Below are 56,290 nucleotides of genomic sequence, written 5' to 3' on the forward strand. Positions count from 1 at the left end.
TGACCGGTTCGATGCCGTTCTGCACCTCGTAGAACCCCTCGGCGGTGCGCTGCCCCGTGACGAACGGACGGTCGCGCTCGTCGTGGTCGCTCGTGATGAGCGTCGCCGCGAGCGCGTCGGTGCGCGCGATGATGATCGACGGCACGCCGGCGACATCCGCTGCGAGTCGTGCCGCATTGATGGTGCGGATGTGCTGGCTGGTCGGAACCAGCACCTTGCCGCCCATGTGGCCGCACTTCTTCTCGCTCGCGAGCTGATCCTCCCAGTGCACGCCCGCGGCGCCGGCCTCGATCATCTGATGCATGAGCTCGTAGGCGTTGAGCGGGCCGCCGAAGCCCGCCTCGGCGTCGGCGACGATGGGGGCCATCCAGTCGGTGATGCCGGTCTGCGCCTCGGCGCCCTGCTCGATCTGCCCGGCGCGCAGCAGCGCGTTGTTGATACGGCGCACGACCGCCGGCACCGAGTTCGCGGGGTAGAGCGACTGGTCGGGATAGGTCTGGCCGGAGAGGTTCGCATCGGCCGCGACCTGCCAGCCGCTCAGGTAGATCGCCTTGAGGCCCGCGCGCACCTGCTGCACGGCCTGATTGCCCGTGAGGGCACCGAGCGCAGCCGACCACCTCGGGTCCTCCTGCGGCGCGAACGCTGTGCCGGTGTTGCGCTGAATGTCGTCCCACAACCGCGCGGCGCCCCGCTTGGCGAGCGTGCGCTCCTCGCGAACCGGGCCGCGCAAGGCGACGACGTCGGCGGCCGTGTAGTCGCGGCTGACGCCCTCCCAACGCGGGTCGGCATCCCACTCGAGCTGCAGTTCGGCAGCGGACTGGGTCTGGTCGCCGGGGCGGTTTGTCGTGCTCATGGTGTCCTCCGAGTGGTGCTGAGCGGATGCTTCGGTGTCTCCGTTCGACGTCTGCCTCGACGTCGTTCGGGGTCTGTGGCATCCACTCTGCGCCCGCCGGGTACCCGCTCACCCACGATCTCGGGGGTGAACTTTCCCACTCTTTCTGCACCGCGGAACAAGCGCGCCGCGCAACCGTCGGCCGAGCGAATCTCCCAGAAGTGCGTTCTTTCCGTAGAGAAGCAGGAGCAATCGACCGTTTTGCGCGGCAGGTGCTTGCGAATCGGAGATGAATCGCGATTCTTCTGTTTGCGGCATCCGTTCGCCCGTGTGACCATCGAAGCATGGTCATCGCGGATCGCACGGGCTCGGCGGCACTCGCCGCCGACTCGGCAGCGCCCGACGCGCTCACACTCGGCCGCCGCATCCGCGACCGCCGCACGGCCCGCGGCCTGACCCTCGGCGAGCTCGCCGCCGCGATCGACCGGGCGCCCTCGCAGGTCTCGGCGATCGAGAACGGCAAGCGCGAACCCCGGCTCTCGATGCTGCGTACGATCGCACTCGCGCTCGGGACATCCGTCGACGAACTGCTCCGAACGGATGCCCCCTCGGCCCGCGCCGCCCTCGAGATCGCCGTCGAACGCGCCCAGCGCGGCCCGGTGTTCGCCGCACTCGGGCTGCCCGCCTTCCGAGTCGCGAAGGGCATGAACGATCAGACGCTGCAGACCATCCTGAGTCTGCACAACGAAATCGACCGGCTGCACCGTGAGCGTGCGGCGACACCCGAGGAAGCGCGCCGGGCCAACGCGCAGCTGCGCGCCGAGATGCGCGCCCGCGACAACTTCTACCCCGAGCTCGAGGCGAAGGCCGCCGAGCTGCTCGAGGCCGTCGGCCACACCGGCGGCCCGGTCTCCCACCAGCTCGTCGCCGACATGGCTTCGCATCTGGGGTACTCACTGCACTACGTGGGCGACCTGCCGCACTCGACCCGCTCGGTCACCGACAAGCGCAACGGGCGCGTCTACCTGCCGACGCAGCAGTCGCCGTCGCGCGACTCCCGCTCGCCGATCCTGCAGGCGCTTGCGAGTCACCTGCTCGCCCACGAGGAGCCGAGCGGCTACGCCGACTTCCTGCGCCAACGCATCGAGACGAACTACCTGACGGCCGCGATCCTGTTGCCCGAACAGGCCGCGGTGCGCTTCCTCACCGAAGCGAAGAACCTGCGCCGAATCTCGATGGAGGAGTTGCGCGACGCCTTCGCAGTCTCGTACGAGACGGCGGCGCACCGGTTCACGAACCTCGCGACAGCGCGGCTCGGCATCCCGGTGCACTTCACGAAGGTGCACGAGTCGGGCACGATCATCAAGGCCTACGAGAACGACCGGGTGCGCTTCCCGAGCGATGCGCTGGGCGCGATCGAGGGCACGACGATGTGCCGCAACTGGACGGCCCGCACGGTCTTCGACGTCGAAGACCGGTTCAGCCCCTGGTACCAGTACACCGACACCCCGTCGGGCACGTTCTGGTGCACCTCCCGCATCGAGAAGGCGAAAGAAGGCGAGTACTCGGTCTCGGTCGGCGTGCCGTTCGAGCACGTGAAGTGGTTCCGCGGCCGCGAGACACCGCATCGTGCGGTATCTCGGTGCCCCGATCCTGCGTGCTGCCAGGCACCCGGCGGGCTCGCCGATCGATGGGCGGATGCCTCGTGGCCGGCCGCCCGCACACCGACCTCGCTGCTCGCGGCGCTGCCCACGGGCACGTTCCCGGGCGTCGACCAGACCGAGGTGTACCAGTTCCTCGAGGCGCACGCCCCGCACTGAGCCGCCCCACTACCGCCTATGAGAATTCCGGTTGGGCAGTGAACTCCACGGCCCGACCTGGGTCTACGTCCGACAGGGCTCGAGTGATTCCACGTTCTTGGACAACGACGGGGTCCCGCCGAGAATCGTCACATACTCGACACCGTGCGTGCGCAACCACTCCGCGACCGTATTCGGCAAGCAACCAGTCGGAGACACGAAGAGCGGAGCGTTGTAGTAGCCGGCGAGCGGCGCGCCGCTCAACGCATCAGGAAATGTCGCACCGGCAGCGATGAAGGCCGTCTGGCTCTTCGGAAACTCGTCGCGTTCGATCCGAAAAGCGTCACTATTGACCAAGTACGACGTTTCATAGCGATCGCTTCCGCCGTGCCGAACAGTTTCGACACCTGGCATAACTTCGATGGACTGCTCCACACCTACGCTGACCGAGCTCGCAGAGCCGACGACGTGAACCGAGGTCGCGTCGAGCTCCGTGATCACCTCGCGCGTCGGATCATCGATACGCGCCGCCAGACCATCGACGAGCAGTACTGGCGCACCTCGGTGAGCTGCAGCGGCACCGGCCGAAACCGCGTCCGGGAATTTCTGCCCAGTGGCCACGTACACAGTCTGTGCCGAACCCGGTGCGAACGCGCGTGCCGCGATCAATCTCGATGTCTCGTATCGGTCAATTCCGCTCAGGCGCTCGATCCCGGGCGCGAACTCTGCAAGTTGTTCGAATACGGAACTCGACACCGAGGCCTCGCTGCCCACAACAATGATGTGCTCAGGTGAAAGCTGTTGAAGAGCGGCAGCTGTCGCGGTAGGAACCGTCGACGGCGTCACGAGCAAGAGCATTCCACCGAGTTGCTCAGCGGCAGGCCCAGCCGAGACGGCGTCCGGGAAGTTCAGTCCATTCGCGATGAACACGACGGGGACCTCGTAGAAGTTGACGAGTTGATTTGAGATCCTGGCGGCAGTCTCGAAGCGATCCGCACCGCTGATTCGATTCACGCGCGGCCCTCCCAGGACGACGGCTCGTACCAGCTTCTCGCCCTCATCGAGCTCGAACGACGAGCTGACGTCGGTGTACTCCTCGGTGCGACTCTCGTGGATGATCGTCGTTCGGTACGTTCCGGGGTAGAGAGAGCCTTCGCTGTACGAGCCGTCACTCGACCAGGTGGCTCCGTCATTCGGCGCCCACGCACCACGCGCAGAGTCCCAGCGCTCGAGCTGGAAGGAGTTCGAATCGGAGCCACCGATGCCAGACACGCATGTTGGGCACGTTACGCTGCCGAAGACCCCTGCCGGCCTGTACGGCTCACCGCTGAACGCGTAAGCTCCGCCGCCTTCGGCATGAATGGTTCCCGGCACACTCGGGTCGATCGGCGATGCACCGTACGCACGATCCAGGTGGAAGTCCGCGGACAATCTGACCTGGTAGTCGCCGGGGATGAGCCTGCCGAGGTCGTACAGGCCACCTGTACCCGGTTCGACGATGACCGCGGGTTCGTCGAGCGGCAATCCGGTACGGACCGCTGAGGCCCGCGCCCGGCCGCCGCCTTCGCCGACTGTGATCGTGCCCGAGATGCGTGCTGCTCTCGGAAGCGTGATCGAAACGTGCGCTTCGAACTGTTCAGCAGTTACTGGCGCAGCCGACATGTAGTGCCCTGCATACGGGTGCGTGCCGTCCTGAACGGGCGTCCACCACACATCCGCGAAGTCGCTGTCGAGAGCGGCGACGAACTTCAATCGGTACGCCAAGCCGCTTTGCAGTCCGTTGAGCACGAAGCCGCCGCTCTCATCGGTGCGCGCGCTCGCAATCAAGTACTCTCGGGGGGTCGGGAGGTCTGTTCGCACATAGTATGCCTCGACCTGCACCTCATGGGCTGCAGCTGCGCCTACCCCGTCGAGCGCGACCGTCCCGGCGATCGCCCCACCGTCGACGGCGGTCGCGACCATGGGATTCTGCACGACGGCGAGAAAGATCGCCAGAATTGTCGCCACGGCGATGGAGCGCTTCATTCGGGTCCTCATTCAGGAAGTCAGACACACTGCATCATGAAGGCATATGCATTGCGCGAAATCATATGCGATCAAGTTGGTCGGTGCGTACGTTTCTCGCCCAAAGGATACGGCCATCGTGTCCGGCGACGAGCGGATGTCGGGACGCCGCGCTCTGGCGTGCGGCAGGCGCCGCGCGGGAGGATGGAGACACCACAATCGCATCGGAGTGATTCGCGTGGGAACGACCGTCTTCGAACGACGCCGGCCACCGGCATCCGTCGTCACTCATTCGCTCGAGCACACCGCGCGGTCGGTGTTCTGGCTCGACGACCTGCCTACCGGCGCAGTGGGTGGGCGCCCGAAGCTCGCGGGCAACCATGTCGCCGACCTCGTCGTCGTCGGCGGCGGCTACACCGGTCTCTGGAGTGCGCTGCTCGCCAAGCGCCGCAACCCGAGCGCGCACATCGTGCTCGTCGAGGCGAAGACGATCGGCTGGGCGGCCTCCGGCCGCAACGGCGGCTTCTGCGAGGCGAGCCTCACCCACGGGCGCGAGAACGGCATGGCGCGATGGCCGAAAGAGATGGCGACGCTCGACCGGCTCGGCCTGGCGAACCTCGACGCGATCGAGGCCGCCGAGGCGGAGTACGGCATGGACTTCCACTTCGAACGCACCGGCGAGCTCGCGCCGGCGATCGAGGAGTATCAGGTGCAGTGGCTGCGCGACTGGCACACCGAGGCCGTCGAGCGCGGCGAGGAGGGGGTCGTCTTCCTCGATCAACGCGAGGTGCAGGCATCCGTCGCTTCGCCGATCTTCCTCGCCGGAGTCTGGGAGCAGCGCACGAGCGGCATGCTGCACCCGGCACGTCTCGCCGCCGAACTCGCTCGGGTCGCTGAGGACCTCGGCGTCGAGATCTTCGAGCACTCCCCGGTGAAACGCATCGACACGCCGGGTTCGACGGGGGCCGTCTCCGTGATCACCGAAGCCGGGCGGGTCGACGCGAGGAAGGCGGTGCTCGCGACGAACGTGTTCCCGTCGCTCCTGAAGCGCAATCGCCTGATGACCGTGCCGGTCTACGACTTCGTGCTCATGACCGAGCCGCTCTCGACGCAGCAGCTCGCCGAAATCGGCTGGAAGGACCGCCAGGGCATCGGCGATCTCGCCAATCAGTTCCACTACTCCCGGCTCACGAAAGACAATCGCATCCTGTTCGGCGGCTACGACGCGATCTACCACTACGGCCGCAAGGTGCGCGCGGAGTACGAGAACCGGCCCGAGACCTGGCGGAAGCTCGCAAGCCACTTCTTCACGACCTTCCCGCAGCTCGATGGTCTGCGGTTCAGCCACCAGTGGGCCGGCGCGATCGACACGAGCACGCAGTTCACGGCATTCTTCGGCACCGCGCGCGACGACCGCGTCGCCTACGCGGCGGGCTTCACGGGGCTCGGCGTCGGGTCGACCCGGTTCGCGGCCGAGGTCATGCTCGACCTGCTCGAGGGGCGCGAGAACGAGCGCACCTCGCTCGAGATGGTGCGCAAGCGCCCGCTGCCCTTCCCGCCCGAGCCTGCCGCGTCGATCGGCATCAACGCGACCCGATGGTCGCTCGATCGCGCCGACCACAACGGAGGCAAGCGCAACCTGCTGCTGAAGACCCTCGACGCGCTCGGACTCGGGTTCGACTCGTAAGCACGGCAAGGCGAGGCGACACCCTGCGTCACATCGTCGGCGCACTGACGGATGCCGCGACGCTCGTAGTCGAGCAGCACGAACCCGCGCCGACCGAGCAGGTCGTCGACGGCGACCCCGCAACCTGATACCTGGCGCTCGACGAGTCGGCTGCGGGCGAGATCGGCGTCTGGGAAGCGGGTCAGCCGCAGAACTCCTTGGGCACTCCTGCGACATCTCGCACGCCGATGAGAACGACGACGCCGTCTTCGACGACGAAGTCGAGGTACCCGTTCGCATCATCGCCCACCGCGTAGCCGAACGAGTCCGCGCCTGTCTGGTTCACCGGCTCGAGATCGGGGTAGGCGGTGGTGAGCTCGTCCATAGTCGACCCGAGCACGATGCCGGCCTCCGTCGACGGAGACGCCGGGATGACGCCCGCTTCATCAGCCCGTCCGTTGACCCACACCGATGTGATCTCCTCGCCGCCCTCCGGGTGGGTCAGGAGCATGGAGGCCGCACCCTCGGTGGTGAGCCCCGCCACCCATGCACACCACTCCGACACCTCGAACGACGGCAAGCCGGCGATGACCTCTTTGTACGGGGCGCCACGTTCGATCGGACCGATGCCCGTCGTGGTGATGACCCACGTGGTCACGTCGGCGGGATCGACCGCGGCCGGCGTGGTCTCGGACGGCGTGGGTGTGGGTGACACCGAGGACGCGGCCGTCGTTGGCTCGCTCGCGACCGCCTCGCCGGGCGACGCGCACCCCGCGAGACCGAGCACGGCGAGAGCTGCCGCGCCGAAGACCACGGCCATCGAGGCGAGTGGACGGGTCCGTGACATGGGTTCTCCTTCAGTCGAGCTCTTGCGGGGGAACCGCCTGGTCTCAGCGTATTGGCCGGTTCACCGCTTCGACAGGAGTCCGGATATCACTTCCATAACTCCCGTGGCATCCGGCTTCAGGCCACCGCCGCGTCGATCGAGGAGGGAGTCGGCCCAGCGGGATCGATGCGGAACGTCGCGGTGAACCGATCGAGGAGCTCGGTGTCGCCCGCGAACCCGCTGAGTGCGGCAGACCCACCGGCGAGCAGCGTGCGCAGTCGCCCCGGTTCGAGCTCCAGTTCGAGCATGGCAGACGGCACCGGCTCGAGCGCTGAGCGTCGCGGTTGCGGAAGAGCGCCGGCTCCGACCGGCGCGGTGTCGAACGTGCCGCCCGCGACGACCGCCGAGAGCGAGACGTCGCCGACGTGCAGCACGTACTCGGTTGGCGGCAGCGTCGCCGCGGCATCCGGCCGGAATGCCGCACGCAGCAAGACCGCGAGTGCATCAGCGCTGACGATCTCGCCCTCGGCGGGGTCGCCGAGCGCCGACCAGCCCCAGCGTTCGAGGGCGATGACGACGGGCTCGAGCGCGCGCCCGTGAGCGGTGAGCTCGTACCCACCGCGCACTGTCGGCACCCGCCGCACGACGCCCGACTCCTGCAGCTCTTTGAGCCGATCGCTCAGGATGTTGGTCGGGATGCGGGGCAGCCCGGCCTTCAGGTCGCCGTAACGGCGTGGGCCGACGAGCAGGTCGCGGACGATGAGCAGTGCCCACCGATCCCCGACCCGCTCGAGCGCCCGTGCTGCGCCGCTGTACTGGCCGAAGCCGCGTGCGGCGCGTGTCGCCATGGAACTCGCCCGGTCAGGCCGACGCCGAAGGCGCCGAAGCTCCCTGCTCGGCCAAGTACGCCTCGGGGCCCTTGTCTGCAGCCGCAGGGTCCATGTAGAGGAACTCGAGGATGTTTCCGTCGGGGTCTTCGAGGTCGCGCGAGTACATGAAGCCGTAGTCCTGCGCCTCACGCGGCTCGTTGCCGCCGGCGGCGAGACCCTTGCCGAGCACTGCGTCGACGTCATCGCGCGACTCGCGACCGAGCGCGATGAGCGCCTGGGCATGCGTCTTCGGGTCGATGATCTGCTTGTCGGTGAAGGTGCCGAGGTACTCACGGGTGAGCACCATGAAGTAGATGTTCTCGCCGAGCACGACGCACGCCGCGTTCTCGTCGGTGAACATGGGGTTGATGCTGAACCCGAGCGCCTCGTAGAACGCCTTCGAGCGCTCGAGGTCGGTGGTGGGCAGGTTCACGAAGATGTTCGTTGCGGTCATGATCTCCTCCGGGGGATCGTCATTGGTCTGCGGGATGTTGCAAACTCAGCTTGCTCTTTGCAAGTGAACTTGTCAATAGCAAGTAAATGTCTGTTGGTCGAGCGGGCGTGGCACGGCCAGATCGAGCCCCCCGCCCCTTCGACAGGCTCAGGGAGCGAGGTCTCGATACTCTCCTCCGTCGCGACTCGACGAACGATTCAGGGCACGACGCTCCGCCGCACGAGCAGCGCGAGATGCAGCGCCGTCAGGGTCTCGCCGTCGTCGAGGTCGACCCCGAGCAGATCGCCGATGAGCGCGAGCCGCTGATAGAAGACCGAACGCGACAGGTGCGAAGCGGATGCCGCGGCCGTACGGTTGCCCGGATTCGCGAGCAACGCGCCGAGCACGTCGAGCAGGTCGCCGTTGCGGGCGAGGTCGTAGTCGATGAGCGGCTCGAGCATGCGCTCCCCGTGTTCGAGTAGCCGGCGGTCGTCGCGAAGCCCCGTCACGAGCCGCATGAGCGGACGATCGTCAGAGCGGCGCAGCACCGGGCCGCGCACCGAGCGTGGTGCCGGGCTGCGGGCCAAGTCGATCGCCTCCTGCACCGAGCCCAGCAGCGCGTCGAGTCCGTTCGCCTCGGAGCCGATCGACACCACCAGCCGCTCGAGGTCCGCCGGGGCGCCGGGCACCAGTGCCGTGGCGAATGCCCGCGCCGCGGCATCGTCGAGCAGTCGGGAGGCCGGCAGCGAGAGCAGCACGATCGCCGAGGGGGCGGCGAAGAATCCGTCGCGAGCGCCCCCGACCAGCGCCCGCCCGCCGAGTTCGCGAGCCGCGGCATCCGCCACCACCGCAGTGACCACCGCGCCCGTCACCACGACGCCGAAGAGCCGCGCACCCTCGAGCTGGAGGCCGGCCGCTTCGATGCGGGTCGTCGCGGCGGCAAGCCCCGCGAACCTGCCGTCGAGAAGTCCGTCGACGAGACGACGGTGTCCGATGCGCACCCACGCGTCGGTGGCACCGTCTGCGAGTCGGCCGAGCGCGAGCGCGATCGCGCCTTGCTCGAGCACGCTCGTGCGCCCTGCCGGATGCGCCGGGCCGGGGAGCGCGATGAGATGACCCCAGCGGATGCCGCGCGCCTCGACCGGCACGATGAGCCACTCGCCGGCCGCGGGGACGCCGTGCGCGCGCTGCTGCTCGGAATCCCGATGCGCCTGCCTCGAGCGCGCCTCCCACCGAGAGAAGAGCTCCTCCTCCGCCGCGAGGGGCACGTCGGCGGCCACGACCTCGTGGGCGAGATTCTCGAGCACGACGGCGGCGCCGAGCGTCTGGGCGAGCTGCTGCACGATGAAGTCGGCCGGCGAGCCGCGCAGGGCGAGTGCGGTGAACCGCTCGCGCACCTCGTCGCGGGCTCGCAGCGCCGCCGTCTGCGCCGAGATGATGCGGCCGTGCACCGCCTCGGTGAGGGCGACGAACTTCACCTCGCTGTGGAGCGCCACGAGGGCGAGCCCGCGCTCGCGCGCCACCGTTTCGACGGCGGTCGGCACGGAGCGGTGGTGCACGCCTAGCTCGAGCACGAGGCCCGCGAGCCCCGCCTCGACGAGACCGCCGATGAACGCGGCGAGCTCGTCGGGCTCGGTCGGCCATCCAGAGCCGGTCGACAGCAGCAACTCACCGCCGTCGAGCAGCCTGGCGACGCCGGCGCTGTCCGAGACGTGCGCCCAGCGCACGTGCGCGTCGAGCGCATCACCGCCGGAGCGCACTTCGGGCAGGCCGTCGGCGACCGCGGGGATCGTCAGGATCTCGCGCACCGTCGGGAGGCCGTCATCCGCCATCTCGAACATCGGACGATTCGTCTGAATCGCCTCATCTTCGCGACGGTCTGCCACCGGAATGACCTCTCCTGCTCTGACATGCTGGGAAGCACCAGCCTAGACCGCCCATCTGTTTCCTGAGCTTGCCGAAGGGACCACAGGTCCAGCTCCCTTCGACAAGCTCAGGGCACCAACTCGGTCAATCTGTCCGGCACGCTTCCAGAGGAGTACCAGCATGGCCCGAGTTCAGCACTTCATCGCCGGCCGCGACACCGCGCTCGCCGGGCGCACAGGCCCGGTCTTCAACCCGGCGACCGGTGCGCAGCAGCACGACGTCGCCTTCGCCTCCGTCGCCGAGGTCGAGCAGGCCATCGCCGCAGCCGAGGCCGCGCTGCCCGGATGGCGCGCGACCGGCCTGATCAAGCGTGCCGACGTCTTCTTCCGCCTTCGCCAGCTGCTCGTCGAGCGCACGCCCGAGCTCGCGGCCATCGTCACGAGCGAGCACGGCAAGGTGCTCTCCGACGCCGCCGGCGAGATCTCGCGCGGCATCGAGAATGTCGAGTTCGCCGCGGGCCTCGTGCACCTGCTGAAGGGCGAGCACTCCGAGCAGGTTGCGCGCGGCGTCGACGTGCACTCGACGAAGCAGCCCGTCGGGGTCGTCGGCGCGATCACGCCGTTCAACTTCCCCGTCATGGTGCCGCTCTGGATGATCGCCTCGGCGATCGCGTGCGGCAACACCGTCGTTTTGAAGCCGTCGGAGAAGGATCCGACCGCCTCGGTGTTCCTCGCGAAGCTCTTCCAAGAGGCCGGGCTGCCCGACGGTGTCCTGAACGTCGTGCACGGCGACAAGGTCACGGTCGACGCGATCCTCGACTCCCCCGTCGTGCGCGCGATCTCGTTCGTCGGCTCGACGCCGATCGCGAAGTCGATCTACGAGCGCGCCTCGGCGAACGGCAAGCGGGTGCAGGCGCTCGGCGGCGCAAAAAACCACATGGTCGTCATGCCGGATGCCGACCTCGAGGGCGCAGCGGATGCCGCGGTGTCGGCCGCCTACGGCTCCGCCGGCGAGCGTTGCATGGCCGTCTCGGTGCTCGTCGCCGTCGGTGACGAGGTCGCCGACCAGCTCGTCGCGAAGATCTCCGAGCGGCTGTCGAAGCTCACGATCGGCGACGGCACCGACTCCGCGAGCGAGATGGGTCCGCTGATCACCCGCGAGCACCGCGACAAGGTCGCCTCCTACGTGACCGGCGCCGCCGCCGAAGGCGCGACCGTCGTCGTCGACGGCACCGCCGCCGAGTTCGAGGGCGACGGATTCTTCGTCGGCACTTCGCTCCTCGACCACGTCGAACCCGGTATGAAGGTCTACGAAGACGAGATCTTCGGCCCCGTGCTCTCGGTCGTGCGTGTCGAGAACTACGACGAGGCCGTCGCGCTGATCAACGCCAATCGCTATGCGAACGGCGTCGCCGTCTACACCCGCGACGGCGGCACCGCGCGACGGTTCGAGATCGACATCGAGGTCGGCATGGTCGGCGTGAACGTGCCGATCCCGGTGCCGATCGGCGCCTACTCGTTCGGCGGGTGGAAGGACTCGCTCTTCGGCGACTCGCACATCTACGGCCCCGAGTCGGTGCACTTCTACACCCGCACGAAGGTCGTGACGAGCCGCTGGCCCGAGCCGAGCGAGTCGCAGATCAACCTCGGCTTCCCCTCGAACCACTGACCCGGCAACGCTCGTCGTGTAGGCCGCCCGCGGACGGTCTCGATACGCTCGCTGGCGCTCGCTACTCGACCAGCGATACGGGACATCCCTGAGGGCGCACGCCTCGCTGCGGAGTACCATGGCGGCATTCACGGGAACTCCGTGTCGGCGGAGCCTCCCAGATCCCGAGGGAAGCGCTCATGGATGACCGACTCACTTCCGATCGCGTCGCGAACGTGCAGGCCGCAACGCCGTTCCAGTTGCTCTACGAGTTCTACCGGCTCTCGGGCTACGAGCGACGACGACACGAACCCGGCGTGCTCGACTTCACGTTCGGCGACCCGCACGAACCGGCGTCGACGACCTACGTCGAGATCCTGCGCGACGCGCTGATCCCGCAGCACGAATTGTGGTTCGCCTACAACTTCGGCGATGCGACGGCGATCGCGGCCGCGACCGAATCCCTGCGACGTCACGTCGGCATCCCGTTCGAGACCGACGACGTGCACCTCACGACGGGCGGGTTCGCGGCGATCTCGACAGCGCTGAAGCTCGTCGGCGATGCGGGCGACGAGGTCGTCTACAGCCTGCCGCCGTGGTTCCTCTACGAGGGGCTCATCCGCGAGGCCGGCCTCGCACCCGTGAAGGTGTCGATCGACCGCGAGACCTTCGACCTCGATCTCGACGCGATCGCGGCCGCCATCACCCCGCGTACGCGCATCGTGATCGTCAACAGCCCCAACAACCCGACCGGCCGCATCTATCCGGTCGAGACGCTCGAACGTCTCGCCGCTCTGCTCGACGAGGCCTCGGAGCGCAACGGCCGGCGCATCTTCCTCATCTCCGATGAGGCGTACAACCGCATCGTGTACGACGGCGCACGCTTCCGCAGCCCGGTCGAGTTCTACCCATGGAGCTTCCTCGCCTACAGCTACGGCAAGACGCTGCTCTCGCCGGGCGAGCGCATCGGCTACCTCGCCGTATCGCCCACGATGCCGGGCCGCGAGCCACTCCGCGACGCGATCGAGGCGATCCAGATCACCGGCGGATGGCTCTTCCCCAACGCCTCGATGCAGTACGCGCTCCCCCGCCTCGAGACGCTGGAGTTCGACATCCCGGGCTTCCAGCGCAAGCGCGACGTCATGGTGGCGGCGCTGCGGGACATCGGATACGACGTCACCGTCCCGGAGGGCACCTTCTACCTGTTCCCGAAGTCCCCGATCGCCGACGATGCCGCATTCACCGCCTCGCTCGACCGAGAAGACGTGCTCGTGCTGCCGGGGCGGATGTTCGAGACACCCGGGTTCTTCCGCATCTGCCTGACCGCCACGATGGAGACGATCGAAGTGAGCCTGCCACGTTTCGCGGCCGCGTTCCATGCGAGCGGCTCGTCGGCCGCGCAGTGAGCGGGATGCCCGATTCCGAGTAACCGGCCGCACCGGGTGGGCCCGCCGGTCGGTCGGCTAGCCTGATTCCATGGAATCACGGGGAGCGCCGGGCGGCATGGCCCGGCGAACCTTCCTCGCCGCCTCGCTTTCGGGACTTGCGACACTCGCGCTCGCGAGCTGCACCTGGCCCGAGCCCGACCCGAGCCCGATGCCCACGACGACGCCACCGACTCCTCCGCCACCACCGACGAACGGCGTTCCGCTGCCCACGGCGATGCTGCGCTCCCGTTGGGGAGCCGATCCGTTCGCCCGTGGCGCGTTCAGTTTCGATGCTGTCGGGAGCACGCCCGAATTGCGGCGAGCGCTCGGCGAGCCGGTCGCCGATCGACTCGTCATCGCCGGCGAGGCGACCGACCCCGACGCGCCGGGCACCCTCGCGGGCGCGCGGGCGTCGGGCAACCGAGCCGCTGCCGACGTCGCACGACTCGGCGAAGCCGGCGAGCGCGTCGCCGTGATCGGCGCCGGCATCGCGGGGCTCACTGCGGCCCGTGAACTCGTCGACGCCGGGTTCGAGGTCGTCGTCATCGAGGCGCGCGACCGGCTGGGCGGACGCGCCCACTCCGTGGACGCCGCGGGGTTCGACGCACCGGTCGAACTCGGCAGCGTGTTCGCGGGCGACGACGACGGCCTGCTCGACGCACTGCACGAGGCATCCGTCGACACCCGACCGTTCGTGCCGACCGTGGCGGCCGCCACTCCCGCGGGCGTTCGCGTGCCGATCCCCGCGACCGGAGCCGACGCGATCGCCACTGCGCAGCAGTGGGCGAGCAGCCAGCTGCACGATGTCTCCCTCGCGACCGCTCTCGCGGGTTCGGGCGCAGCGCCGCTGTCGGCGGAACCGGGCGCCGACGGCGTGAGCCCGGCCGACTGGCTCGCGCATTCGATCAACAGCGGTGTCAAGCCGTCGACGGGCGCTGCCGCCGCAGTCGTCTCGGCCGGCCAGTACGACCCGCGGCGCCTCGAGCAACTCGGCAATCTCATCACCGGGCGTCTCTCCGACTACGTCGACGAGCTCGCGGCACCGCTCGACATCGCCGTCTCGAGCGTGGTCACCCGCATCGCGTACAACGACCGGCGGGTGAGCCTGCGCCTCGACTCCGGAGAGTCGCTCAACGTCGATCGGGCGATCGTCACGGTGCCGCTGGGCGTGCTGAAGACCGACACCGTGCGGTTCAGCCCGGCGCTGCCGCTCATGCATCAGCGCGCGATCTCCCTGCTCGGCATGGGCGTCGTCGACACGGTCTGGTTGCGCTTCGAGCAGGCATTCTGGCGAGCGGATGCCGCGGACCAGCCTGACGATGCCGAAGCGGAGCCCGCCGCCGATGTGCTCACGATCGTCGGCGAGTCGCCCGGGGTGGCCGCATGGATCGACGTCGGACTCGACTCCGGCGAACCCGTGCTCCTCGGTGTCATCGCCGCAGAGCAGGCGACTCGGCTCGAGGCACTCGACGATTCGGCGTTCCAGACCGAGGTGCTCGACGACCTCGTGCCCTACGCCACAGCCACCGGTTGACGGCCACGAGCGCGGCCGTCAGGGCGACGAAGATCACGACGATGAGCACGCAGTAGAGCGCGACTCCCACAGGCCCGTCGACCTGAGCTTCGTCGAGGAAGAAGTACGGATACCAGCCGATGTCGGCTCCGCGGAACAGCGTGTACACGAGCCAGATCGTCGGAAAGATGAGCACCCAGCCCGCCGTCGCCCACGGCACCCGCGGGTTCACCGCGAGCACGCTGTCGGTCGTCCACGCGATGACGGCGAGCGCGGGTACGACGAAGTGCAGCACCGTGTCGGACCACGGCACCTCCATGCGGTAGTCGCGCGTCGACGCCTGCGCGACGATGATCGCGAAGACGATGCCCGAGACGAGCACGTACACGGTCACCATGGTGCGGAGCACGCCGAGCCACGCCGGGTCGCGCGGGGCCGATAGGGCGAACACGCCGGCGACGCCGAGGGTCACGACCGCAGCGAAGGCCGATTGCACCGTGAAGTAGCTGAAGAAGTTCGCCGTCGCGAAGAAACGGAAGCCGAGGACGTACTGGAAGTTGCCGACGAGCGCCGTGATCTCGAGCGCGGCGATCGCCAGTCGGAAGACGCCGAGCGCCCGCCGTGCCCGCCGTGCCCGTGCCCGTGCCCCGTTGTCGGCGCTGATACGGGGCGAGCGGGGCATGCTCCAACGCTAGCCGCCCCCGGCCTGCCGCCCCCGTCAGTCGAGCGGCCGCAGGATCCGGTCGAGGAACCTACGTGTGCGCTCTTGCGTCGGGTCGGTGAAGATCCGCTCGGGCGCGCCGCGCTCGACCACGACCCCGCCGTCCATGAACAGCACTTCGTCGGCGGCCTGCCGGGCGAAACTCAGCTCGTGGGTGACGACGACCATCGTCCAGCCCTCATCGGCGAGTTCCTTGATGACCTGCAGCACCTCGCCGACGAGTTCGGGGTCGAGGGCGCTCGTCGGCTCGTCGAAGAGCAGCAACTGCGGCTTGAGCGCGAGGGCGCGCACGATGCCGACCCGCTGCTGCTGCCCGCCCGAGAGCTCGAACGGGTAGGCGTCGCGCTTCTCGCCGAGCCCCACGCGGTCGAGCAGAGCGGATGCCGCGGCGATCGCCTTCGCCTTCGGCACTCGTTGCACGCGCACCGGTCCCTCGATGACGTTCTCGATGACGGTCATGTGCGGGAAGAGGTTGTGATGCTGGAAGACCATCGCCGAGCGATCGCGCAGCGCGAAGCGCTGGGCCTTCGAGATCGGCTTCGCGAAATCGAGCACCGGGCCGTCGGCGAAGTCGATCGTGCCGGCGTCGGGCGTCTCCAACCCGTTCAACGCGCGGAGCACGGTGGTCTTGCCCGAACCGCTCGGACCGATGAGCACGACGACCTCGCCGCGCCGCACCTCGAGGTCGATCGAGCGCAGCACCTCGTTGTCACCGAACGACTTGCGGATGCCCCGTGCCGAGAGCAGCACCGAGTCGTCGGGGGTCTCGAGCGGGGCGAGCGGGTCGCCGCCCGAGGCATCCGGCCCATCGCCGGGGTCGCTGTTCGACACATCACGTCGCGACATAGCGGTCCAACCTCTTCTCGAGCATTCCCTGCCCGCCGGCGAGCACGATGCAGATGAGCCAGTAGATGAGCGCCGCCTCGAGGTAGAGCAGCATGAACTCCTGGCTGAAGGCCGCGATCTCCTGCGACACCCGGAACAGCTCGGTCACGAGGATGAGCGAGGCGAGCGACGTGTCTTTCACGAGCGAGATGAAGGTGTTCGAGAGCGGCGGCACCGACACCCTGGCCGCCTGCGGCAGGATGAGCCGGCGAAGTGTCATGCCGTTCGACATCCCGATCGTGTAACCGGCCTCCCATTGCCCCTTCGGCACCGAGAGGATCGCGGCGCGGATCACCTCGGCACCGTACCCGCCGACGTTGAGCGAGAAGGCGATGATCGCACTCGGCCACGGGTCGATGACGAGCCCGAGCGACGGCAGCCCGTAGAAGATCACGAAGAGCTGCACGAGCAGTGGCGTGCCCCGGATCACCGAGATGTAGAACCGGGCGATGCCCGAAACCACCCGGCTCTTCGAGAGCCGCATGAGCGCCACCCCGAGTGCGAGCACGAGACCGATCGCGAACGAGGCGAGTGCGAGCGGGATCGTGCCGCTCACGGCGCCCCACACGAGGGGCCAGAAGGAATCGAGGAACAGCTGCCAGCCGCTCATCGCCTCACCGCCTTCGGTCTGGTCGAGAGGCTACGAGGCTACTCCGAGACGTCGGCGCCGAAGTACTTCTCACCGAGTTCGGCGAGCACACCCTCGGCGCGAAGCTCGGCGAGCGCCTCGTCGACCGCGGCGACGAGGTCTTTCTTCTCCTTCGTGAACGCGAGTGCGCTGAGCGACGGGTCGTCGGTCTCGGCGGCGATCTCGATGCCCGAGGCGCCGTTGGTGTTCACGTCGTCGAGGTAGGTGAGCTTGTCGTTGATCGTCGCGTCGACCCGGCCCTGCTTGAGGAGCGCCACGGCCTGCGCCCAGCCCTCGACGGCCTCGACGTTCGCGCCCGACTCCTGGGCGAGCTCGTACCAGTTGCTCGTGAGCGATTGGGCGGTGGTCTTGCCGGCGAGGTCGGCGAAGCTCGAGATCGAGGTGTCGCCCTCCTTGACGACGATGACGCCCGGCGAGACCGTGTACGGCTCGCTGAAGAGGTACTGCTCCTCGCGCTCGGGGTTGATCGACACCTGGTTCGCGATGACGTCGAAGCGGCCCGCATCGAGGCCCGCGAAGATCGCGTCCCACTGGGTCTCCTGGAACTCGACCTCGAGGCCGAGCTTGTCTGCGACCGCCTCGGCGAGCTCGACGTCGTAGCCCACGAGGTCGCCGGAGCCGTCTTCGTGGAAGCTGAACGGACGGTAGGTGCCCTCGGTCGCGACGGTGAGCGTTCCGGCCTTCACGAGTCCGAACTCGTTGTCGGTCGCCGCATCGCTCGATGCCGGCGTGCCGCTCGAGCAGGCGGCGAGGGCGACGACGGCGACGGATGCCGCGGCGAGGCCGAGCAGGGTGCGACCGCGGGGTGCGCGAGACATGTGGAGCTCCGTTCGTGGGGAGTGCTGTGCCCGCGACATGGTGCCGTACGCGGGGGTTGAGTTCGGGTCGAGTCCATCACGGCTTCGCCCGTGAACGAAACGGCGTTACCTCCGGTTTCATTTCCGAAACCGGTCGATTGGCAGCATCAGGTCGCATTCCGCTCGCGGAATACCGTGCCGGGGACGACTCGCGCAAGCCCTCCCGGTCGCCGCGACGCCGTCGATAGGCTGGCCGCGGCGATGGAGTCCTCTCCGTCGTCGCGGTGCATACCCACACCAACCGGAAGGACCCTTCACCCGTGATCACCCTGTCATGGCTCCTCCTCATCGCTCTCGTCGGCGGCGTGCTCGCCCTCATCGACGGCATCAGACGTCTCCGCGGGCGCGGCGGCTCGGTCGTCGGAATCATCGAGACCATCGTCTCCGCCCTGTTCCTGCTGTCGCTGTTCCTCCCCGGAATCCCGTTCGGGTCTCTCGTGCTCGGGATCGCGACGCTCGTGGTGCTCGTGATCGCGCTCATCGCCCGCGGCCGAACGGGCCTGACGCTCACGGTCGCCGCGATCGTGCTCGTCGCGGTCTGGCTCATCCTCGTGAACCGCTGGCTCGTCATCCCCGGCATCAACTGAATGCCCGGCGCGAAGGGGCGGCCCCGCGGCGCCGTCCCTTTGCGTCCATGACGGCGGATGTGACATTCGTCCTCCCGATCTCGGGACGACGGCACCTGCCGGAGGCGCCGGGCGCGTCCGTAGCGTCGAAGGCATGAACAAGACAGTTGCAGGCACGATGAACACGACGACTCCGGATGCCGCGGCGCCGCATCGTCCGACACCGCACCGCAGGGGCATCCGGGCGCTGATGCTCGTGGCCGCGGCCCTGGCGGGACTGGCCGTCTGGGTGGTGAGTGCGCCGCTCCTCGGCATCGACCTCTCCGTCGGAGACGGGCCTGCCGCGCAGACGATCGCTCCGATCCCGATCGTGCTCGCTTCGATGTTCGCGGGCGCCATCGCGTGGGGGCTCCTCGCGCTCTTCGAGCGGCTCTTCCGCCGTGGGCGACTCGCGTGGCGAGTCGTAGGCTGGGTCGTGCTGCTCCTGTCGCTGACCGGGCCGTTCTCGATGGGGGCGGCGGGTGCAACCCTGGTGAGTCTGGTCGCGATGCACCTCGCGGTCGGGGTGACGCTGATTCTCGGGCTCACCACGTGGAGTGATCGTCGTGTCACGAACTGATCGGGTGGTTTCCATGCAGATCGACGAACGAACCGAGCTCTGCAACGAGTTCGATCCTCTGCTCTCCCGAATCGCCCGCCGCCCGGGGCCCTTGTTCGCGCTCGTCTGGGCGCCGTTGCTCCTCCTCGGGCCTGTGGTCGACGCCATCGCCACGGCCGACCCCGCGCGCGTCGCCGCCCTCGCCGTCCTGGCGGCGGTATTCGCGATCACCGCGTGCCTGCCGTTCCAGAGCCTCGGCCGGCCCCGGTGGCGATCCGAAGCCGTGTTCGTGCTCTTCATGGCGCTGGTGACGGCATACATCTACATCTGGCACACCGATCAGGAGTTCCTCTTCCCACTCATCGCGATTGCAGCGGCCGTCGCCGTGCGCCGCCGTTGGGCGCTCAGCGTCGTGGGCGCCGCTGCGATCAGTGGGGCCATCGCAACGGGCATCGAGCGTGAATCCCTTGACGCGGCGCTCTTGCTCAGCTTCTCCACATACATCGCGGGAGCAGCGACCTTCATCGTGCAATACCTCGTGGAGGTCGTCGCCGAACTTCGGCGCACCCAGGAGCGACTCGCGAACACCGCGGTCACCGAGGAGCGCCTGCGCTTCTCGCGTGACCTTCACGACCTGCTCGGTCACACGCTCTCGGTCATCGTCGTGAAGGCCGAGGCGATCCGGCGCGTCATCGACACGCAACCCGACGCCGCCCGGGCCCACGCGGCAGACGTCGAGACGATCGGCCGCCGCGCCCTTGCCGACGTGCGAGATGCCGTCACGGGCTATCGCTCGGTCCGGCTCGGCGACGAACTCGACGCAGCGCGCACGGCGCTCGCGGCGGCCGACATCGAGTTGGAGGTCGCGGTTCTGCCCGATGGGCTCGCTGCGCAGGCCGACGCCGTCCTCGGCTGGGTGGTGCGGGAGGGTGCAACGAATGTGCTGCGCCACTCAGGGGCACGGCGATGCCGGATCGTGGTCACCGCGGAGCGCGGCGTCGCACGCATCGAGATCACCGACGACGGGCGCGGCGGGGGCGGCGCACCGGAAGGCGGCGGACTCACCGGCCTGCGGGAACGGCTTCAGGCGTTCGACGGCGAGCTCTCGGCGGGCACGACCTCCGACGGCTTCCGCCTGACCGCGATGATCACCGACGCGGCGATGGCGGGGCGACGACGATGAGTGAGCTCACGACCATCCTGATCGCCGAGGACCAGGGCATGATGCGCTCGGCCTTGGCCGGCCTCCTCGAACTCGAGCCGGACATGACGGTCGTCGCGGAGGTCGCCCGCGGCGATGAGATCATGGCCGCGGCGCGTCGCACGATGCCCGATGTCGCACTCCTCGACATCGAACTGCCCGGTCGCAGCGGTCTCGACGTCATCGCCGAGCTGCGGGCCGCGCTGCCCGAGTGCGTCATCGTGATCGTGACGACGTTCGGCCGGCCGGGGTATCTGCAGCGGGCGATGCAGGCAGGCGCGCGCGCATTCCTCATGAAGGACGATCCCGTCGAACAACTCGCCACCGCCATCCGGCGTGTCAGGGCCGGTGAGGTCGTGGTCGACCCGAAGCTGGCGACCCAGGCCCTCAGCATCAGCCCGAATCCGCTGAGTGATCGCGAACGCGAGGTGCTCGGGGCATCCGTCGACGGCGCCACCATCGCCGACATCGCGAGCGAGGTCAATCTCTCGCCGAGTACGGTGCGCAACTACCTGTCGTCGGCGATCGGCAAGACGGCGGCCCGCAACCGTTCGGAGGCGCTCAGCGTCGCCCGCGACAACGGGTGGCTCTGACCCGTCGAGCTTGCACACACGTCAGAACGCGCTCAACCCCGTGAGCTCGCGCCCGAGGATCAGCTGGTGGATCTCGTCGGTGCCCTCGTACGTGCGCACCGATTCGAGGTTGGCCGCGTGCCGCATGACGGGCCACGCATTCGTGATGCCGTCGCCCGCGAGGATCGCGCGAGCCTCGTGCGCGATGTGCAGCGCCTCGCGCACGCTGTTGAGCTTGCCGACCGAGATCTGTGCGGGCGTGAGCGCGCCGCGCTCTTTCAGCCGGCCGAGGTGCAGCGCGAGCAGGATGCCCTTCTCGACTTCGAGGAACATGTCGGCGAGTTTCGCCTGGATGAGCTGGTTCGCGCCGATCGGCTTGCCGAACACCTCGCGGGAGGTCGAGCGTTCGATCGCCGCCTCGAGGCACGAACGGGCCGCCCCCATCGCGCCCCACACGATGCCGTAGCGCGCTTCGTTCAGGCAGCCGAACGGGCCGGAGAGCCCCTTCGCACCCGGCAGGATCGCATCGTCGCCGACCCGCACGCCGTCGAGTTCGATATCGCACTGCACCGAGGCGCGCATCGAGAGCTTGCCGTCGATGGGCGTCGCCGTGAAGCCCGGGGTCGAGGTCGGCACGACGAACCCGCGCACCGCGCGACCGCCGTCGCCGCCCGCAGCTGCGCTCCCGCTTCCAGGAGCCGGCGGGTCCTCGACCTTCGCCCAGACGACGGCGACGTCGGCGACGGAGGCGAGCCCGATCCACCGCTTCGAGCCGTCGATCACCCAGTCGTCGCCGTCACGACGGGCGGTCGTCGTCATGCTTGCAGGGTCGGAGCCGCCCTGGGGCTCCGTGAGTGCGAAGCATCCGACCAGGTCGCCGGCAGCCATGCCCGGCAGCCACCGCTGTTTCTGCTCCTCCGAGCCGTACTTGTGAATGGCGCTCATCGCGAGCGAGCCCTGCACCGACACGAAGGTGCGCCAGCCCGAGTCGGCGGCCTCGAGCTCGAGGCACACGAGCCCGTACGAGACCGCGCCCGCGCCGGCGCATCCGTAGCCCTGCAGGTGCATGCCGAGGAAGCCGGCGTCGCCGAGCTCCTTCACCAACTCGCGGCGGAAGTGCTTGGCCTCGAAGTCCTCCTCGATGACCGGCAGGATGCGCTCCTGCGCGAACGCGCGGGCCTTCAGCTGCCACTCGCGCTCCTCCGCGCTGAGCAGCGCGTCGAGGTCGAACACGGCGTCGATCGAGGGGGCGGAGGTCACAGGTGCGGTCCTTTCGAAGGGGTCGGATGCCAGTCGGCGCCCGCGTGCTCGTCGAGCACGGGCGGCGGGGTTCGGTAGGCGGCGGGGCTCGCCGAGAGTCCGATCGGGTTCGCGATGGTGCGGCTCGCGAACGCGCCATCGGCGATTTCGGCCACGGGATCGAGGCCGAGCGATTCGCCGAACGCGATCGCCTCGGCGACGTCGTTCACGAGGCCCACGGGCACGCCGGCTCCGTTCAGCACTTCGACCCACTGCGCAGCGGATGCCGCGGCGAGCCGCGCCTCGATGAGCGCCGTGAGCTCGGCGCGATGGGCGACGCGATCGCTGTTGCTCGCGAATCGCGGGTCGTCGGTCAACGCTGCTCGAGTAGCGCCGCGGGTCCCGATACGCTCGCTGGCGCTCACTCCTCGACCAACGGAATCCGCTGATCGAGTAGCGCCCGACGAAGGAGGACGCGTATCGAGATCCCCCGACGACGACTCGAGCACGGCGGCGAGCGCGCGGAACTGCTTGTCGTTGCCGACGGCGATGACGAGCTCGCGATCGGCCGCGTGGAACACCGCGTAGGGCGCGATGCTCGGGTGCGCGTTGCCAAGGCGTCGCGGCGGAGCACCCGTCGCGAGGGTCGATGCGGCCTGGTTCGTGAGCGCCGAGAGCAGGCCCTGCATGAGGTTCACCTCGACGAGCTGACCAACGCCCGTGCGGTTCCGCTCGCGCAGCGCGAGCAGGATGCCGGCCACCGCGTTCTGCCCGGTGAGCACATCGACGAGGGCGACACCGGCCTTCGCGGGCTCGCCGTCGGGTGCACCGGTGATCGACATGAGCCCGCCGACGGCCTGCACGAGCAGGTCGTACCCGGCGAGCTCGGCGCCCTCCCCTGTGCCGAAGCCCGTGATCGAGCAGTAGACGACACCGGGGTTCGACGCTCGTACCTCGTCGTACGACAGCCCGAAGCGATCCATGACGCCGGGCCGGAAGTTCTCGATGACGACATCGGCGGATGCCGCGAGCCGCCGGGCCTCGGCGAGCCCCGCGGCATCCGTCAGGTCGAGGGCGACCGAGCGCTTGTTGCGGTTGACGCTGCCGAAGTAGGTGGCTTGTCCGTCGGCGTCCACGGGCGGGCGCCAGTGCCGGGTGTCGTCACCGGCCGGGGACTCGATCTTCACGACGTCGGCGCCGAAGTCGGCGAGCATCATCGTGGCGTACGGCCCGGCCAGCACGCGGGAGAAGTCGGCGACGCGAACGCCCGCGAGCACGCCCGCAGGTTCGATCGGCACATCCATCGGCGCATCGCCCGGCGGCACACGGGTCTCGTCGTCGGTGCGTCGCTCGTGCATCCCATCCGCCTTCGCATGTCAGTGGCTGCCCGGCCACCCTAATTCATCCTATCTTGAATGATTTCTGTGCGCGCGGGCATCCGGGCGAGGTCTGCTCGGCTAGCCTGAACGCATGGAGTCGAGGGTGGGACCGGGCGCACGCGAAGCCGTCTTCGCCCAGCTCGCCGACACGGGCCGCGCCGAGCAGGTCGCGCAGCGGCTCACCGACGGCATCGTGCTCGGAGTCCTCGGTGCCGGCGAACGGCTGCCGAGCGAACCCGACCTCGCCCGCCGCTTCGGCGTCGCGCTCATCACCGTGCGCGAGGGACTCGGCATCCTCCGCGAGGCCGGTCTCGTCGAGACCCGCCGCGGTCGCGACGGCGGCAGCTTCGTCGTCGCCGACGACGCCGACCACCGTTCCCTCATCACGACACGTCTCCGAGGCCTCGCCCAGGTCGAACTCAGCGACATGGCCGTGTACTTCGGCGCCATTCTCGCGGCGGTCGCCGAACGCGCCGCCGAGCGGGCCACAGCCGCCGATGCCGAGCGCCTCACCGCCTGGCTCACCGCGGCCGACTTCGGCGCAGCGGCATCCGCTCGCACCAATCAGGGCGGCTTCTTCCTCGAACTCGCGGTACTCAGCCAGTCGGCCCGGCTCGTTCGCGAGCAGATCCGCCTGCAGGCCGAGTTCGGCCCGTTGCTGCTGCTCGGCCTCGACGGCGAACAGGCCCGCGCGGATGTCGCGGCGCACGACGCTGCCATCATGCACGCCGTCGCGTCGCACCGCCCGGCACCTGCACGCGAAGCGGCCGGCGACCTCGTGCGAGGCCTTTCGGAGCACCTGCTCGCGGCGAAGGCCCGCATCGAACGGGGAGGTGGTCTCGATGAGCCGATCAGCGCATGACGTGGCCGCCGGCGTCGGCGAGGTCTTCGCGGGCGTGTTCGAGCAGCTCGCCGAATGGCGACGACCCATCGAAGCCCTCATCGACGCCTCGCCCGAGGTGCGGCCCGCCGAGCTCGACACCGTGGTCTCCGAACTCGTGCTGCCCCGCCTCACCGAGCCCGACCCGCTGCTCGTCGGCGCCGGCTTCATCGCCGACGGCGAGATCGTGCGGGGCCGCGACGTGCACTTCGCGTGGTGGCTCGGACCGCTCGACGCGAACCCCGTGCTCGGCTCGACGACCGAGCCGACGCGGCTCGACCTGTCGACGCGCGGGTACACCGAGTACTTGCGGGACTTCCGCGCGCTCGAGTGGTACTCGATCCCGGCGACGACACGGCACGCGCACGTCACCGGCCCGTACGTCGACCACCTGTGCACGTGCGATTACATCCTCACGCTGACGATGCCCGTGCACGCCGCGGCGGTCGACGCAGCGCCCGGCGACGAGGTCGCGCGCATGGTCGGAGTCGTCGGCGCCGACATCACGGTGCGCCGCCTCGAACACGAACTGCTCGCGGCGTTCCTCGACGTGCCAGAGCCGCTCGCGCTCGTGAACGAGGCCGGGCGCGTCGTGCTCTCGACCGATCCGGCGCTGCAGGTCGGGCAGCTCGCCGGCCGTGCGGCGCACACCGAGCCGTGCCCCGGCACGCCGTTCCGGGTGCTCGTCACGTCCATTCTCGGCCAGTTGTAGCGTAGAAACCTGGCTAGTTGCAGCGTAGAACTCGTGCTAGATGTAGCGTAAAAGTCCGGTTGGTTGTAGATCCGGCACTCGCAGCCCGCCTTCTCGAGCTCGAGCGCAGCGATCTGCTCGGGGCGACGGCCCCGGCCCCACTCGGCCCACAGCACGGGTCGCTGCTCGGCCGCTTGTTCGAGTCGCTTGTCGCTCTCAGCCTCCAGACCTATGCCCAATCGAACGAGGCTCGACTCAGCCACTTCCGCAGCAAGAAACGGCGACCGCGAAGTCGACTTCATCGTGCACCGCGGAGATCACACCGTCGTGGCGGTCGAGGTGAAACTCTCGCCGACGATCGAAGACGCCGACGTGCGCCACTTGCATTGGTTACGTGAAAAGTTGGGCGACGCACTCGTCGATGCCGTGGTCGTCACCACCGGCCCCCATGCGTATCGGCGCCGAGACGGCATCGCCGTGGTACCCGCAGCCCTCCTCGGCGCCTAACCGAGAGCCGCGGCATCCGGGTCGAAATGAATCATCCGCTGTTATATCTTTGACGGGAGCGTATGCATCGCGGCAGACGACCCCCTTCATCAGGTCGAGGACTGGCTGGCGCGGGTGCACCCGAGAAGGAGAACCCCATGAGCTATGCCGTGACCAATCCTGCAACCGGTGAGACCGTCAAGACCTACCCGACGATCACCGACGCCGAGCTCGAGGCCGCCATCGCCTCGGCCGACGAGACGCACCGCACCTGGTCGCGCTCGACCACCGTCTCCGAGCGCGCCGCACTCGTCCGCCGCGTCGGCGAGCTGCACCTCGAGCGCCGCGACGAACTCGCCGCGATCATCGTGCGCGAGATGGGCAAGCCCATCGAGCAGGCCTACGCCGAGGTCGATTACAGCGCCGACATCTACGCGTACTACGCCGACAACGCCGAGTCGCTGCTGAAAGACGAACCGATCGAGCTGCTCGCGGGCGAAGGCTCGGCGCTCATTCGCCGCGACTCGCTCGGTGTGCTGCTCGGCATCATGCCGTGGAACTTCCCGTATTACCAGGTCGCCCGCTTCGCCGGCCCGAACCTCGTGATCGGCAACACGATCCTGTTGAAGCACGCCGAGCAGTGCCCCGAGTCGGCCGCCGCGATCGAGCAGATCATCCGCGACGCGGGCTTCCCCGAGGGCGCCTACGTCAACATCTACGCGTCGCACGACCAGATCGCCACGGTCATCGCCGACAAGCGTGTACAGGGCGTCTCGCTCACCGGGTCCGAGCGTGCGGGCGCCGCGATCGCCGAGATCGCCGGCCGTCATCTGAAGAAGGTCGTGCTCGAGCTCGGCGGCAGCGACCCCTTCATCTTGCTGTCGACCGACGACCTCGATGCGACCGTCGAAGCGGCCGTCGCGGCACGCCTCGACAACAACGGTCAATCCTGCAACGCCGCGAAGCGCTTCATCGTCGTCGATGAGCTGTACGAGCCCTTCCTCGACAAGTTCACCGCTGCGATCACCTCGGTCGAACCGGGCGACCCGGCGAAGGAGGGCACCGGCCTCGGCCCGCTCTCTTCGGCGAAGGCGACCGAGACCCTCGCCGAGCAGGTCGAGCGCGCCGTCGCGCAGGGCGCCACGCTCGTCGCGGGCGGCACCGCTGACGGCAACTTCTTCGCCGGCACCGTGCTCACCGATGTGAAGCCCGGCTCCGACGCGTTCCACGAGGAGTTCTTCGGCCCCGTGGCGCAGATCTTCAAGGTCGCGGGCGAAGCCGAGGCCGTGCAGCTCGCGAACGACACCCCGTTCGGGCTCGGCTCCTACGTGTTCACGACCGACGCCGAGCAGGCCCTGCGCGTTGCCGATTCGATCGAGGCCGGCATGGTCTTCGTGAACGTCGTGGGCGCCGACGGCGCCGAACTGCCCTTCGGCGGCATCAAGCGCTCGGGCTCCGGCCGCGAGCTCGGCCGCTTCGGCGCCGACGAGTTCGTCAACAAGAAGATGATCCGCATCGGCTGATCACCGGAACATGAGCGGATGCCCCGGGGCCGGCGCCCCGGGGCATCCGTCGTCTCAGGGCGCTCGCGAACACAAGCAGTGGTGCCGTAACCACACCCGGACCGCGGCCCCGCCCGCCCGTCGGCCGCGCGCCTACTGCTCCCGCCTGAACCGCACCTCGCCGCCGACCACCGTCGTCGCGACGCGCAGCTCGCGGAGCTCGGCCGGCTCCACCTCGAAGGGGTCGCGTTCGAGGGCGACGAAGTCCGCGAGCTTGCCGACTTCGAGGCTTCCCTGGCGCCCCTCGCGGTGCGCGGCGTAGGCGCTGCCCGCCGAGTGGGCGGCGAGGGCCTCGGCGACGGTGATCCGCTGCTCGGGCTCCCAGCCGCCGATCGGTCGCCCCTCGGCGTTCTGGCGGGTGACCGCCGCGTGCACGGCGTACATCGGGTTGGGGCTCTCGACCGGCGCATCGGAGCCGAAGGCCAGGTGCGCGCCGGAGTCGGCGAGCGCGCGCCACGCGTAGTTCGCGAGGCTGCGGCCGGCGAGGAGGGTCGACGCGAGTGCGATGTCCGAGGTGCAGTGGGTCGGCTGCAGTGAGGGGATCACGCCGAGCTCCGCGAAGCGCGGTACATCGTCCCAGCGGATGTGCTGGGCGTGTTCGATGCGATGCCGTAGGCCCGCGGCTCGGCTGAGCTCGGTGACCTCCTCGTAGGCGTTCAGCACGAGGTGGTTCGCCTCGTCGCCGATCGCGTGCGTTGCCACGGCGATGCCCGCCGCAGCGGCCTTCCGCACGAGTTCGCGCAACCGAGGGTAGGGAATCACCTCGATGCCGCGATTGCCCGCCTCGCCGATGAACGCCTCGCCCATGTGCGAGGTGTGCGAGCCGAGCGCGCCGTCGGAGAAGAGCTTGACGGGCCCGGTCTGGAACCAGTCGTCGCCCTGGCCCGTGTACCGGCCCTCGGCGATCGCCGCATCGAGATGGTCGGCGGGGATGGCCTTGTGGACGCGGAGCTTCAGTCGCCCGTTTCGCTGCAGCTCGAGGTACGCCGCACGGGCGTCTTCGCCGTCGATGTCGTGCAGCCCGGTGAGCCCGACGGCGAGCAGGTGCTCTTGCTCGGCCGCCAGCAGTTCGACGAGATCGACGACGGAGGGCCCGCCGATGAGCGCGTCGAACGGACGCTGCGCCTCCTCCCGAAGGATGCCGGTGGGCTCGCCATGCGCATCGCGCACGATCTCGCCGCCGATGGGGTCGGAGGTGGCCGCGGTGATCCCGGCCGCCGCGAGGGCGAAACTGTTGGCCCAGACGGTGTGCCCGTCGACGCTCGGCAGCACGACCGGGCGATCGGGGCAGACCCGGTCGAGGCTGTAGCGGTCGGGTTGCACCGGCACATCCCAGGTGTTCGAGTCCCAGCTGCCCCAGAAGATGCCCTGGCCCACCGGAAGTCCTGCCGCGCGGGCACGAACGGCGGAGAGCGCCTCATCGAGGCTGTGCACCCCACGCAGGTCGAGCTCGCCACGCTCGCTCGCGAGCAACTCCGTGTGGATGTGCGCGTCGATGAATCCCGGCACGACCGCGAGACCGTCGAGGTCGACCTCGACCGTGCCCGGACCCGCGAGCCGCCGAAGCTCGGCGTCGTCGCCGATCGCGGCGATCACCCCGTCGACGGCGAGCAACGCCTCGGCGGGCGCGGCGCTCCCGTGGAGCGTGTGGATGCGGGCATGCCGGAAGAGCGTCGAGGGCAACTGTCGTCCTTGCGTCGGGATCGGATGTTCCTGCAAGGCTAGCGAGCCGACCGGGCCGGTGCGGGGGCGGTGTCTGGCGACATCCGCCCCCGCAGCATGCAAGATGCCCGCGAGCTGATCAGCTCACGAGGCGGCCTCCGCGAGGCTGCTGTCGCGCGCACGCAGCTCGTCTTCGTCGCGGACGAGGAGCTCGCTCAGGTCGCCGTCGCGTTGGGCGCGCAGCAGCCGATGGAATGCCACGGGGCCGGGTGAGTAGGTGAATCCCGTGATGGCCTGCGTGCCCTCGGCGTTGTAGTAGCCGGGAGTGCACGCGGCCTGGAATGCCGACACGTCACGTGCGGTGTCGTGAACGGTGCGCAGCCAGTCGGCTTCCGCCTCTGCCGTGGGTTCGATGCGTATGGCGCCCTCGAGGTCGGCGCGCGAGATGACGGCGGCGATATGTTCGGCCTGCTCCTGGAGGATGTGCGTGAAGTTCACCGAGTTGGCGTTCTGGAGCGCGCCGAGCTGGAACAGGTTCGGGAACCCGTGTGTGGAGTAGCCGTGGAGCGTGCGGGGGCCACGCGCCCACGCCTCCAGCAGCGCACGCCCATTCCGACCGACGACGGGCAGCGTCCCCGACATGACGCCGGAGACACCGGTCTCGAATCCGGTCGCGAACACGACGCAGTCGACCTCGTATGCGGTATCGCCGACCACCACCGCGTTCTCGGTCATCGCCGTGATGCCGTGGAAGCTGGCAGTGTCGACCAGGGTGACGTTCGGGCGGTTGAACGACTGCAGATAGAGATCGCTGAATCCCGGGCGCTTGCACATGTAGCGGTACCAGGGCTTGAGTGCCTCGGCGGTCGCAGGGTCGTCGACGACCTCGTCGACGCGGGCGCGGATACGGTCCATGGTCGCGGCGTCGTCGAGCTCGTCCTGGCGCTCGCGTTCAGCTGGGTCGAGGGTCTCATCGAGGGAGCCCGAGAGGATGTGTCGCTGCAGGCTCGTCGTGGCCGTCCACCCGTCGGTCACGAGGGACTCCGGCACCGGCTCTCCGGCCAGAACGGAGAGGAAGTTCTCCATCCGCTCGCGCTGCCAGCCCGGCTGCAGCGAGGCCGCCCACGCAGGATCGGTCGGTCGGTTGTCTCGCACGTCGACCGTGGAAGGTGTGCGCTGGAAGACGATGAGCTCTTTCGCGCTCTCGGCGAGATGGGGGATGACCTGCAGACCCGTCGCGCCGGTTCCGACGACGGCGACGCGCCTGCCTGTGAGGCCTGTGAGGTCGCCGTCAGCGCTGCCACCCGTATACGCGTAGTCCCATCGGCTGGTGTGGAAGGTGTGGCCGCGGAACGACTCGATGCCCGGGATGCCCGGCAGCTTCGGCTGCGTCAGCGTGCCCGACGAAGTGATGACGTACCGGGCGCGGAAGCGATCGCCCCTGTCGGTCTCGATGAGCCACTCCGACGAGTCGTCATGCCAGGTGAGTGCGGTCGCACGAGTGTGCGGCACGAAGTCGCGGTACAGGTCGTAGTGCTCGGCGATGCGCACGGCGTGTTGCCGGATCTCTTCGCCTGGCGCGTAGCGCTCCTTCGGCAGATACCCCGTCTCCTCGAGGAGCGGCATGTAGACGTACGACTCGATGTCGCAGCGCACGCCGGGGTAGCGGTTCCAATACCAGGTGCCGCCAACGTCGCCCCCCTCGTCCATGACGCGGACTGAGTCGGCTCCCGCATCCCGCAGGAACGCGGCGGTGAGCAAACCGCCGAAGCCGGCGCCGATGACGAGCACCTCGACGCGGTCGGTGGCGGGTTCGCGGTCGACGCGCGGGGTATACGGGTCGACCGCGTAGTAGCCGAACTCGCCCGCGGCGCGGCGGTACTGGCGGGCCCCGTCGGGGCGGATGCGGCGGTCGCGCTCCGCGGCGTACTTCTCGCGGATCGCGTCGATGTCGATCGAGGCGGTTGCCTCTGCTGCGAATCGGTTCATACTGTTTCTCCTTTCGCCCGTCGTCGAGTCGAGAGCGGAATCGAGGGCGCACGCGCGGGCGCCCACCAAGGGTGGGCGCGCTCCGATCCGGGCCCGACACGACTCCGGATCGGAACTTCTCCTGGATAAAGGTTAGTCGCAAGCTAAGGAAATGTAACTGGGTATCGACTGGCAAGCCACTACCGTGAAGACGTGGGTGGGGACGAGAGAGACGAGGTCCAGCGACGCATCGAGTCGCTGACGATCGCGATCACCGTGCGCTCCATTCCGCGGATCCTGGGGTCGCTGCTGCAGACCGATCTGACCATCCAACAGCTCAAGACGCTGACCTCTCTCGTCGTGGCAGACGGGATGACGACGACCGAGGTCGCACAACGTTTCTCGGTGTCGATGGCGACGGTGTCGAAGCTCGTCGACCGGCTCGTCGGCCAAGGCCTGGTCGAACGCGTCACCACTCCGGCTGATCATCGCGTGCGCCGACTGCGCCCCACGAAACTCGGACGCACCGTCGTCGCCGAGATCCTGGGCGCCCGCCCGGAGCTCGGCAACGACGTGCTGCGGGGCCTGACCGTCGAAGAGCTCAGGGCGCTCGAAACAGGCCTGCGGGCGATCAGCCGGGAGTTGCATGCGCTCCGCGGATGATGCGTCCTTCCTCGGCTCAGCTGTCGCACCGGCGCACGATGCGACCGCTAGCGCTTCTTCCTCTCGTCGATCTCGTCACGGCGCAGCAGGATGATGCGGTCGACGAGCGAGTCGGGCAGCGGATGCTCCGGCGTGAACCGGATCGTGCCCTTGGCCCACGAATACCCGTCGAGGTCCGACGAGATCGCCTCGATCACCGGCGGGCTGTACGGGTAGAGGCCGATGTGCTCCTTCGCCTTCATGATGCTCAGGAGCGGTGAATCCCGGTAGCGCAGCGCGGGCATGCCGTAGCTCACCCCCTCTTCGGCATCGGGCACGAGCGCGACCGCACGGGCCCTGATGCGCTCGATGACGTCACGATCGGGCTCCTCGAGCCCGGCGATGTAGTCGCTCATCTCCCCCATGGCGGCCATGCTACGCCGAGCGGATGCCGCGGCATCCGCTCACCCGCGAGTCGCCCTGGAATCTAATCATCCGGAACTATAGCTTTATGACCGGATGTCTGGCTAAGCTGGCGCGACACCACGACGGCGTGGTGTCGTCGGCGGGGGCGGCCGACGCCTGATCACCCTGGAAGGCAGCGATGTCCGAAGACCGCCAACCCGCAGCGAGCCTCTCCGACGGCGAGCACCTGAGCGTGCTCGGCTACGAGGATTCGTTCAACCGCTCGATGAGCCTCTGGGCCAACTTCGCCCTCGGCTTCACCTACCTCTCCCCCCTCGTCGGCGTGTACTCGCTGTTCGCGGTCGCCCTCGCCATCGGCGGGCCGCCGTCGATCTGGTGGATCGTCATCGTCGGCGCCGGCCAGCTGCTCGTCTCGCTCGTGTTCGGCGAGGTCGTCTCGCAGTACCCGATCCACGGCGGCATCTACCCGTGGGCCCGGCGCCTGTGGGGCCGTCGCTACGCCTGGATGGCGGCATGGGTCTACATCTGGGCGATGATCGTCACGATCACCGCGGTCGCGGAGTTCGGATCCGGCTTCGCCGCGAGCCTCTTCGGCATCGACCACACGAACGAGTCGACGCTGTTGATCACGCTCGCGTTCCTCCTCGTCGCCCTCGCCATCAACTTCACGGGCACCAAATGGCTCGCCCGCGTCGCGCGCATCGGCCTCGCCGCCGAGCTCATCGGCGTCATCGGCCTCGGCCTCTACCTGCTGATCTTCCAGCGCAAGCAGGAGTTCAGCGTGTTCTTCGACACGATGGGCGTCGAGGGCGATGGCAGCTACGCGGCGGCCTTCATGGGCGCCGCTCTCGCTGGACTCTTCCTGTTCTACGGCTTCGAGGCGTGCGGCGACGTCGCCGAGGAGGTCGAGAACCCGGCCCGGCGCATTCCCAAGGCGATGATGCTGACGATCCTCGTCGGCGGAGTCTCCGCCCTGTTCTCGTTCGGCGGGTACGTGCTCGCAGCGCCCGATCTCGCATCGATCGTCGACGGAGCGGATGCCGATCCCATCCCCGGCATCCTCGAGGCGACCCTCGGATCGGTTGGCGCGAAGCTCTTCCTCGTCGTCGCGATCACGGCGTTCCTCTCGTGCGTGTTGAGCCTGCAGGCCGCGGCAAGCCGCCTGCTGTTCTCCTTTGCCCGCGACGGCATGATCCCTGGGCACCGCTGGCTCTCGAGGGTCTCGCCGAACACCAAAGTGCCGACGAACGCACTCATCGTGGCGTGCACCGCGCCCGCCCTCATCGCCGTGCTCATCTGGGCGAACAACGACCTGCTGGTTCCGGTCACGGCGTTCGCGGTGCTCGGCATCTACGTCGCCTTCCAGATGGTCGTGCTCGCCTCGCTCCGGCAGCGGTTCAAGGGATGGCGGCCGGCCGGACCCTTCTCGCTCGGCTCGTGGGGCTTCGTCATCAACATCGTTGCGCTCGCCTACGGGATCTTCGCGATCGTGCTGCTCTCACTGCCAGGCACGTCGGGCGACTTCTTCACCGATTTCGTCGTGCTGATCGGCCTCGGCGTCGTCGCGATCACCGGGCTGGCGTACCTCTTCATCGCCCGCCCCGATCGCAAATCCGACGCACCTTCGGGCGACGCGATCGCGGTGGCGGAGCGGCTTCGATCGCACCGCGCCGAGCCGAGCGAACGCACCGAAGAGCCGGTCGCCTGACCGACGAGCTCAGTCGATCGGCGACTCAGCGCGGTCGTGTGTCGATCGGGTCGAGCGAGTCGGCGAGTTCTCGAAGCAGGGCCACCAGCGCGCGAGCGTCCGCCCCTTCTGGCACGTCACCGGCCCCGACCCGGTCGGCCCAGTCCCGGGCCGACCCGATGAGACGCGCGGTGATCGGCGAGCGGTCGACGCGCTCGGCCCTGCCTTCGGCGAGCTCTTCGTCGATCTCGGCGCACACCGGGGCGAGCCGGCGATGCGCCGCTGACCCGATGACGCCGTGCTGGAATCCGGGTCCCTCGAGCGCTTCGAGGATCCGCGCGAGTGTGCCCTCAGCCACGCGGGGTCCTGTCGCTGCGGGAAAACGCGGCGCCCCGCAGGACATCGTGCTGGAGCGGGGTGGTGCAGGTCATGTCTCGATCATTTCAGACTCACACGCTCGAGTCGCCCGGATTCGGTTCGTGTGTCGCCTGGGCCACGGCTGCGAGACGATCGGCGGCATGCCCCAGCGCGCCTGCTGCCCGCCCCACGGCCTACGCTGAATCGCATGATCCGCAGACACATCGTCGTGCACGGAATCGTGCAGGGCGTCGGCTTCCGCTACTCCGCACAGCTCGAGGCCCGACGGCTGCGCGTGACCGGTTGGGTGCGCAACACGGCCGACAACACGGTGGAAGCCGAGATCGAGGGGGAAGCGGCATCCGTCGATGCCGTGCTCGAATGGTTTGCGAACGGTCCGCCCGGGGCGGTCGTCGAGCGCACGGATGTCTCGGAGCGCGTGCCGCTCGGCGAGCGGGCGTTCGTCATCGCGGGGTGACGACACCTCAGCGCCGTCGTCGGTCAGAGCCAGTGCACCACTTCGCCGCGACGCAACGACTCGTCGTCGACGCGGTCGAGGGTGCGGTGGCGTTCGGCCGCAATGAGCAGCCAGACGATGATGAGCGCCAGCACGACAGTGTAGACGGCCGGGCCGAAAGCACCGATGAGAGTCATCCAATATGCGGCGGCTGCGGCGACCACGATCGTGGCCACCGACGCGAGCACTGCAGTGGTTCGTTCGCTCATGCCGCCAGCGTACGCCTCACCACCGACGCCGCAAGGGGCGGCGTCGGGCCGCGTACGACGAAGGGCCCGCCGGCGAACCGGCGAGCCCTTCGAGCGTGGGCGACCCTAGATGGCGTTGACGTCGAGGGGGATACCGGGGCCGAACGTGGTCGACACGGCGCCCTTCTGGATGTAGCGGCCCTTGGAGCTCGACGGCTTCAGACGCACGATCTCTTCGAGAGCGGCGTTGGCGTTCTCTTCGAGCTGCTCCTTGGTGAAGGAGGCCTTGCCCACGACGAAGTGCACGTTGGAGTGCTTGTCGACGCGGAACTCGATCTTGCCGCCCTTGATGTCGGAGACGGCCTTGGCGACGTCAGGGGTCACGGTGCCGGTCTTCGGGTTCGGCATGAGACCACGGGGGCCGAGCACCTTGCCGAGACGGCCGACCTGGCCCATGAGCTCGGGGGTCGAGACCGCCGAGTCGAACGCGGTGTAACCGCCGGCGACCTTCTCGATGAGCTCGGCGCCGCCGACCTCATCGGCGCCTGCCGCGATCGCAGCCTCGGCCGCGGGGCCGGTTGCGAACACGATGACGCGAGCGGTCTTGCCGGTGCCGTGCGGAAGGATGACGGTGCCGCGCACCATCTGGTCTGCCTTGCGAGGGTCGACGCCGAGCTTCAGCGCGACCTCGACGGTCGAGTCGAACTTCGCCGAACCGGTCTCCTTCGCGATGGCGACTGCCTCGCTCGGGGTGTAGAACTTGCCGTCTTCGATCTTCTCGGCCGCGGCGCGGTAGGCCTTGGACTTCTGTGCCATGTTGTTTCTCCTTGAGAGAGTGTGGTCATCTGCGCCTGGCGGGCGCTGCCACGGATGCTGAGTTCTGGTGAGCTCGCCGAGCTTGTCGAAGCGGGCGAGCGTGCGTTCCCTTCGACGAGCTCAGGGAACTGAGGCCTATTCGACCGTGATGCCCATCGAGCGAGCGGTGCCCGCGATGATCTTCGACGCGGCGTCGAGGTCGTTGGCATTGAGGTCGACCATCTTCGACTCGGCGATCTCGCGCACCTGCGCCTGGGTCAGCTTGCCGACCTTGGTGGTGTGCGGAACGCCAGACCCCTTTGCGACGCCGGCAGCCTTCTTGATGAGCTCGGCGGCGGGCGGGGTCTTCAGGACGAAGGTGAACGAACGATCTTCGTAAACCGTGATCTCAACGGGGATGACGTTGCCGCGCTGGGCTTCGGTCGCCGCGTTGTAGGCCTTGCAGAACTCCATGATGTTCACGCCGTGCTGACCCAGGGCCGGGCCGATGGGCGGGGCCGGGTTCGCAGCGCCGGCCTTGATCTGAAGCTTGATCAGACCGGTGACCTTCTTCTTCGGTGCCATGATTTCTCTCTTTCTGTTCGAACGCCCCGGATGCCGGGGCACTCTCCCGCACACCCGGCCGTTCCGGGATGCGGTGATCTGTGCGGCTGCGCGCGAGCGCACAACCTGTCAATTGTAACGGAAAGTCGCTGGTCGAGTAGCGAAGCGTATCGAGACCTCGTGAGCGGGTCTCGATCCGGCGCTCGACCTTGCCCCGAGCCGGATCAACGCCGCTTCGCGACATTGATCCGGCTCGCGTCAAAGCTTGGTGACCTGGTCGAAGCTGAGCTCGACCGGGGTCTCGCGCTCGAAGAGCGAGACGAGCACGGTGAGCTTGCCGCTCTCGGGCTTGATCTCGTTGATCGTGCCGGGCAGGCCCGCGAACGAGCCGTCTTTGATGGTGATCGTCTCGCCGACCTCGAAGTCGACCTCGGCGGGAATCGCACGTGCGGCACCGGTTGCGCCGCCGGCCTTCGCACCCTTGACGGGAGCGACATCCTTGATCTCGACGAGGCTCTTCAGCATGCCGAAGGCCTCTTCGAAGCGAAGCGGGGTGGGGTTGTGCGCGTTGCCGACGAAGCCGGTGACCCCGGGAGTGTGGCGGATGACCGACCAGCTCTCTTCGTTGAGGTCCATGCGCACGAGCACGTAGCCGGGGATGCGGACGCGCGTGACCATCTTGCGCTGGCCGTTCTTGATCTCGACCACGTCTTCCATCGGCACTTCGACCTGGTAGATGTAGTCGGCCATCGCCATCGACTCACGGCGCTGCTCGATGTTCGCCTTCACGCGACGCTCGAAGCCCGCGTAGGAGTGGATGACGTACCACTTGCCGGGAAGGAAGCGCAGCTCGGCGCGGAACTCCGCGTACGGGTCGGCCTCCTCTTCCTCTTCCTCTTCTTCGGTGACGGCTTCTTCTTCGATGACGGCTTCGACGGCGGCCTCGGCCTCGTCGGCGGAGTCGATGTCGAGGGCGTCGTCGATCACGGCGTCGGCCTCGGGGTCGATCGACTCGGCCATCGCGTCGAGCACGGCGTCGAGGTCGACGTCGTTGCCCTCGTCGTCGACGACGTGCACGGCACGGTGCTCGGCCGGCTCGACCGATTCCTCTTCGCGCTCGAGCATGCTGCCCGTCTGCGCCTCATCGTCTTCGGCCGACTGCTCTGCAGCCGTGGCCCAGTCGACGTCGTCGCGCTCAGTCCTTGACACTTCTCTCAAATCCTTTTCTCCTGTGCGCCAGCGGCGAACCGGATCAGTCGAACCCCGAAGGCTCGATCAGCCCCCCGGTGTTCCGAAGACGTACAGCACAAGCCAGCCGAACACCTGGTCGAACGCCCACACGATCGCCATCATGATGATGACGAACACGAGCACGACAGACGTGAAACTGACGAGCTCTTTACGGGTCGGGGTGACGACCTTCTTCAGCTCGGAGATGACCTGGCGAACGAACAGGGCCAAGCGCGAGAACGGATTCCGACGCGCTGCGCGATCGCGCTTCGCGTTGGCAACAACGTCTTCGCTGGGCTCTTCGATGATCTTCCGTGCCACCTCGTACACCTTTCGTGGGCCGGCAATCACTGCCGGCTCGCAGGGCGGACAGGACTCGAACCTGCAACCTGCGGTTTTGGAGACCGCTGCTCTACCAATTGAGCCACCGCCCTATGGAACGACCGGGTGACCGGGGCTGTTCCACTCGACTGTCGAGGCACCACGATTCACTACGTTTCTCACCAGGTGAAAGCCCGAAAATAGGCGCAGAAAATCTTGGCTGACTTCAACAACCTCACCAAGTGTATGCGACGCCGGAGGGAGAGTAAAGCCGAGCGGATGCCGCCGGCGCACCCGTGCCCGCAGCGTCCGTGAAGCGGGCGTCCGCGAGTCGATCGGCATAGATTGGGCGCATGCCCATCGATCGCGCGTCGCGCCTCGTCCCAGAGCCGCGCAGCAGCGCCGAGGTCACCGGCGAGCACTCGCAGTTCCGGCTCGACCTCGAGCGCATCCGGTTCTCCCCGTACTTCTCACGCCTCTCGGCCGTCACCCAGGTGATCGCGCAGCCCGGCGCCGGCCCGCTCATCCACAATCGCCTCACCCACTCGATCAAGGTGACGGCGGTGGCGCGCGCGATCGCCGTGAAGCTGACGACTACCGGGTCGCCGGCCCGTGCATTCGCACTCGAGCACGGCTGCGACGCCGTCGTCGTGCAGGCCGCGGCGAGCGCGCACGATCTCGGGCATCCGCCGTTCGGCCACCTCGGCGAGCGCGTGCTCGACCGCCTCGCGCGCGACACGCTCGGGCTCGTCGACGGCTTCGAGGGCAACGCGCAGAGCTACCGAATCCTGACGGCGCTCGACGTCAGCGAGGCGGCCCCGCGCGGGCTCAATCTCACGGCGGCGGTGCGAACCGCCGTCGCGAAGTACCCGTGGACACGCTTCGTCGACGCCGCCGCGCTCGGCGACGGCCCGCTGCCGCGCGGGCTCCGCCGCTCGGAGGACGGCGTCGAGGTGCTGAAGTTCTCCGCGTACGGCATCGACGCCGTCGATCTCGACCAGGCTCGCGCCGGGCAACCGCCGATGCAGCAATCACTCGAGTGCTCGATCATGGACATCGCCGACGACATCGCCTACTCGATTCACGACGTCGACGACTTCTACCGTGCGGGCGTGCTCAGCCAGGGCGCCGTCGCACGCGAGTTCCGCGGCTGGATGGAGAACAGCGTGGAGCTTCGCGGGCTCGACGACGACGCGCTCGTCGAGCGCACCGCTCCGCCGGGAGGCTCCCTCGAGCGCCTGCGCCGCAAGATCCGGCGCAGCGATGCGTGGGTCGCCGACGACGACGCGTTCGCCGCCGCCGTCGACGTCGTGGCCGACGACCTCGTCGATGGACTGCTCGCCATCCCGTTCGACGGCTCGATCGCCTCGGAGCGGGCATTGTCGTCGTTCACGAACCGCTGGATCAGTCACCTGCAGTCCTCCGTCGTGCCGGCACCGACCGACGTGGTGCGTGCCGGTCTCGTCACCCTCGATCGGCGCGCCTGGCACGAGGTGGAGGTCCTGAAGTTCGTGCACCGGCACTTCATCCTCGACCGGGCCGACATCGTGATGTACCAGCGCGGGCTCAGCCGGGCGCTCACCCGGGCCGTCAAGGGCCTCACCGCCTGGGCGACCGACCAGCACGACCGCGACCGTCTGCCGCAACGCCTGAAGGAGCTCATCGAGATCGCGACCGACGGCTATGCGCGGGTTCGCTACTCGCGTCCCGACGGGCACCCGATCCCCGCGGCCGGCGATGTGCGGCGGTTCGGGGTCGGCCGCGGCGTGATCGACTACGTCGCCTCCCTCTCCGACGACCAGGCGCTCGCGGTGTCGGAGGCGATCGACGGGCGACCCGATCGACTGTGGGGCATCGGCCAGAACCTCTGAGCAGCGGCCACGGTCCACCGAGCCGTTCCATGCCGTTCTTCCAAGCTTCCTCATCCGGCCACGCGCAGGGCAGGCCAGTGACGATTGGCTCGCGGCATGAGCCGAATCCTCACGCGACGCGCGCTACCGCGCCTCATCGCCCTGACCGCCGCAGTGGCCGCCACTGCGGCCGTTCTCGTCCCTGCATCCGCCATCGCCGCCCCAGGCGGCAATGGCCCGGGCACCCCTCGGGCGCCGTTCGTCCACGCGCTCGAGCCCACGCTCGTCGCCCGCGCGACCCTCTCCGCCGATCATCTCGAGTCGGGCCCTGCGTCGGGTGCGCTCGCGTCCCCGGGCAACGGGCGCGTCGGCCCGTGGGCCGGGCAGGTCATCCCGGGCTTCTCCGCGGCGATCGACAACGGCGACGGAACGTTCTGGGCCCAGCCCGACAACGGATTCGGCACCAAGGCGAACTCGGCGGACTTCCTCCTGCGCAACTACCTCGTGCGCCCGAACTGGCAGACCGCCGACGGCGGCGACGGTTCGATCGCCGTCGAGCGCTTCATCAGCTACAACGACCGCAACCGGGTGCTCGACTTCCCCATCGTGAATGGCGACTCCGCCGACCGCCTGCTCACGGGCGCCGACTTCGACATCGAATCCGTCGTGCTCGCGAAGGACGGCACGTTCTGGGTGGGCGAGGAGTTCGGGCCGTTCCTGCTGCACTTCGACGCCGCCGGCACGCTGCTCGAGAAGCCGTACTCGATCACCGGCGCGAAGTCGCCGCAGAACCCGTACCTCCAGCCCGGCGAGACGCCGCGCGTGCGTGCCAGCCGAGGGTTCGAGGCACTCGCGGCCTCGAAGAACGGCCGCTACCTCTACCCGGTGATCGAGGGCTCCTACGCCGACGAGACCGATCTGCGTCGCCGTGAGATCCACGAGTTCGACACGCGGCGCGGCGAGTACACCGGCCGCACGTGGAGCTACCAGACCGATCAGGAGGCGAACGTCATCGGCGATGCCTTCACGGTGAAGAACGACGTGCTGCTGCTGGTCGAGCGCGACGACTTCGAGGGTGACCAATCGGTGACCAAGCGCATCTACGAGGTGAACCTCCGTCGCACCGATGCGCAGGGCCACCTCGAGAAGACGCTCGTGCTCGACGCGCTCCGCATCGCCAACCCCGACGGCATCGGTGCGGGCGACGGCTACGGCACCGGCGAGGTCTTCTCGCTTCCGGTGCAGTCGTTCGAGACAGTGGTGCAGCTGAAGGGCGGTCGCCTGCTCATCGGCAACGACAACAACTACCCCGGCAACGACGCACGCATCCCCGGCACGCCCGACGACACCGAGTTCGACGTGATCGACCTCGACAAGGTCAAGATCGAGCCGTCGGACGTGACCATCATCGGTCACCGCGGCGCGAGCGGGCACCGCCCCGAGCACACGCTGGCCGCGTACGAGACCGCCATCGTGCAGTGCGCCGACTACATCGAACCCGACGTGGTCGCCACGAAGGACGGCGTGCTCGTCGCCCGCCACGAGAACGAGATCAGCGGCACCACGGATGTCGCGGCGAGGCCCGAGTTCGCCGACCGGCGCGCGACGAAGGTCATCGACGGAGTGAATGTCACGGGCTGGTTCACGGAAGACTTCACGCTCACCGAGCTCCGCACGCTGCGCGCCAAGGAGCGCCTGCCGCTCACGCGCCCCGCGAACACCGCGTTCGACGGGCTCTACCAGGTGCCGACGCTCGACGAGGTCATCGACCTCGCCCGCCACTCGGTGAGCTGCGACGGCCGCCAGGTCGGCGTCTACCCCGAGACCAAGCACCCCACGTACTTCGACTCGATCGGCCTCTCGCTCGAGGAGCCGCTCGTCGCAGCGCTGCAGGCCGCCGACGTGGACCGCGCCGATGCCCCCGTCATCGTGCAGAGCTTCGAGGTCGGCAACCTCAGAGAGCTCGACGGGATGACCGACGTGCACCTCGCGCAGCTCATCAGCCCGTCGGGCCGCCCCTACGACTTCACGGCCGCGGGCGACCCCCGCACGTACGCCGACCTGGTCACGCCCGCCGGTCTCGCCGAGATCGCGGGCTATGCCGACGGCGTCGGCCTCGAGAAGTCGGTGATGATCCCGCGCACCGCCGCCGGCACGCTCGGCACGCCGACCGCGGCCATCGCCCACGCGCATGCGGTCGGCCTCACGGTCCACGGCTGGACGTTCCGGCTCGAGAACCAGTTCCTCCCCCTCGAGTTCCGCTCGAGCGTCGACCCGAACGCGCCCGGCGACCTGCTCGGCGAGCTCCGGGTGTTCGTGGACGCCGGCATGGACGGAGCCTTCAGCGACCAGCCCGACGTCGCCGTCACGATCGGCTGAACCGCCGAGGCAAGTGCGGGGCGAGGCACCGGGTGAGCGGCGGCCCTCGCCCCGACGGCGCGCCGGGCGCCATTCATTCCTGCTCCGCCGCCGCGCGCTAACGTGACGCCAGCACCATCTGCGCCGTCGCAGATTCGCGCCGACGCTGCTTCGATGCGAAAGGGAGTAGCACTATGAGTAGTACGCAAGGAAATACGCAGGTAACCGGCTGGGTCGGCTGGGGAGTGTTCGCGGCGATCATGCTCATCATCGCGGGCGGCTTCGACATCCTCTACGGATTCATCGCCCTCGCCATGCCCGACAGCGCGTACCTCACCACCGGCGGCGGCGCGCTCTTCCTCTTCGACGTGCAGGGCTGGGGCTGGTGGCACGTGATCAGCGGCGCTCTGCTCGTGCTGGTCGGCGCCGCCCTCTTCTCGGGCGCGACGTGGGCACGTGTGGTGGCTGTGATCCTCGTGATCATCAACGCCATCGGGCAACTGTTCCTGCTGCCCGTGCAGCCCTGGTGGTCGCTCATCGTTCTCACGCTCGACTTCCTCGTGATCTATGCACTCACGGTGCACGGCAGGGAGCTCAAGACCCGCGCCTGACCACCCGAAACGCCGAGATCCCCACCACGAGATTTCGGCTCGCGCAGAACGGGGCCGTGCGAGTGCCTGGAGGCATTCGCACGGCCCCGTCGGCCGTCAGCGCTGACTACGCCGAAGCGCCGGCGCGCCGCCGGAACATGAGCATCGCGCCCGCGAGCAGCAGCAGCATGCCGCCGACGATCGGCAGCGTCGCGTCGGTGCCGGTCGCAGCGAGGGTAGCGCCCGTGGTCGTCGCGTTACCTCCCGCAGCAGCGGCGACCACGGTGAACGTCACCGCGAACGGCTCACCGCTCTCCTGGGACAGGAGCACCAGCGTGTGCTGACCGGGTGCGAGCCCGGCGAGCGTTTCGGGCGAGAGCGTCACCGTGAGCTGACCGTTCGCATCGGCCTGGAACACGCCGACTCCGACAGGAACCGAGTAGGCGAACGCGTCGAAGTGCGTGAGGCCGTAGTCGATCGACGTGTCGACGACGAGCTCGAGGCTGTCGCCCTGGGTAGCGGAGCCGCCGTCGGCGACCACAACGCCCCAATCCTCGAGGAAGGCCGCGAGTTCGGCTGAGTCCGCGACTGGAGCTTCACCGATCGGCAGCGCCACGGGTGCCGGCCGAAGGAGGGTGATCTGGCTGCCCCACTTGATACCCGAGGCGGTTCCGGTTGCGCCGGCGTCGACGAGCAGGCCGTATCCCAGGAGCACGATGTCGTCCGCATCGTCCGGTGCGGAGCCCTCGATCGCCGCGAGGAGATTCTCGAGGGTGTCGGTGCTGTTCGCCCCGAAGCTGTCGGAGATGGCCTGGCTCGTCGTCCACTGGTCACCGAGCTCGGCGGACTCCTTGGCGGCGTCTGCCGGGCGCAGCGTCGTGAACTGGGGATCGCCGGCGGCGTTGTCGAAGAAGAGCGGAATCTGGAAGTAGGCGTTGTCGCTGCTCCACGCGATGCCGCCGTCGATCAGGTCGCGGAGGTCGCCGTTGTCGACGCGCTCGTCGAATCCGTTGAGGATCTGCACCTTTCCCGTCAGGTCGAGACCATCGTCACCGTCGACGAAGGCGCCGGCACCACCGTTGTGCCAGCCGACATAGCTCGATTCGTCGGGGCGGATGTCGGCCGCGCCGACATATGCAACAGGGGTCGGTGGGAGCTCCTCAGCCTGTGCCGGTGCGGCGCCGGCGAGTACGAGCCCGCCGCCGAGGGTGAGGGCCGTGCCGAGCGCCGCGAGGCGGATCGGGCGTCGTTCAAGTGCCACTGTGGGTTCCTGTTCTGTGGGGAGGATGTGATGCAGTCGCGCGCGCAGCACGCATCGAGCCACACTGTTACGGCGTGGCTCAATGCGTGTGAATACGGTTGAGTTCGAAGCTACGCTGTCCCATTCCTGTATGGATACCCCCCCGTTCGCGGGTCGCGGACGGCGACGAACCACCACCTCGCCAACAGTCAAGCGCGGGGAGCGACGCATGAGACGTCTCGTATCCCAAGGGTTGCAAGGCACCTACGGTGTCGCAGATACGGCGCCCGCGCGGGCAGGATCACCGGGCGAGTCATCCGGGCACCGGGATGACCCAGGCTGTGCACCGCCTGGTCGGGGATACCCGCAGGCCGTTGACCGACCGGCTTCCGGCGCTGCCGAGGCATGTTCTAGAACAGGGGGTGCATGTTCTTCACCGGGCGGCATCGTTGCTCGGTACGGTTCAACTCCTGGATCGGGGCGCTTCGACAAGCTCAGCGACCGGGGACGACCAGGCAGCCGGGCTGACCGGCGACCGCGACGGGTCAAGCGCGCAGGCGCGCGAGGCGCGGCGCGTCGGGCGCGAGGCGCGCGGCGACGGCGACCGCCGACAGGATCGCGCTCTCGTGCGAATCGGCGTCGGCGGTGTACAGCCCTGCCAGCGACACGCCGTGCGCGCCCTGCAGCGGGCGCAGCCGCCGCTGCGCGTCGAAGTACGCGGTGTCGATGAGCCCGTGCCGATAGGTCGCGGTCGCGTACAGCGGCTGCGGCAGTTCGTCGTCGAACGTCACCCAGCTCTTGAAGATGGGTATTCCGCGCGCAGGGCTCCACACCGATAGCGAGCTGTGCGCCCCGTCTGTGCGCACGTTCACGACCGACCACGTAGTCTCGTCGCGGGGCATGAGCCGCCGGTCACCGTGGATCGCGATGGTCGTGTCGAAGTATCCGAAGCGCGCCAGTTGCTCGCGGGTTTCGGACAGCTCCGGCAGCGGCGAGAGCAGGTCAAGCGCGGTGCGGGCATCGCAGGCCAGCACGACATGATCGAAGGGATGCCGCACGCCTGCCGCCTCGACGAGTAATGAGCCGTCGGCATCCCGAGTGAGGGAATCGACCGGCGCACCGGGGCACAGCTGCGCGCGCTCGAGCGAGGAGACGAGGGCGTCGACGTAGACCCGGAGGCCGCCGGGAACCTCGCTCTGTTCCGGCGGCGCGAAACCTTTCGGTAGATTCGCGCCCAGGTAGTACAGCGCGTTGTATGCAGCGAACCGGCGGAAATCGGCGAGGTCGACGCACCAGAATGCGAGCAGCAGCGGGAACAGGAAGTCATCGACGAACGTCTTCGGTAGCCGGCAGCGCTCGACATAATCGGCGATCGTGATCGTCGTGTCATGCTCGGCGAGGAACGCGGGGATGCCCGACAGGAACGCCCGGAAGCGCAGCAGATGCATGATAGCGCGCGGTGTCAGCGACGCCCACACCGTGCGGCCGCTGTTCAGCGGCGGCATCACGACCGGTCGGCTGCCGTTGCCGCGAGTGACGGTGAGCGTCGCCGGATACGTGGTGCGCGGCACGTCGAGCGCGTCGAGCAGTCGGTTGAACGTCGAATACGCGGCGCTCCGCCCGAAGAACTGGAATCCCGCGTCCACGGCGAGAGTCTGCCCATCGATCTCGATGTCGACGGTGTGGGCGTGACCGCCGAGGCGGTCGTCCTTCTCGAACAGGGTGACGTCGTGATGCTGCTCCAACAGCCAGGCCGTCGCCAGGCCGGCCGCGCCACCCCCGATGATGCCTATCCGCATGTGTGTGCACCGTTCTCTCTGAGCCGCCGGAGCGATCGGCTGCAAAGCTGTTTCTCAGGTCGAGGACCAGAGCCCCTCGATACGCCGAGGTGCCATCGAAGTCGCAGAAGACCAAGCGCTTTGTCCCGAGCCTAACCATGCCAGACCAGGCGTCTGGACGCCGGCACGGGGCGCCTCCAAACGATGCAGACGTCCAACATTGCAATACAGATAGAGAACAATTTTGCCCGCCGTCGCAATAGTTCAGTCACACACAACCCCGGAATCGAGTACCAATGCCGATCGAGCATCTTGACAACCAAAAGGCATTTGCGCTCATCGGCGAGATGACGTCGACCCGGAACCTTCTCGGCTACGGAGTCAAAGTCCTCCGCGGAGCGAGGTTCATCGAGACGACGCGCGACCCGATTATGACGATGCTCTCTATTGGGGTGGAGCGAGCGCGCACCCTGAACAGCTCGGACTACGTCCGCGGCCTCGTCGCCGGAGTAGACGCCGATCCAGTGTTGCGGCCGCTTCTCGCCGCGCTGGATCGATATGGCAGGGCCGGCCGGTTGTACAACCTCGACATGCTCGCGGACAGCCCGCAGCCCGAAGCAAGCCCCGCGATGATGTGGGACGAGGCGGAGCAGGCGACTTTGGCTGAACCGCGGATTGTCGAGTTACAGCGCATCGCCACTGAGCTGCTGTCCGACAACGAAGCTCGGGATGCGTTCTATGCCGGGGTCCAGGGGCACGCCGCTGATAGCGTGGAACGCCTTTGGGAAATGATCTCTCGTGTGGGGATCAACCACGCGCTGGGAGTGACCGGGGCGACGATGGGGTGGGAGATCGCGCAAACCTCGGTTGGCCGCCAGTGACCTTTCGGGCGCCGCTCGCGACACGCCACCAGCGCAGCTCGACAGTCAGCGTCTCAAAGTGCCCCTCGTGCGCGACGGCTCACGTTTCACGCAAATGTGTGGAGTTTGGCGGTCAGTGGCGGCGTTCTGTGATCGATGCGTGTCGCTAGTTGCCGATGACGAGGATGCTGGCCGCGGCCTCGATGACATCGTCGTCGCGTTGCACGACCCGGTTCTTCGGAACAGTGAGGAGTAGTCCGTCGAGTTCTTGAAGGCTGTTGGGCATCCGTGGCAGCCATCCGTCCGCGACCCAGGCGTCTCGCGGCGAGATCCCCAGCTCGCTATGGGACCGGTCGTTGTAGGTGCCGATAAATTTGACGATCGCACGATCGAGACCGGCAAGGTCAAGGACAGGTGTAGGTGCCCGACTGCCGGGTCCAAGGTGGCCAGGTAGCGCGCTCAGCAGTTCCGTGTTGATCGTGCCGAAGAACCGCTCGATCTTGCCGCGCCCCTGTGGCCTGCCGACGGTTGAGTGGATGATCCTGACGTGCAAGGCGATCGCGGTTCGCTCGAGGTGGTGGCTAATGAAGTCGGAGCCGTGGTCCACGTGCAGGACGTCGGGGATGCCGCACATCGCCCACGCCGGGTCCGTCTTCCGCCAGATCGCCTGCCGGAGAGCCAGGGCTCCGGTCTCGCGGGCGAGGACGGCGAGCGGGATCTGGTCTTCGACATGCAGCCGAAGAACACGCCACCGCCCCGCCGCGTCCACGAGTCACCTACACGGTGGTGCTCTCGCGCGCCGCGAGGGCCTGCTGATGCCGGTAAAGAGTGGCGCGGCTCCAGCCAACGAGTTTCGCGGCGTCCTCGGCGGTGCGGCCCTTCGCCCTCGCTTCCGTGACGAGCTTGAGCTTGTCGGCAACGACGACGGGATCCGACAGAGGCCGGCCGAACTTGGTGCCACCCTCCCGGGCGGCCGTGATCCCGGCGTTCACCCGCTCGGTAATCAGCTCGCGCTCGTACTCAGCCAAGGTGGCGAGCATGTTCAGCATCAACCGACCCGAGGTCGTGGACGGGTCGATGCCGTCCGAGATGCTCTGCACCTGGACGTCTCGCTCCCGAAGGAGCTTCACGGTGCTGAGGACATCGATAAGGGATAGTCCGAGGCGGTCGCTGTCGAGTGCTCACGAAATGACACCGATTCAACGTGGCGATGTCTTGTCTGCCGGTGGTTCCCAGCGGCGAACGTAATGTGCCATTGGTTGGAGCGATCGCAGGAGTTCCATTGCTCTCTCCGATGGGTGGTATCGAACGCTGACGGGGGTGGTTGGTTCGACGGTGCGTTCAACGAGTCCGGCGTCTTCGAGTTCGCGGAGCCGGACGGTGAGCATCCTCCCGGAGAGCCCTTGGACGCGGCGCTTGATCTCGGTGTAGCGCTCTGCGCCCATTCCGAGAGCGAGAAGGATGCCGCTTGACCAGCGTTTGCCAACTATCTCCATTACAGCCGCGAGGCGCTGGCATTCCTCGTCGTCGATGCGCAACGGCGGGCGTTGCCTTGTCTTTTCGTTGCCTGTCACGTACCAAAAGTAAGTCGGTTACCAGGGGTTTGTCAAGCACGTTGCATGCGCGGAGGCTGTACGTATGGCTGATTACCTCCACCCGCTGCGCTTTGGCAGCTTCGTAACTCCGATTGCTGCGTCACCGCAGCATCCCGTCGACATGGCCAGGCTCAGCGAAGAGCTGGGCCTGGACCTGGTGACGTTCCAGGACCACCCGTACCAGGCGGTCTTTCAGGACACATGGACACTGATTGCGTGGGTCGCTGCCCGAACGTCGAAGATCCATGTGTCGGGGAATGTGCTGAATCTGCCGCTGCGGCAGCCGGCGGTGCTCGCCCGTGCGCTAGCGAGCTTGGATCGACTCAGTGATGGCCGGGTCGAGCTGGGGATCGGTACGGGAGGGTATTTCGATGCGATGGCAACGATGGGCGCACCGTTGCTGACTCCGGCGGAGGCGGTAAGCGGTCTGGACGAGGCGCTAGACATCATCCGAGGCCTCTGGGATACGAGCACGCAAGCGCCCCTGCATGTGGAAGGACAGTATCACCGTGTTTCCGGGGCGGCGCGGGGTCCGGCGCCGGCGCATGACATACCGATCTGGGTCGGTGCGTACAAGCCCCGCATGCAGCGCATCATCGGCCGGAAGGGAGACGGGTGGCTGCCGAGCCTACCCTGGCTGAAGCCGGGTGATATCGAGCGTGGCAATGGAGTCATCGACGAGTCTGCTCGGAAGGCCGGACGTGACCCGCGGGATGTTACCCGCCTGATGAACGTGACTCCGCAGTATGACGCGGAAGACATGGCGGAGCTCGCGATCGAGCACGGGATCAGCGTGTTCATTATGGGTTCCGATGACCCGCAGGAGATCCGGAAGTTCGCGCAGGTCACCGCGCCGCGTATCCGGGAGCGCGTTGAGAAGGCCCGCCGCGGGGGGCTTTCTGCTCCTGCGCTTTCTGAGGCCCGGGAGTTCCGAGATGACCCGCTCCCGGGACGGATCGCGGGGCGGAGCCTGTTCCCGAAAGATCGCGGATACGCCCGGTACACATCCAGTTACTTCCGGGGTGCTCGGCCGGGTCTGGTGATCCGTCCGGAATCCACGGAAGAGGTACAGGAAGCGGTGCGGTTCGCGGGCCGACACCGGGATGTTCCGCTGGGACTGTTCAGCGGAGGACATGGATTGTCCGGTCGTTCGTTGAACAACGACGGCATCGTGATCGGCCTAGACGCGCTCAACGAGATCACCGTCAGCGCAGGCAATCGAGTACGGGTAGGCCCGGGCGCCAGGTGGGGTGAAGTCGCGCAGGCTCTGGCGCCGCACGGGCTGGCGATCACCGCCGGCGACTCCGGCGGCGTCGGGGTCGGCGGGCTTGCGACGACGGCCGGGATCGGCTGGTTCGCCCGCGAGCACGGTCTGACCATCGACCACCTCCGCTCGGTGGACGTGGTCACCGCCGACGGTGAACTGGTCCACGCCAGCGCCTATGAGAACAGCGACCTGTTCTGGGCCATGCGCGGAGCCGGAGCTAACTTCGGTGTCGCGGTCTCGTTCGAGTTCGACGCGCACCCGGTCGCCGAACAGGTCGGATTCGCGATGCTCGTGTTCGTCCCCGACGACGTCGCCTCCTTCCTCAACGCCTGGGGTACGACGATCGAGAACTCAGACATGACAGTGACGGGCACGCTGATGATCAGCCCGACCAGTCCCGGCTCACCCACCGCCGTGCAGGCGCTCATCGTGGTCGACGATCATGACCCGGACACTGTCGCGGAACGGTTGCAGCCATTTGCGGCGCTGGCGCCGATGGCGAATCAGTCGGTGCAGATGGTTCCCTACGCGGCCTTGCTCGAAGTGCCTCCGGGCGGGGAACACCAGCATGGTCACAGCGAACCGCACGGTCACGCGGGCCTGGCCCGCCACCTGAACGGCGACGTGTCGCAGGGGTTGGCGGAACTGCTCGCATCCCGGTCGTCGTTCATCCTCAGCATCCGCTCCGCGGGCGGCGCAGTTGCGAACCAGCCCTCCGACTTCGCCGCATATGCCTGGCGGGACGCGAACTTCCTCATCGCGATGCTCGCCGACGGCATGGACGAGGTCGAGAAGCGCTGGGCCGACCTCGTCCCTCACCTGGAAGGCATGTATCTCAGCTTCGAGACCGACACAGGCCCCGACGTCCTCGCCCGCGCGTTCCCGCCCGACCACCTGAACCGTCTGCGCCAGTTAAAAGCGACATGGGACCCCACCGGCCTCTTCCGAGACAACTTCTACATCGCACCGGAAGGCGCAGACATCGACTCGTGAGCGCGGGGTGCGGCCGCCGCGCCGAACCTCTCGCTCTCATCCAGAAACACCAGAAACACCAGAAACACCCATATCACGATCCACAAGGAGTTCTCTCTTGTCATTGCTTCGTATCGACGCATCCATTCGCCACAACGGCTCGGCCAGTCGGGCTCTCGCCGACATCTCCGAATCGCAGTGGTTGGAGACCGCGACCGAAAAGACCATCATCCATCGTGAGATCGGCACGACCCCGCTGCCGAGCACCGCATGGGGCAACGCGGTTACCGCATCTGCGCTGCCCGCGAACGAACGCACCCCCGCACAGGCCAACGCACTGAGCCTCGCCGGTACCCTCGTCGACGAACTCGCCGCCGCGGACGCCTACCTGTTCGCGGTGCCGCTATACAACTTCGGCCCCTCGCAGCATTTCAAGACGTACGCCGACCTCGTCATCGCCGACCCCCGGATGGGCCCCGGGCAAACCCCCGTGACCGCGCGAAAGCCCGGCCTCCTCGTCACCGTGCAAGGCGGGAACTACTCCGCCGGCACACCGAAAGAAGGATGGGACCACGCCACCGCATGGACGCGACGCATCCTCGAGGACGTCTGGCAGATCGACGTGAACATCGTGACCCGAGAGTTCACCCTCGTCGGCATGAACCCCGCACTGGACGAGTTCACGGACATGGCCGAAGATATCAAGACGAATGCTGAACACCATGCCCGAAGGCACGGCCGCACCCTCGCCGCGCGCCAGCACACCGAACGAGCCGCCGCTAGTCGCTCGTAAGCGCCTCGACGGTCTCCGGCTTGGATGCCCGGCCGGAGACCGTTCCCATCCGAGAGGACATCACGCCACAAGGTCCCGCTTCCCCGGACCTGGACCCGCACCCCGGCCCCTCGTTCCGCCCGTCAGCGTCTCCCGGCCAACGACTGGCCCGGTTCCCAGGACGCTGCAGGTCTGGCCAATGACTGGGTCCCGGAGATCGAGGCAGGTGAGAATCTCGTGCGCAAGATCCACGACGCGGCCGATGCTCCCCCTTACCGGTGGGATTGCCCTGACGAACTAGCCAGCCGAGCCGAGCGCGTGGATCTGATCGTCGGGGAGCGGAACCGCGGGCATGCGCCGTACGGGACGACGTTCGAAGACGTCGCCCTGCTCATCCCGGACGCCGCCGTGCACGTGCTGGCAGGCCAGGAGCACTTGGCCACCTGGAAGCACCGCTAGAACTCGCCAGGCTCGTCAGCAGCCTCGGCCGCCAGTCGAGCTGGCGCCGTGCGACACAGCATTCCGGTGAGGAAGGGGAGCTTCCGTCGAGGGGGCAGGTGCTGGCCTTGGTCGATGCGCCCGCGGTCCCGTTAGGGATGTTACCGTGCGCGCGGACACCGCCACTTAGCGATCACAGAACACCGCCAACAAGCGATCAACTCCACAACGCAAATGGATCCGCTTGCGGACGTTCCCGCTTGCGGACGTTCGTTGAAGGACCACCTTACGAACAGCTAGGTCACGTCCTCCAGACAATCCAGTACGAAGTCGCTGAGACTCATGCCGTCCGGGGCTCACCGAGAGGGGGCGAGCTGGTTGGCAGAGCGATCAGCGCCAGCAGCGTCGTGAGTGCGGATGCGCCGAGAACGATCCACATCACCGCCGATGTGCCGGACACGCCGACGATCACACCTGCCACGAGCGTGCCGGCGCCCACTCCGAGCGTCATGGCGCTGACGACCCAGCCATTCGCCTCAGTGAGAGCATCGGGCGGACTGAGCTGAGAGATGCGTTCGAAGACCTGACCGAGCGTCGGTGGGAGCATCAGCCCTGAGATTCCTGCGGCGACGACGTAGGCCCAGGTCGGAAGAGCTGTGACGGCGAGCGGGAGATACCCGGCAGCGAGAAGGATGCCGCACAGGGTGAGCAGACGCTCTGGAGTGGAGCCCAGTGGCCGCAGGCCGACGACAGTTGCGCCCGTCAGAGCGCCGAGGGCGTTCACGGCCAGGATCCACCCGGCCAGTCCAGCGTCGGCTCGAGCAGCCTCAGAGGCGGTCGCAACGATTGTGAGCGCTCCGACGGGAACGCCGATTCCGAACGTGAATGCGGCCACCCGCGAAACGGCGGGCATGAGAATGGGAGATCGCGCGACGGGTTGCTCGGCGACGTCGCTGCGCCGCTTCATCGAGGCAGCTCGTGGGGCGGGGTTGATGATGAACGCGAGCGCACCGATCAGGCCGAGCCCGCCGGCGAACAACAGGTTGCCGATCGGGCCGAAGGCGGTGATACCGGCGACGGTTAGCAGGGGGCCGATGATGAAGATGATCTCCTGGGCGCCGGCGTCCAGACTGAAGGCAGCCTTCAATTGGAGGCCGGGGCTCACCAGGCGCGGCCAAAGTACACGAAGCGCCGGCTCGAGCGGCGGCGTGAAGATTCCTGCGGCTGCTGCAAATGCAAGCGCCGCACCCGGCGCCGGGTCGAGCGTCAACGCCATACCGGTGAACGCCAGAAAACTCAGGATGCCGCTGACGGCGAGAACAGCGACCTGCCCGATCCGGTCGATGACCCTGCTGAGAAGTGGTTGTCCCGCGGCGCCGGCTACGACGTAGACGGCCGTGATCAGCCCGGCGAAAGCGAAATCCCCGCTCGTCGATCGGACGAGCTGCACGATCGCGAGAGTCGCCATCGCGCCGGGCAGCCGTCCGAGCAGGGAAGTGAACAGCAGATACCCGGTGTGCCGGGTTCGGAGCACGGAGACTACCGGGTAGGACGAGCCTGTCATACAGGCAAGTCTGACATATGCATATGATTTGATTGCTCCGTGACAGTTCTGCAGGGCCCCATCACTCCACGGCCGGGAGTTCCGCTTCGGGTCGAGGTCTACGACCGGATCGCGAGCGCCATCCGCGCAGGTGCCCTGCCACCTGACTCGTTGCTCCCCAGCGAGAGCGAGCTGGGCGAGGCGATGGAGGTCAGCCGCACAGTCGTGCGAGAAGCGCTGCTGTTGCTGGAGGAGGACGGTCTCCTCCGATCACGCCGAGGAATCGGCCGGATCGTCTCCGCAGCTCAGCCGGCTGCCGGCTTCGAGCGCCTGCGCCCGATGGAACAGATTCTCTCGGACCGGTTCCATGATCTCTCGGTCAGCCGGACTGAGGTGACGTTGCAGCGGGAGTCGGCGTCGTTCATCGCCGAGGGTCTGGGCATCGCGTCGACGTCACCGAGTCTGTTCATCGAGTCCGTGCTGTCCAGCAATGGCGACGCCGTCGCGCTGGTCCAGGAACACCTCCCAGCGGGAGAAAATCTCCACACGTTCGGCACGCAGGTGCAGCAGCTCGTCGAGAACATCGATCGAGAGCGCACCTGCCTCGGCTCTCTGACGGCCGAGCTCGGACCGGCCTTCGGCACAGGCCGTTCGGAACTGACCGCCGGCACGCCGGGGGCGGTCCGCGCGAAGCTGCTGGAGATCCGGCCCACCTCGCCTGTTCTGATCGTGACCCAGACCGTTCACCTGGGCCCTCGACCGCTCTACCTGTCCAAGGTCATCCTCCGCCCGGAGGCGGGACCGCTGGAGATCCGCCACTTCGCGGCACGAGGGCACCTGTCGGCCTGACGTCGGACTCCTGAAGCTGCAGGGGTCGTTGAGATCGGTGCATGGCTCTCAAACGGCGGAGGTCGTACGGGCAGTGCCTCGTGGTCAGAATAATGTGCCCGCAGGAGGATCCTCCTACGGGCGGCGGGGGTGACAGATAGCGCCGCGAAAGTGCCGCCACTTCTCGATGCGATTCACAACCAGGCGCACGCGACGCGCAACCCGTAGGCTGGAACGGTGACCGAGAAGCCCCGTCTTTCCGCCCGCATCGCCGCCATCGCCGAGTCCGCGACCCTCAAGGTCGATGCGAAGGCGAAGGCCCTGCAGGCCGGGGGGCGCCCGGTCATCTCGTACGCGGCGGGCGAGCCCGACTTCGCGACGCCCGAGTACATCGTCGAGGCGGCACTCGCGGCCACGCACGACCCGAAGAACTACCGCTACACGCCCGCGGCCGGCCTGCCCGACCTGCGAGAGGCGATCGCCGCGAAGACGCTGCGCGACTCGGGCCTCGACGTTTCACCTGGGCAGGTCGTCGTCACGAATGGCGGCAAGCAAGCGGTCTACCAGTCGTTCCAGGCGCTGCTCGACCCGGGCGACGAAGTGCTCGTGCCGACGCCGTATTGGACCACCTACCCCGAGGCGATCAAGCTCGCCGGCGGCGTGCAGGTCGACGTCTTCGCGGGCGCCGACCAGGGCTACCTCGTCACGGTCGACCAGCTCGAAGCCGCCCGAACCAACCGCACGAAGGTGCTGCTCTTCGTCTCGCCGTCGAACCCGACCGGCGCGGTCTACCCGCCCGAGCAGGTTCGCGAGATCGGCGAGTGGGCGCTCGAGCACGGCATCTGGGTCGTCTCCGACGAGATCTACCAGAACCTCACCTACGCCGACGAGACCGACGGGGTGCCGCCCCGCGCGGTGTCGATCGTCGAGGCCGTGCCCGAGCTCGCGAACCAGACGATCCTCGTCAACGGCGTCGCGAAGACCTACGCGATGACGGGGTGGCGCCTCGGTTGGATGGTCGGCCCCGCCGACATCATCAAGGGCGCCGCGAACCTGCAGTCGCACCTCTCGTCGAACGTGTCGAACATCTCGCAGCGCGCCGCGATCGCCGCGCTCAACGGCCCGCAGGACGCGGTCGAAGAGATGCGGCAGGCGTTCGACCGTCGCCGCCGCACGATCGTCGCCGAGCTCTCGAAGATCGGGGGCGTCACGGTTCCCGTGCCCCAGGGGGCCTTCTACGTTTACCCCGATGTCTCGGGGCTGCTCGGCCGCGAGTGGGGCGGGGTCACGCCGACCACGTCGCTCGAGCTCGCCGACCTCATGCTCGAGCAGGCCGACGTCGCGGCGGTGCCGGGCGAGGCCTTCGGCCCGAGCGGCTACCTGCGCTTCAGCTACGCGCTCGGCGACGCACCCCTGCTCGAGGGCGTGCAGCGGTTGCAGCGCCTCTTCGGCTGACGCGCGTCAGCGCAGGGCCCGCTGCGCCTCTGCTGCGAGCTCGTCGGCGATCGCGTCGAGGAGGGGCGAGCGCAGGTTCCACTGCTGCCAGTAGAGGGGCACGTCGATCGGAGCGCCGCCGAGTCGCATGAGCTCGCCGCGGTCGAGCTCCTCGGTTGACTGGAATGCCGGCAGCATGCCCCAGCCGAGGCCCAGCTTGACCGCCGTTGCGAAGTCGTTCGATGCCGGCACGTAGTGTCGCGGCGGGGTGTCGGGGTCGATGCCGGCCGCCGAGAGGAACCCACGCTGCAGGTCGTCGCGCCGGTCGAAGTCGACGAGCGGCGCCGACGCGAGCACCGCTGCCAACGCACCCGACGTGAGCGACGCACCCGACGCACCCGACGCACCCGACCAGCGTGCGACGAAGCCCGGCGTCGCCACGGCCTCGTAGCGCATGACCCCGAGTGGTCGCACGAGGCATCCGGCCACCGGCGTCGCCTGCGAGGTGACCGCACCCATGACCGCCCCCGATTCGAGCAGGCCCGCCGTGAAGTCCTGGTCGTCGCGGTGCAGGTCGAAGACGACGGGAAACCGCTCGGCGACGCGCGCAAGGGCGGGCAGGAACCAGGTGGCGAGCGAATCCGCGTTGACGGCGAGCGGCACCGAGATCGGGCGAGCGGACGCCTCGTCGAGGCCGAACTCGGCGAGCGCGTCGTGCTCGAGCAGAGCGATCTGGCGGGCGAGGCGCACGATCGGCGCACCTGCGGCGGTGGCGCGCGCGGGCTTCGAGCGCACGATGAGCACCCGGCCGAGTTGCTGCTCGAGTGCCTTCACCCGCTGCGAGACCGCCGACGGCGTGATGCGGAGCCGGCGCGCGGCCGCATCGAACGTGCCCTCGTCGATGACGACGGCGAGTGTGCGGGCGAGGTCGAGTGGAATCTCCATCTGTAGCCATGCTAATGCGACTGAAGAATCTTGAGCTGGAATGATGCACCGCGAAGCCGTACGTTCGATCTCGTGCTCCTGTCCCCCGCGCTCGCCGGCCTCGGCCTCGGCCTCTCGCTCATCGTCGCCATCGGCGCGCAGAACGTCTTCGTGCTGCGACAAGGCATCCGGCGCGAGCACGTCTTCGTGGTCGCGGCGATCTGCGCGCTGAGCGACTTCGTGCTGATCGTCGTGGGTGTCTCGGGCATCGGCGCCGTGCTGACGGCGGTGCCGTGGCTCGTCGACGTGATCCGGT

53 protein-coding genes, 1 tRNA gene and 1 pseudogene (2 of these 55 only partly in view) are annotated in these 56,290 nt (G+C 68.1%); 26 read left to right on the top strand and 29 right to left on the bottom strand.

From position 1 onward, the window contains the following. Positions 1–853, bottom strand: the 5' portion of a protein-coding gene (aceA, locus tag AC1C2R_RS05235; RefSeq protein WP_495379218.1) for an isocitrate lyase. Its footprint begins 479 nt before the window's first position; only the first 853 of its 1,332 coding nucleotides appear in the window; it begins with the start codon at positions 851–853; the stop codon falls past the left edge of the window. 323 nt (positions 854–1,176) lie between these two features. On the opposite strand from aceA, the gene AC1C2R_RS05240 reads away from it, so the two are divergent. Continuing rightward, entirely contained in the window at positions 1,177–2,652 is a 1,476-nt protein-coding gene (locus AC1C2R_RS05240) for a helix-turn-helix domain-containing protein (RefSeq protein ID WP_495379219.1), read from the top strand. 63 nt (positions 2,653–2,715) lie between these two features. Here the strand turns inward: AC1C2R_RS05240 and AC1C2R_RS05245 are convergent, their stop codons facing one another. Beyond that, positions 2,716–4,656, bottom strand: a complete 1,941-nt coding sequence (locus AC1C2R_RS05245; protein ID WP_495379220.1) for a cell wall-binding repeat-containing protein — start codon at positions 4,654–4,656, stop codon at positions 2,716–2,718. Between the two features lie 217 nt (positions 4,657–4,873). Here AC1C2R_RS05245 and AC1C2R_RS05250 point away from each other — a divergent pair, with 217 nt between their 5' ends. Then, complete coding sequence (locus tag AC1C2R_RS05250) at positions 4,874–6,322, top strand: NAD(P)/FAD-dependent oxidoreductase (RefSeq protein WP_495379221.1); 1,449 nt, start codon at positions 4,874–4,876, stop codon at positions 6,320–6,322. A gap of 181 nt (positions 6,323–6,503) precedes the next feature. Here AC1C2R_RS05250 and AC1C2R_RS05255 read toward each other — a convergent pair whose 3' ends face one another. The 4 genes from AC1C2R_RS05255 to AC1C2R_RS05270 all read right to left on the bottom strand — a co-directional run bounded on the left by AC1C2R_RS05255 (position 6,504) and on the right by AC1C2R_RS05270 (position 10,270). After that, entirely contained in the window at positions 6,504–7,148 is a 645-nt protein-coding gene (locus AC1C2R_RS05255; protein WP_495379222.1) for a hypothetical protein, read from the bottom strand. A gap of 116 nt (positions 7,149–7,264) precedes the next feature. Beyond that, entirely contained in the window at positions 7,265–7,975 is a 711-nt protein-coding gene (locus AC1C2R_RS05260) for a winged helix-turn-helix transcriptional regulator (RefSeq protein WP_495379223.1), read from the bottom strand. Between the two features lie 13 nt (positions 7,976–7,988). Beyond that, positions 7,989–8,450, bottom strand: coding sequence for a VOC family protein (locus AC1C2R_RS05265; RefSeq protein WP_495351467.1), 462 nt, complete (start codon positions 8,448–8,450; stop codon positions 7,989–7,991). 197 nt (positions 8,451–8,647) lie between these two features. Next, positions 8,648–10,270 (bottom strand): PucR family transcriptional regulator, encoded by a 1,623-nt coding sequence (locus AC1C2R_RS05270; protein ID WP_495379224.1) that lies wholly within the window; start codon positions 10,268–10,270, stop codon positions 8,648–8,650. Between the two features lie 205 nt (positions 10,271–10,475). On the opposite strand from AC1C2R_RS05270, the gene AC1C2R_RS05275 reads away from it, so the two are divergent. The 3 genes from AC1C2R_RS05275 to AC1C2R_RS05285 all read left to right on the top strand — a co-directional run bounded on the left by AC1C2R_RS05275 (position 10,476) and on the right by AC1C2R_RS05285 (position 14,903). Further along, positions 10,476–11,963 (top strand): CoA-acylating methylmalonate-semialdehyde dehydrogenase, encoded by a 1,488-nt coding sequence (locus AC1C2R_RS05275; protein WP_495379225.1) that lies wholly within the window; start codon positions 10,476–10,478, stop codon positions 11,961–11,963. Positions 11,964–12,142: 179 nt separating this feature from the next. Beyond that, positions 12,143–13,348, top strand: a complete 1,206-nt coding sequence (locus tag AC1C2R_RS05280) for an aminotransferase class I/II-fold pyridoxal phosphate-dependent enzyme (RefSeq protein ID WP_495379226.1) — start codon at positions 12,143–12,145, stop codon at positions 13,346–13,348. Between the two features lie 70 nt (positions 13,349–13,418). After that, complete coding sequence (locus AC1C2R_RS05285) at positions 13,419–14,903, top strand: flavin monoamine oxidase family protein (RefSeq protein WP_495379227.1); 1,485 nt, start codon at positions 13,419–13,421, stop codon at positions 14,901–14,903. Here the strand turns inward: AC1C2R_RS05285 and AC1C2R_RS05290 are convergent. Genes AC1C2R_RS05290 through AC1C2R_RS05305 form a run of 4 tightly spaced genes read right to left on the bottom strand, consistent with a single transcriptional unit; the run spans position 14,800 to position 17,955 of the window. Further along, positions 14,800–15,564, bottom strand: coding sequence for a Pr6Pr family membrane protein (locus AC1C2R_RS05290; protein ID WP_495379228.1), 765 nt, complete (start codon positions 15,562–15,564; stop codon positions 14,800–14,802). The two genes, AC1C2R_RS05285 and AC1C2R_RS05290, sit on opposite strands and share 104 nt — an antisense overlap. Before the next feature lie 36 nt (positions 15,565–15,600). After that, on the bottom strand, positions 15,601–16,449 hold the full coding sequence (locus tag AC1C2R_RS05295; RefSeq protein WP_495379229.1) for an amino acid ABC transporter ATP-binding protein: 849 nt from the start codon (positions 16,447–16,449) through the stop codon (positions 15,601–15,603). Further along, positions 16,436–17,098, bottom strand: coding sequence for an amino acid ABC transporter permease (locus AC1C2R_RS05300; protein WP_495379230.1), 663 nt, complete (start codon positions 17,096–17,098; stop codon positions 16,436–16,438). Before AC1C2R_RS05300 ends, AC1C2R_RS05295 begins: the two co-directional genes overlap by 14 nt. A gap of 38 nt (positions 17,099–17,136) precedes the next feature. Next, positions 17,137–17,955, bottom strand: a complete 819-nt coding sequence (locus AC1C2R_RS05305; RefSeq protein ID WP_495351475.1) for an amino acid ABC transporter substrate-binding protein — start codon at positions 17,953–17,955, stop codon at positions 17,137–17,139. Positions 17,956–18,254: 299 nt separating this feature from the next. On the opposite strand from AC1C2R_RS05305, the gene AC1C2R_RS05310 reads away from it, so the two are divergent. The 4 genes from AC1C2R_RS05310 to AC1C2R_RS05325 all read left to right on the top strand — a co-directional run bounded on the left by AC1C2R_RS05310 (position 18,255) and on the right by AC1C2R_RS05325 (position 20,952). After that, entirely contained in the window at positions 18,255–18,581 is a 327-nt protein-coding gene (locus AC1C2R_RS05310) for a hypothetical protein (RefSeq protein WP_495351476.1), read from the top strand. A gap of 133 nt (positions 18,582–18,714) precedes the next feature. Further along, positions 18,715–19,179: a DUF6069 family protein gene (locus AC1C2R_RS05315; protein ID WP_495379231.1), complete on the top strand. Its 465-nt coding sequence runs from the start codon at positions 18,715–18,717 to the stop codon at positions 19,177–19,179. Positions 19,180–19,192: 13 nt separating this feature from the next. Beyond that, positions 19,193–20,341 carry a sensor histidine kinase gene (locus tag AC1C2R_RS05320; protein WP_495379232.1) on the top strand — a complete coding sequence of 383 codons (1,149 nt, stop codon included), beginning with the start codon at positions 19,193–19,195 and terminating at the stop codon, positions 20,339–20,341. Then, positions 20,338–20,952 (top strand): response regulator, encoded by a 615-nt coding sequence (locus tag AC1C2R_RS05325; RefSeq protein ID WP_495351479.1) that lies wholly within the window; start codon positions 20,338–20,340, stop codon positions 20,950–20,952. Before AC1C2R_RS05320 ends, AC1C2R_RS05325 begins: the two co-directional genes overlap by 4 nt. A 21-nt stretch (positions 20,953–20,973) precedes the next feature. Here AC1C2R_RS05325 and AC1C2R_RS05330 read toward each other — a convergent pair whose 3' ends face one another. Then, on the bottom strand, positions 20,974–22,191 hold the full coding sequence (locus tag AC1C2R_RS05330) for an acyl-CoA dehydrogenase family protein (RefSeq protein ID WP_495379233.1): 1,218 nt from the start codon (positions 22,189–22,191) through the stop codon (positions 20,974–20,976). Beyond that, on the bottom strand, positions 22,188–23,474 hold the full coding sequence (locus AC1C2R_RS05335; protein ID WP_495380376.1) for a CaiB/BaiF CoA transferase family protein: 1,287 nt from the start codon (positions 23,472–23,474) through the stop codon (positions 22,188–22,190). Before AC1C2R_RS05335 ends, AC1C2R_RS05330 begins: the two co-directional genes overlap by 4 nt. 166 nt (positions 23,475–23,640) lie before the next feature. Here AC1C2R_RS05335 and AC1C2R_RS05340 point away from each other — a divergent pair, with 166 nt between their 5' ends. The 4 genes from AC1C2R_RS05340 to AC1C2R_RS05355 all read left to right on the top strand — a co-directional run bounded on the left by AC1C2R_RS05340 (position 23,641) and on the right by AC1C2R_RS05355 (position 27,129). Further along, positions 23,641–24,411: a GntR family transcriptional regulator gene (locus AC1C2R_RS05340; protein ID WP_495379234.1), complete on the top strand. Its 771-nt coding sequence runs from the start codon at positions 23,641–23,643 to the stop codon at positions 24,409–24,411. Next, positions 24,392–25,141 carry a PDC sensor domain-containing protein gene (locus AC1C2R_RS05345; protein ID WP_495379235.1) on the top strand — a complete coding sequence of 250 codons (750 nt, stop codon included), beginning with the start codon at positions 24,392–24,394 and terminating at the stop codon, positions 25,139–25,141. The genes AC1C2R_RS05340 and AC1C2R_RS05345 overlap by 20 nt, the downstream gene beginning before the upstream one ends. Before the next feature lie 210 nt (positions 25,142–25,351). After that, positions 25,352–25,627, top strand: a complete 276-nt coding sequence (locus AC1C2R_RS05350) for a DUF4143 domain-containing protein (protein ID WP_495379236.1) — start codon at positions 25,352–25,354, stop codon at positions 25,625–25,627. A 137-nt stretch (positions 25,628–25,764) separates the two neighbouring features. Further along, on the top strand, positions 25,765–27,129 hold the full coding sequence (locus AC1C2R_RS05355; RefSeq protein WP_495379237.1) for an NAD-dependent succinate-semialdehyde dehydrogenase: 1,365 nt from the start codon (positions 25,765–25,767) through the stop codon (positions 27,127–27,129). Positions 27,130–27,261: 132 nt separating this feature from the next. Here AC1C2R_RS05355 and AC1C2R_RS05360 read toward each other — a convergent pair whose 3' ends face one another. Together AC1C2R_RS05360 and AC1C2R_RS05365 are read right to left on the bottom strand one after the other, a co-directional pair. After that, positions 27,262–28,851: an amidohydrolase gene (locus AC1C2R_RS05360; protein ID WP_495379238.1), complete on the bottom strand. Its 1,590-nt coding sequence runs from the start codon at positions 28,849–28,851 to the stop codon at positions 27,262–27,264. A gap of 123 nt (positions 28,852–28,974) precedes the next feature. Beyond that, on the bottom strand, positions 28,975–30,819 hold the full coding sequence (locus AC1C2R_RS05365) for a flavin-containing monooxygenase (RefSeq protein WP_495379239.1): 1,845 nt from the start codon (positions 30,817–30,819) through the stop codon (positions 28,975–28,977). Positions 30,820–31,011: 192 nt separating this feature from the next. Here AC1C2R_RS05365 and AC1C2R_RS05370 point away from each other — a divergent pair, with 192 nt between their 5' ends. Further along, positions 31,012–31,461, top strand: coding sequence for a MarR family winged helix-turn-helix transcriptional regulator (locus tag AC1C2R_RS05370; protein ID WP_495379240.1), 450 nt, complete (start codon positions 31,012–31,014; stop codon positions 31,459–31,461). Positions 31,462–31,508: 47 nt separating this feature from the next. On the opposite strand, the gene AC1C2R_RS05375 is transcribed toward AC1C2R_RS05370, so the two are convergent. After that, a complete protein-coding gene (locus AC1C2R_RS05375) occupies positions 31,509–31,865 on the bottom strand; it encodes an iron chaperone (protein WP_495379241.1) in 357 nt (118 codons plus the stop codon). A 179-nt stretch (positions 31,866–32,044) separates the two neighbouring features. Between AC1C2R_RS05375 and AC1C2R_RS05380 the strand changes: the two genes are divergently transcribed. Next, on the top strand, positions 32,045–33,574 hold the full coding sequence (locus AC1C2R_RS05380) for an APC family permease (protein ID WP_495351489.1): 1,530 nt from the start codon (positions 32,045–32,047) through the stop codon (positions 33,572–33,574). A 25-nt stretch (positions 33,575–33,599) separates the two neighbouring features. Here AC1C2R_RS05380 and AC1C2R_RS05385 read toward each other — a convergent pair whose 3' ends face one another. Beyond that, positions 33,600–33,911: a hypothetical protein gene (locus AC1C2R_RS05385; RefSeq protein WP_495379242.1), complete on the bottom strand. Its 312-nt coding sequence runs from the start codon at positions 33,909–33,911 to the stop codon at positions 33,600–33,602. Positions 33,912–34,118: 207 nt separating this feature from the next. Here AC1C2R_RS05385 and AC1C2R_RS05390 point away from each other — a divergent pair, with 207 nt between their 5' ends. After that, entirely contained in the window at positions 34,119–34,388 is a 270-nt protein-coding gene (locus AC1C2R_RS05390; RefSeq protein ID WP_495351491.1) for an acylphosphatase, read from the top strand. Between the two features lie 23 nt (positions 34,389–34,411). Here the strand turns inward: AC1C2R_RS05390 and AC1C2R_RS05395 are convergent, their stop codons facing one another. The 6 genes from AC1C2R_RS05395 to AC1C2R_RS05420 all read right to left on the bottom strand — a co-directional run bounded on the left by AC1C2R_RS05395 (position 34,412) and on the right by AC1C2R_RS05420 (position 37,638). Next, the gene (locus AC1C2R_RS05395) at positions 34,412–34,636 is read right to left on the bottom strand and encodes a hypothetical protein (protein WP_495351492.1); all 225 of its coding nucleotides are present in this window, start codon (positions 34,634–34,636) and stop codon (positions 34,412–34,414) included. A 105-nt stretch (positions 34,637–34,741) separates the two neighbouring features. After that, positions 34,742–35,431, bottom strand: a complete 690-nt coding sequence (gene rplA, locus AC1C2R_RS05400; protein ID WP_495351493.1) for a 50S ribosomal protein L1 — start codon at positions 35,429–35,431, stop codon at positions 34,742–34,744. A gap of 135 nt (positions 35,432–35,566) precedes the next feature. Beyond that, complete coding sequence (gene rplK, locus AC1C2R_RS05405; protein ID WP_495351494.1) at positions 35,567–35,995, bottom strand: 50S ribosomal protein L11; 429 nt, start codon at positions 35,993–35,995, stop codon at positions 35,567–35,569. A 237-nt stretch (positions 35,996–36,232) separates the two neighbouring features. Beyond that, a complete protein-coding gene (nusG, locus tag AC1C2R_RS05410; RefSeq protein WP_495351495.1) occupies positions 36,233–37,183 on the bottom strand; it encodes a transcription termination/antitermination protein NusG in 951 nt (316 codons plus the stop codon). A gap of 66 nt (positions 37,184–37,249) precedes the next feature. After that, positions 37,250–37,525, bottom strand: a complete 276-nt coding sequence (gene secE / locus AC1C2R_RS05415) for a preprotein translocase subunit SecE (protein ID WP_495351496.1) — start codon at positions 37,523–37,525, stop codon at positions 37,250–37,252. A 40-nt stretch (positions 37,526–37,565) separates the two neighbouring features. Next, positions 37,566–37,638 (bottom strand) — tRNA-Trp (locus tag AC1C2R_RS05420). A gap of 240 nt (positions 37,639–37,878) precedes the next feature. Here AC1C2R_RS05420 and dgt point away from each other — a divergent pair. The 3 genes from dgt (at position 37,879) to AC1C2R_RS05435 (ending at position 42,344) form a co-directional block, all read left to right on the top strand. Then, the gene (gene dgt / locus AC1C2R_RS05425) at positions 37,879–39,396 is read left to right on the top strand and encodes a dGTP triphosphohydrolase (protein ID WP_495379243.1); all 1,518 of its coding nucleotides are present in this window, start codon (positions 37,879–37,881) and stop codon (positions 39,394–39,396) included. Positions 39,397–39,492: 96 nt separating this feature from the next. Further along, the gene (locus tag AC1C2R_RS05430; protein ID WP_495379244.1) at positions 39,493–41,754 is read left to right on the top strand and encodes an esterase-like activity of phytase family protein; all 2,262 of its coding nucleotides are present in this window, start codon (positions 39,493–39,495) and stop codon (positions 41,752–41,754) included. Between the two features lie 173 nt (positions 41,755–41,927). Beyond that, entirely contained in the window at positions 41,928–42,344 is a 417-nt protein-coding gene (locus AC1C2R_RS05435) for a DUF7144 family membrane protein (protein WP_495379245.1), read from the top strand. A gap of 106 nt (positions 42,345–42,450) precedes the next feature. Here AC1C2R_RS05435 and AC1C2R_RS05440 read toward each other — a convergent pair whose 3' ends face one another. Beyond that, a complete protein-coding gene (locus tag AC1C2R_RS05440; protein ID WP_495379246.1) occupies positions 42,451–43,584 on the bottom strand; it encodes an LPXTG cell wall anchor domain-containing protein in 1,134 nt (377 codons plus the stop codon). A 524-nt stretch (positions 43,585–44,108) separates the two neighbouring features. Continuing rightward, a complete protein-coding gene (locus AC1C2R_RS05445) occupies positions 44,109–45,362 on the bottom strand; it encodes an FAD-dependent oxidoreductase (RefSeq protein ID WP_495379247.1) in 1,254 nt (417 codons plus the stop codon). A gap of 275 nt (positions 45,363–45,637) precedes the next feature. Here AC1C2R_RS05445 and AC1C2R_RS05450 point away from each other — a divergent pair, with 275 nt between their 5' ends. After that, complete coding sequence (locus AC1C2R_RS05450; RefSeq protein ID WP_495379248.1) at positions 45,638–46,222, top strand: hypothetical protein; 585 nt, start codon at positions 45,638–45,640, stop codon at positions 46,220–46,222. Positions 46,223–46,367: 145 nt separating this feature from the next. Here the strand turns inward: AC1C2R_RS05450 and AC1C2R_RS05455 are convergent, their stop codons facing one another. From AC1C2R_RS05455 to AC1C2R_RS05465, 3 genes and pseudogenes are all read right to left on the bottom strand, one after another. Beyond that, positions 46,368–46,970 carry a TnsB C-terminal domain-containing protein gene (locus tag AC1C2R_RS05455; RefSeq protein WP_495379249.1) on the bottom strand — a complete coding sequence of 201 codons (603 nt, stop codon included), beginning with the start codon at positions 46,968–46,970 and terminating at the stop codon, positions 46,368–46,370. A 7-nt stretch (positions 46,971–46,977) separates the two neighbouring features. Next, positions 46,978–47,370: pseudogene (locus AC1C2R_RS05460) on the bottom strand (recombinase family protein); the annotation flags it as partial. A 30-nt stretch (positions 47,371–47,400) separates the two neighbouring features. Next, the gene (locus AC1C2R_RS05465; RefSeq protein ID WP_495379250.1) at positions 47,401–47,775 is read right to left on the bottom strand and encodes a winged helix-turn-helix transcriptional regulator; all 375 of its coding nucleotides are present in this window, start codon (positions 47,773–47,775) and stop codon (positions 47,401–47,403) included. A gap of 64 nt (positions 47,776–47,839) precedes the next feature. Between AC1C2R_RS05465 and AC1C2R_RS05470 the strand changes: the two genes are divergently transcribed. The 3 genes from AC1C2R_RS05470 (at position 47,840) to AC1C2R_RS05480 (ending at position 51,266) form a co-directional block, all read left to right on the top strand. After that, the gene (locus AC1C2R_RS05470) at positions 47,840–50,056 is read left to right on the top strand and encodes an LLM class flavin-dependent oxidoreductase (RefSeq protein ID WP_495379251.1); all 2,217 of its coding nucleotides are present in this window, start codon (positions 47,840–47,842) and stop codon (positions 50,054–50,056) included. Between the two features lie 97 nt (positions 50,057–50,153). Next, a complete protein-coding gene (locus AC1C2R_RS05475; protein ID WP_495379252.1) occupies positions 50,154–50,828 on the top strand; it encodes an FMN-dependent NADH-azoreductase in 675 nt (224 codons plus the stop codon). A 297-nt stretch (positions 50,829–51,125) separates the two neighbouring features. Next, positions 51,126–51,266 (top strand): hypothetical protein, encoded by a 141-nt coding sequence (locus AC1C2R_RS05480; protein WP_495379253.1) that lies wholly within the window; start codon positions 51,126–51,128, stop codon positions 51,264–51,266. A gap of 319 nt (positions 51,267–51,585) precedes the next feature. Here AC1C2R_RS05480 and AC1C2R_RS05485 read toward each other — a convergent pair whose 3' ends face one another. Beyond that, the gene (locus AC1C2R_RS05485) at positions 51,586–52,809 is read right to left on the bottom strand and encodes an MFS transporter (RefSeq protein ID WP_495379254.1); all 1,224 of its coding nucleotides are present in this window, start codon (positions 52,807–52,809) and stop codon (positions 51,586–51,588) included. A 39-nt stretch (positions 52,810–52,848) separates the two neighbouring features. On the opposite strand from AC1C2R_RS05485, the gene AC1C2R_RS05490 reads away from it, so the two are divergent. Both AC1C2R_RS05490 and AC1C2R_RS05495 read left to right on the top strand, forming a co-directional pair. Then, positions 52,849–53,637: a GntR family transcriptional regulator gene (locus AC1C2R_RS05490; RefSeq protein WP_495379255.1), complete on the top strand. Its 789-nt coding sequence runs from the start codon at positions 52,849–52,851 to the stop codon at positions 53,635–53,637. A gap of 216 nt (positions 53,638–53,853) precedes the next feature. Beyond that, a complete protein-coding gene (locus tag AC1C2R_RS05495) occupies positions 53,854–55,071 on the top strand; it encodes a pyridoxal phosphate-dependent aminotransferase (RefSeq protein ID WP_495379256.1) in 1,218 nt (405 codons plus the stop codon). A gap of 6 nt (positions 55,072–55,077) precedes the next feature. On the opposite strand, the gene AC1C2R_RS05500 is transcribed toward AC1C2R_RS05495, so the two are convergent. Continuing rightward, positions 55,078–55,995 carry a LysR family transcriptional regulator ArgP gene (locus tag AC1C2R_RS05500; RefSeq protein ID WP_495379257.1) on the bottom strand — a complete coding sequence of 306 codons (918 nt, stop codon included), beginning with the start codon at positions 55,993–55,995 and terminating at the stop codon, positions 55,078–55,080. A gap of 78 nt (positions 55,996–56,073) precedes the next feature. Here AC1C2R_RS05500 and AC1C2R_RS05505 point away from each other — a divergent pair, with 78 nt between their 5' ends. Beyond that, positions 56,074–56,290, top strand: the 5' end (the start) of a protein-coding gene (locus AC1C2R_RS05505; protein WP_495380377.1) for a LysE/ArgO family amino acid transporter. 530 nt of this gene lie beyond the right edge of the window; the window shows 217 of its 747 coding nt (coding positions 1–217); the start codon lies at positions 56,074–56,076; its stop codon lies off the right edge, out of view.

The organism is Agromyces sp. Y182, from assembly GCF_059445385.1.

Excerpts from the sequence above, each read along its gene's own strand:
- AC1C2R_RS05325 (WP_495351479.1), top strand. The coding sequence starts at position 20,338 with ATGAGTGAGCTCACGACCATCCTGATCGCCGAGGACCAGGGCATGATG.
- AC1C2R_RS05335 (WP_495380376.1), bottom strand. The coding sequence starts at position 23,474 with ATGGATGTGCCGATCGAACCTGCGGGCGTGCTCGCGGGCGTTCGCGTC.
- AC1C2R_RS05290 (WP_495379228.1), bottom strand. The coding sequence starts at position 15,564 with ATGCCCCGCTCGCCCCGTATCAGCGCCGACAACGGGGCACGGGCACGG.
- AC1C2R_RS05265 (WP_495351467.1), bottom strand. The coding sequence starts at position 8,450 with ATGACCGCAACGAACATCTTCGTGAACCTGCCCACCACCGACCTCGAG.
- AC1C2R_RS05350 (WP_495379236.1), top strand. The coding sequence starts at position 25,352 with ATGCCCAATCGAACGAGGCTCGACTCAGCCACTTCCGCAGCAAGAAAC.
- AC1C2R_RS05470 (WP_495379251.1), top strand. The coding sequence starts at position 47,840 with ATGGCTGATTACCTCCACCCGCTGCGCTTTGGCAGCTTCGTAACTCCG.
- AC1C2R_RS05315 (WP_495379231.1), top strand. The coding sequence starts at position 18,715 with ATGAACAAGACAGTTGCAGGCACGATGAACACGACGACTCCGGATGCC.
- AC1C2R_RS05275 (WP_495379225.1), top strand. The coding sequence starts at position 10,476 with ATGGCCCGAGTTCAGCACTTCATCGCCGGCCGCGACACCGCGCTCGCC.
- AC1C2R_RS05270 (WP_495379224.1), bottom strand. The coding sequence starts at position 10,270 with ATGTTCGAGATGGCGGATGACGGCCTCCCGACGGTGCGCGAGATCCTG.
- AC1C2R_RS05280 (WP_495379226.1), top strand. The coding sequence starts at position 12,143 with ATGGATGACCGACTCACTTCCGATCGCGTCGCGAACGTGCAGGCCGCA.
- AC1C2R_RS05485 (WP_495379254.1), bottom strand. The coding sequence starts at position 52,809 with ATGACAGGCTCGTCCTACCCGGTAGTCTCCGTGCTCCGAACCCGGCAC.
- AC1C2R_RS05390 (WP_495351491.1), top strand. The coding sequence starts at position 34,119 with ATGATCCGCAGACACATCGTCGTGCACGGAATCGTGCAGGGCGTCGGC.
- AC1C2R_RS05345 (WP_495379235.1), top strand. The coding sequence starts at position 24,392 with ATGAGCCGATCAGCGCATGACGTGGCCGCCGGCGTCGGCGAGGTCTTC.
- AC1C2R_RS05340 (WP_495379234.1), top strand. The coding sequence starts at position 23,641 with ATGGAGTCGAGGGTGGGACCGGGCGCACGCGAAGCCGTCTTCGCCCAG.
- AC1C2R_RS05500 (WP_495379257.1), bottom strand. The coding sequence starts at position 55,995 with ATGGAGATTCCACTCGACCTCGCCCGCACACTCGCCGTCGTCATCGAC.
- AC1C2R_RS05380 (WP_495351489.1), top strand. The coding sequence starts at position 32,045 with ATGTCCGAAGACCGCCAACCCGCAGCGAGCCTCTCCGACGGCGAGCAC.
- AC1C2R_RS05320 (WP_495379232.1), top strand. The coding sequence starts at position 19,193 with ATGCAGATCGACGAACGAACCGAGCTCTGCAACGAGTTCGATCCTCTG.
- AC1C2R_RS05375 (WP_495379241.1), bottom strand. The coding sequence starts at position 31,865 with ATGGGGGAGATGAGCGACTACATCGCCGGGCTCGAGGAGCCCGATCGT.
- AC1C2R_RS05435 (WP_495379245.1), top strand. The coding sequence starts at position 41,928 with ATGAGTAGTACGCAAGGAAATACGCAGGTAACCGGCTGGGTCGGCTGG.
- rplK (WP_495351494.1), bottom strand. The coding sequence starts at position 35,995 with ATGGCACCGAAGAAGAAGGTCACCGGTCTGATCAAGCTTCAGATCAAG.
- AC1C2R_RS05260 (WP_495379223.1), bottom strand. The coding sequence starts at position 7,975 with ATGGCGACACGCGCCGCACGCGGCTTCGGCCAGTACAGCGGCGCAGCA.
- AC1C2R_RS05355 (WP_495379237.1), top strand. The coding sequence starts at position 25,765 with ATGAGCTATGCCGTGACCAATCCTGCAACCGGTGAGACCGTCAAGACC.
- AC1C2R_RS05300 (WP_495379230.1), bottom strand. The coding sequence starts at position 17,098 with ATGAGCGGCTGGCAGCTGTTCCTCGATTCCTTCTGGCCCCTCGTGTGG.
- dgt (WP_495379243.1), top strand. The coding sequence starts at position 37,879 with ATGCCCATCGATCGCGCGTCGCGCCTCGTCCCAGAGCCGCGCAGCAGC.
- AC1C2R_RS05295 (WP_495379229.1), bottom strand. The coding sequence starts at position 16,449 with ATGTCGCGACGTGATGTGTCGAACAGCGACCCCGGCGATGGGCCGGAT.
- AC1C2R_RS05430 (WP_495379244.1), top strand. The coding sequence starts at position 39,493 with ATGAGCCGAATCCTCACGCGACGCGCGCTACCGCGCCTCATCGCCCTG.
- AC1C2R_RS05450 (WP_495379248.1), top strand. The coding sequence starts at position 45,638 with ATGCCGATCGAGCATCTTGACAACCAAAAGGCATTTGCGCTCATCGGC.
- AC1C2R_RS05365 (WP_495379239.1), bottom strand. The coding sequence starts at position 30,819 with ATGAACCGATTCGCAGCAGAGGCAACCGCCTCGATCGACATCGACGCG.
- rplA (WP_495351493.1), bottom strand. The coding sequence starts at position 35,431 with ATGGCACAGAAGTCCAAGGCCTACCGCGCCGCGGCCGAGAAGATCGAA.
- AC1C2R_RS05445 (WP_495379247.1), bottom strand. The coding sequence starts at position 45,362 with ATGCGGATAGGCATCATCGGGGGTGGCGCGGCCGGCCTGGCGACGGCC.
- AC1C2R_RS05305 (WP_495351475.1), bottom strand. The coding sequence starts at position 17,955 with ATGTCTCGCGCACCCCGCGGTCGCACCCTGCTCGGCCTCGCCGCGGCA.
- AC1C2R_RS05395 (WP_495351492.1), bottom strand. The coding sequence starts at position 34,636 with ATGAGCGAACGAACCACTGCAGTGCTCGCGTCGGTGGCCACGATCGTG.
- AC1C2R_RS05285 (WP_495379227.1), top strand. The coding sequence starts at position 13,419 with ATGGAATCACGGGGAGCGCCGGGCGGCATGGCCCGGCGAACCTTCCTC.
- AC1C2R_RS05245 (WP_495379220.1), bottom strand. The coding sequence starts at position 4,656 with ATGAAGCGCTCCATCGCCGTGGCGACAATTCTGGCGATCTTTCTCGCC.
- AC1C2R_RS05240 (WP_495379219.1), top strand. The coding sequence starts at position 1,177 with ATGGTCATCGCGGATCGCACGGGCTCGGCGGCACTCGCCGCCGACTCG.
- AC1C2R_RS05255 (WP_495379222.1), bottom strand. The coding sequence starts at position 7,148 with ATGTCACGGACCCGTCCACTCGCCTCGATGGCCGTGGTCTTCGGCGCG.